The organism is Pseudolysinimonas yzui, from assembly GCF_014653215.1.
Classification (GTDB): domain Bacteria; phylum Actinomycetota; class Actinomycetes; order Actinomycetales; family Microbacteriaceae; genus Pseudolysinimonas_A; species Pseudolysinimonas_A yzui.
The window spans coordinates 1-57,671 of the sequence record NZ_BNAI01000002.1 but is presented as its reverse complement, the minus strand read 5'-3'; the positions used below and the strand labels follow the sequence as shown (position 1 = coordinate 57,671).

Here is a 57,671-nt window from a genome sequence, read left to right as displayed (position 1 = left end):
ATGCAACGATCAGGAAGACCATCGACGCGATCACCGTGACGGTCCCGACCCAGCTCAACACGCCCTGACGCTCCTGCAGGAGCACGACCGACAATGTCACACCGAAGATCGGCACCAGAAGTGTCCAGGTGGTGAGGATGCCCAGTGAGGCATGGCGGACCTCGACGAGCCAGGCGACGTTGGTCGCGGCCGTTCCCACGAGCGCCATGTACAGCAGCACGACGATGAACCGCCCACTCCAGTCGATCGCCGGCGGCCCGTCGATGATGGCGGCGACCAGCGCGAGCACGGCTCCGCCGATGATGAGCTGCCAGGCGGCCACGACGAACGGATCGGCGTTGACGACTCGGGCGATCAGGGTCCCGACTGTGATAGCGACCGCCGATGTCAGCGACAGCCACGCCCCGGTGCCGAACCCGGACGGAATGGCGATCAGCAGGAGGCCGGCGAAGCCGAGGAGCATCGCCGCGAGCGTCGACCATGCGGGGGTCTCGCGAAAGAACAACCAAGCAGGCAGGAGGATCAGCAGGGGTTGGGCGTTGGCCAGCACCGACGCGGCTCCGGTCGAGAGTCCGATGACACCGCCGAACATGGCCGCGTACGCCAGCGCGACGTTGACGAGCCCCAGGGCAACGATCAGCATCCACGGTCTGGGGCCGCGCGGGTATGGCGCGCGTCGCACCGTGGCGACCAGCAGCACCGCGGCGCCCGCGACCAGTGCTCGAAGTGCGGCAAGCCACAGCAACGGAGCGTCCTGCAGTCCGATGCTGATGGCGACGAAGCAGGAGCCCCAGGCGAAGGTCACCCACAGTATGCGCCACGTCTTCGGGTTGCGCAGGGCGGGCGATGAGTTCCCTGTCGACGCGGGCATGTCCGGAGAAGCCGGGGCCCGCGTGGTCCTCATCGCGGGCTCTCGGCGGGCCTGAGGAAGTCGCTTCGCATGCCGAGGGTGTCGTCGGTGATCTTCATCGAGGTCGCGGCATCCGGCGCCGTGCCGGTCAGCGCCCGGATCGCGTCGATCGTCTCCGGCACGACGATGGCCTCGTTGTAGACCTGATACGTCAGGAACGCCTCATCGCCCTGCACGGTGACGAGGTCCTCCCACACGGCCACCTCCCACATGTCGCCGCGCGGACGGCCGAGGTCCCGCATCAGCTCGATCGTGGAGTTGAGCGCGACCAGTCCATCGGACATCCGGATGAACGCGATCCGTGGTGCGGCACGAAGGGCGTCCAGCACCTCGTCCCGGGACGCCTCTCGTGTCAGCTGAAGCGTCCAGTAGTGGTTGTGGGTCTGGGTGTGGGCGCCCTTGGCGGCGATGGTGACCAGGTCGAGGCCCGGCAGCACGGTCTGCGCGTCCGGGCCCTGATGCGAGGGGATCGTGGGTTCCGGGACCATCGTGTTCATGATGCCGCCGAGGTGTGATTCCCAGGGATCGGTGGCGCGGCGGATGAGCACGCCGCGCGCGCGACGGAGCAATCCCGCCCCGTCGAGTGCCCCCAGCACCCGGACGATGCTTGTCGTATTGCACGACACCACCCGGGTGGTGTCGCGGCCGAGTGCGCTCTCGTAGTTCGCCTGCGCGACGAACGAGTGGCCGGTGGTCGCGTGGGATTCGCCGCCCTGGAATACCGCCTTGACCCCTGCCGTGCGATAGCGCTCCAGATTGCCGGCCGCCACGTGCTTGGGCGTGGTGTCGATGATGATGTCCGATCGCTCCAACAACTCATCGAGGGTGCCCAGCGGTCGCAGCCCAGCGGCCGCCATCGCCGCCTGGGCATCCGGTGTGGAGGCGAAGAGCGGCAGACGGTTGGCCGCAGACTGGATACGCCAGTCGGTCGCGATGTCGGCGACACCGACGAGTTCCATGTCGGGCTGCAAGAACACGGCGTCGGCGACGCGCTTGCCGATGACCCCGTAACCGTTTACGCCTACTCGGATCTTCCTCATTGACGTGCCTTTCTCATCGATCGCCGCTTCGCTGTGATGGTGACAGCGGGAACTCGTAGGACTGGCCCCCGCCGAGCGTCACCTGTGACGTTCCGGCGGAGAATCGGATGGGCTCGGCCGGACTGGGAAGCAGGTGCAGTCGCAGGGTTTGGTGATCGAGGTCCACGTCGATCCGGTGCCCCCGATAGGCGAAGGGGAAGCGGACTCTCGCCAGCCGTGGCGGCAGCCGCGGTGTGAAGTCGATCTGATGCGAGGCCAGGTTCAGGCCGGCGAACGACCGGGCGATCAGGTCGACGGAGCCGGCCATCGCCCCGAGGTGGATGCCTTCCCGGGTCGTTCCGCCCTGGGTGTCATCGAGGTCGGCGATCAGGGTTTCCCGGAAGAGCGCCCACGACCGTGATTCGTCGAGTCCGGCGAGCACCGAGGCATTCACGACTCGGCTCAGTGTGGAGCCGTTCGAGGTGCGGTCGAGGTAATAGTCGACGGTCCGCACGAGATCGTCGTGCGAGAACGGGTAGCCGAGCCTCGCCAGCTGTCGTCGTACTCCCTCCCGGCCGAGCAGGTAGACGAGCATGACGACATCGGGCTGCTTGGCGAGCTTGTAGCGATTGGTGGCGTCGTTCTCGGATTCGAGGATGAGGTCGAGGCGACCGATGTTGCCGTATCGCTGCCGGTAGTCGGCCCAGTCGAGTTCGAGGAGGCTCTCGTACCCGTCGAATTGGCTGAGGATCCCGTCGGAATGGATGGGGACGGCGAGCCGTCGGCTCAGCTGCGCCCACCGGGCCATCTCGTCGGGGTCGATGCGCAGACGGTCGATGACGTCGTCGCGAGCGTGGCCGGCCAGCTCATCGAGAGTCTCACCGGCGCGCTCGCAGACCCAGGCGGCCATGACGTTCGTGTAGGTGTTGTCGCGGACTCCGTCCCCCGGCGCGTCCGGGTAGCCGTCGTGGTACTCGTCGGGCCCCATGACGCCCGTGATATGAAAGCGATCTGTCGCGGCATCGTGCACGGCGGAGGCGGCGAAGTACCGGGCGACCTCGATGATCAGTTCCGCGCCACGGTCGGCGAGCCAGTCGCGGTCGGCGGTCACCTGGAAGTACTGCCAGGCGTTGTACGCGACCGCAAGTCCGACGTGCCGCTGGCGACTCGAGTTGTCGGGCATCCAGCGGGCTGAGCGCGGGTTGTACAGCGTGTCGGGTGTCTCCTCCCGGCCGTCGCTGCCGCTCTGCCAGGGGAACAGCGCCCCCCGTAACCCTGCCGCCCGCGCTGCGCCGCGGGCGGCGTCCAACCGGTGCCATCGGTAGTCCAGCAGGGCTCGAGCCACGTTCGGCAGCCGGAGACCGAGCACGGGGAGTACGAACAGCTCATCCCAGAAGACGTGCCCTCGGTAGCCCTCGCCGTGTAGACCGCGGGCGGGCACCCCGGCATCCAGCTCGGCGGTGTGCGGCGAGAGGGCCTGAAGCACGTGGAAGACGTGAAGGTTCAGCACGAGCCGGCTTCGCGAGTCGGCATCGATCGTGATGGCGAAGCGCTGCCAGAGACGCTCCCAGGCCGCCCGGTGACGATCGAGCGCGCCCTCGGTGTCTCCGGCATGGTCGCGAAGTCGCGTGACCGCCGCCAGCTCCGGCGACGCGATCGCGGCGTCGCGGGAAGAGAAGATCGCGGCCGTCTTGGTGAGCGTCACCGGCTCGCCGTCCGCGAGTGCGAACGCTGCCGAGCGGCTGTATCGACGCCCGCTCCTCGCGCTCGGTTCCTTCCAGACGCCGTCCGCACCGGCGAAACTCAGGTGGACCGCAGTGGCGATCCGGATCCGGCTCTGCCTGGTCTCCACCGCGCAGAGCAGGATGTCGCCGATGGTCGTGAACGTCGGCGAGCTCAGATGGGTCGTATCGGAACCACGGTAGGCGGCGACGTTGGTGTTGCGAACCCCCGCGTCGATGCCCGCTCGGAGGGTGACCCGGCCACCCCATCCGCGCGCGACGAGAGTGGTCTCCAGCACCGCCAGGTGCGGGTCGTCCATCGAGACGAAGGACCGTTGGACGACGTTTAGGTGGTTGCCGTGCGGGCCCACGAGTGTCGCGGATCGGGTCGAGGTTCCCGACCGCAGATTCACCTCACGTCGTTCGTCGAGTGTCTCGACTCGCCCGCTCGACCACCACGGACCCGCACCGATCCGAATGTCCAGCGGAAGCCAGTTGGGCAGGTTGACCAGGTGCTCCTCCTCGAGGCTCCGGTCGTGAATGGTGCTGACGAGGCGGTTATAGACCCCAGCCAGATACGTCCCGGGATAGTGCGTCCCGTCGTCGGCGAACTCTGGGCGGGCGCCCCGCGTGGCCAGGTATCCGTTGCCCAGGGCGGTCAGCGCTTCGCGGTGTCCCTCGTGGGCCGGGTCGAACCCGTGATACACGAGCACCCACGGATCGGTGGCGGATGCTCCCAGGTCGAGTTCGCTCACGTCGTTGAGGACGACGTCGGCTCCGGCCGCCTCGAGCTCCTCGCGATGCCCCAGGCGGGCGATCCCGACGACGAGACCGAATCCACCCCGACGAGCCGCCTCGATCCCAGACACGGCGTCCTCGACGACGGCCGCGCGCTCCGGGCGGACACCAAGTCGTCGGGCCGCCTCCCGGAACATCGCCGGGTCGGGTTTGCCGGGAAGTCGGTGCTCCAGCGCGGCCTGGCCGTCCACAACGGTGTCGAACAGGCCCGCGAGTCCGGCGGCCGCGAGCATCTGCTGGGCGTTTCGGCTTGCGGTGACCAGGCCGACGGGCACACCGGCGTCGCGGAGCCGGGCGAGCAGCGCCGTGGTCCCGGGGTAGGTGCGCAGGCCGCGCGCATCCAGTTCCGCCAAGAACAGGTCGTTCTTGCGGGCGGCGAGGCCGGCGACCGTCCACATGTCAGGGCCGTCCTCGGGCTTCCCCGGCTCCAGCGTGATCCCGCGGGCACCCAGATAGGCGGTTACGCCGTCTTCGCGGCTTCGGCCGTCGACGTACCGGCGGTAGTCGACGATCGGATCAAATCTGTGCGCGGGATCTTTCACACGAAGCCGCGGGTCCTGAAGGACCTGATCGAATAGCTGTTTCCAGGCGGCGGCGTGGATCGCCGCGGTATCAGTGACCACCCCGTCCATGTCGAACAGCACCGCGTCGTAGACCGTGTCGACACGATGAGCTCCGGGAATGCCGGGCGACGAGGTCATGTGGGCGGGTCGGCCGGGAGCGGACGTTCGCGGTCACCCTCGTCCCACGTCCAGCCGCGGATCTCGGGCAGATCCTGCCCGTTCTCTCGGATGTAGGCACTGTGCCTGACGAGCGCCTCGGTGAGGTCCTGCCTCACGTGACCGGACACGTCCCGCAGCCGGGGAACCCGGTCGATGACGTCGATGGCCAGGTGGAAGCGGTCCAGCTCGTTGAGCACGCACATATCGAATGGGGTGGTCGTCGTGCCCTCCTCGCGGTAGCCGTGCACGTGCAGGTTGCCGTGTCCCGCGCGCCGGTAGGTCAGCCGGTGGATCAACGAAGGGTAGCCGTGGTAGGCGAAGACGACGGGCTTGTCGGTGGTGAAGAGCGCATCGAATTCGTCGTCGGACATACCGTGGGGATGGGCACGCCGATCCTGCAACCGCATCAGGTCGACGACGTTGACGACGCGGATGCGGAGATCGGGGAGCGCTGCACGCAGGATCGAGACGGCCGCGAGCGTCTCCAGAGTCGGAACGTCGCCGGCACAGGCCATGACGACGTCCGGTTCCTCGCCGGCGTCGGTGCTGGCCCATTCCCAGACGCCGAGGCCGCTCGTGCAGTGCTCGATCGCCTGCTCCATCGTCAAGAACTGCAGCTCCGGTTGTTTGCCGGCCACGATCACGTTGACGTACTGGCGGCTGCGCAAGCAGTGATCGGCGACTGACAGCAGGGTGTTCGCGTCCGGCGGCAGGTATACCCGGACCACGTCGGACTTCTTGTTCACGACATGGTCGATGAACCCGGGGTCCTGGTGCGAGAACCCGTTGTGGTCCTGCCGCCAGACGTGCGAGGTAAGGAGGTAGTTCAGGGAGGCGATCGGGCGACGCCAGGGAATGTCGTTGGCGGTGGTCAACCATTTCGCGTGCTGGTTGAACATCGAGTCGACGATGTGGATGAACGCTTCGTAGCAGGAGAAGAAGCCGTGTCGTCCGGTGAGCAGGTAGCCCTCCAGCCACCCTTGGATGGTGTGCTCGGAGAGGATCTCCATCACTCGACCCTCCGGTGCCAGATGATCGTCCCCGTCGATGGTGGTTGCGTTCCAGGCGCGGTTGGTGACGTCGAGAACTGCGTCGAGCCGGTTGGAGTTGTTCTCGTCGGGCGAGAACACCCGGAAGCTGTCCATGTTGCCGCTCATCACGTCGCGCAACAGAACGCCGAGCGCCCGCGTGGACTCCGCAGTGGAGACGCCGGGACTCGCGACCGGAACCTCATAGCGCCGGAAGTCCGGCATCACAAGGTCCTTGATGAGAAGTCCGCCGTTGGCGTGCGGGTTGGCACTCATCCGCCGCGAACCTGATGGGTGCAGCTCGGCCACCGATGGGACAGGCGCACCGGCATCGTCGAAGAGTTCCTCGGGTCGATAGCTGCGCAGCCACTGTTCGAGGATGGCGCGGTGCTCGTCGTTCTCCCTCGCCTGCGAGAATGGAACCTGGTGGGCGCGCCAGGTGCCCTCCACCTGCTTGCCGTCCACCACCTTCGGCCCGGTCCATCCCTTCGGGGAGCGCAGTACGATCATCGGCCACCGGGGTCGTTCGGTGTCTCCGTTACGCGCGCGGCGTTTGATCTCGTCGATCTCATCGAAACAGGTGTCCAATGCGCGAGCGAAGTCCTGGTGCATCTGCTCGGGGTCGTCGCCCTCGACATAGAACGGGGTGTGGCCGAAGCCGCGGAGCAGGTGGTCGAGCTCCTCCGGGCTGATCCGCGCCAGCACGGTGGGGTTGGCGATCTTGTACCCGTTCAGGTGCAGGATCGGCAGCACGGTGCCATCCCGGGCGGGGTTGACGAACTTGTTGGATTGCCAGCTCGCCGCCAGCGGACCGGTTTCCGCCTCCCCGTCGCCGACCACTGCCGCGACGATCAGGTCCGGGTTGTCGAACGCCGCCCCGTAGGCGTGGGAGAGCGCGTAGCCCAGCTCGCCGCCCTCGTGGATCGACCCGGGCGTCTCCGGCGCGACATGGCTGGGGATGCCTCCCGGGAAAGAGAACTGCCGGAACAGTCGCCGCATCCCCTCCGCATCCTGGGTGATGTCCGGGTAAGTCTCGGTGTAGGTGCCCTCCAGCCAAGCTGCCGCGACGGGCCCGGGGCCACCATGACCCGGGCCCATGACGTAGATCGTGTCCAGGTCGCGCTCCATGATCGCCCGGTTCAGATGGGCGTAAATGAAGTTCAATCCCGGCGTCGTGCCCCAATGTCCAAGCAGCCTGGGTTTGATGTGCTCGGGGAGCAGTGGTTCACGCAGCAGCGGATTGTCCAGCAGATAGATCTGTCCCACCGAGAGGTAGTTCGCCGCTCGCCACCAGGCATCGATGCGATCGAGGTAGTCCTGATCCACGGCCGCTGGGGCGGAAGTCGCATAGTTCACGGGTTCTCCTTCAAACTTCGACGTGCTTGGGGTTCGCCATCGCATCGTGCGTTCGGGCCCGGCGTCGGAGCTGCCTCAGCTGGAGCAGGCTCACAATGAAGATGACCGTTTGAATCGCGGGCAGGAGACTGTCAAGGTCGACGCCCTCATCAAACGGGTCGCCTGGGAGGAGCCAGGGATGGGTCGCTCCGTTCAGGACGTGCAGGCTGATTGCCAGCACCGTCGCCGCGAGTGCCGCCAGCCCGCTGACTCCCAGGAACAGAAGGTGAGCGAGACGCGGCAGGCGATGGAATCGCCACATGAGGAGTGCTGCAGTCCCGAGCAGGGCAATGCCCAGCAGTAGCTCGGTGACCGATGCGAAAACAGCCCAGAAGGTCGGAGCTGGCGCGACCACGTTGTCCAGAATCACGAGGAACCAGCGGGGGGCCGCGCTGGCTGCTTCGGGAAGTCGTAACCCGAATGTGGGTATGAAGTCGCTGGACAATTTGGTGATGCCTGACACCAGCCACTCGTAGCCGATCACCGCTTGTATTGCCAGCAGCCCCATGGCCAGGATGCGGCCCTCGACCTCAATTGCTCCCGTACTCGCGTTCGGGCTAGCGGGTAGGGACATCGGCTTCACCCTTCGCCCGTGCCACCGGGTCACCGGACGCCCTTGTGAGGTGGGATGCGGGGGCGGGCAGGCGCAGCCGCTTGAGGAGGAGGGCGTTGACTGCGACGATGACCGACGATCCGGACATGCTGATCGCGGCGATCTCCGGGCTGAGCATCAGTCCGAAAGCCGGGAAGAACACTCCGGCGGCGATCGGCAGGGCGATCGCGTTGTAGCCGATCGCCCATGCCAGGTTCTGCCGCATCTTTCGCAGTGTCCCCTTCCCGATTCGCAGGGCGACGGCCACGTCTAAAGGGTCGGAGCGCATGAGAACGACGTCGGCGGTCTCGATTGCCACATCGGTCCCCGCACCGATCGCGATGCCGAGATCGGCACGGGCGAGGGCCGGAGCGTCGTTGACGCCGTCGCCGACCATCGCGACCTTCTTCCCGGTCTGCTGCAGCTCGGCGATCTTCGCGGACTTGTCTTCCGGAAGGACTTCGGCGATCACGGTATCGATCCCCAGCATGGAAGCGATGCGCTCGGCGGTGGGCCGATTGTCCCCGGTGAGCATGACGACCTGGATCCCCGCCTCGTGAAGAGCGTCGATCGATTCCCGTGCGGTTTCGCGAGGTGCGTCGGCGAGCGCGATGACGCCCGCGATGCTCCCGTCGACGGCGAACATGATCGCGGTACGGCCTCCTTCTGCCAGGGACTGTTGCGTAGTTTCCACCGCGGCGACGTCGATGCCCTGCTCGGCCATCAGCCGGGGGTTGCCGAGCACCACCTGCCGACCGTCGACAGTGGCGATCGCGCCCCGTCCCGCGATGTTGCGGAACGCCGACGCAGTGCGGCGGGTGATTTTCTGCCCGTCGGCGTACGTGACGATTGCTTTCGCGAGCGGATGCTCGGATTCCCGTTCGACGGCAGCGACGAGAGACAGCAGCTCGACGTCATCCGCCCCGACGGGCAGATAGTCGGTGACCTCGGGCTCGCCCTTCGTGAGAGTTCCGGTCTTGTCCAGGACGACCGTGTCGATGCGCGCGGCGGTTTCGATGCCGGTGGCGTTCTTGAACAGCACCCCGCGCTTGGCGCCGAGTCCGGTGCCGACCATGATCGCAGTCGGCGTGGCCAGCCCCAAGGCGTCCGGGCAGGTGATCACGACGACAGTGATCGCAAACAGGATTGCGGTCGGGAGGGGTGCGCCGGTCAGCCACCAGATCAGGAAGGTCAGGCTACCGCCGATCAGCGCGACCAGTACGAGCCAGAACGCGGCGCGGTCCGCGAGCCGCTGCCCCGGAGCTTTGGAGTTCTGAGCCTCCTGCACGAGCGCGACGATCTGAGCCAGCGCCGTGTCCGCGCCGATCTTCGTCGCCCGGACACGCAACGTGCCGACGGTGTTCACGGTGGCGCCGATGACCGCCGAGCCAGGGCCCTTCTCCACCGGCAGGCTCTCGCCGGTGACCATCGACTCGTCGATCGCGGAGTCACCGTCTTCGACTTCCCCGTCGGTGGGGATCTTCGCGCCAGGTCGGACCAGCATCAGGTCTCCAGGGACGACTTCACTCGTGGGCACCTCGAGTTCGTTCCCGTCACGAATCACCACCGCGCGGGGCGGGGCGAGCTCCAACAGACGGCGGATGGCTTCGTTCGCTCCGCCGCGGGCACGCATCTCCACCCAGTGCCCCAACAGGACGAAGGTCGCCAGTACCGTGGCGGCCTCGTAGAACACTTCGCCACCACCGGTGAGGGTGACGATGAGGCTGTAGAGCCAACCGGCCCCCACCCCCACCGCGACCAGCACCATCATGTCGAGGGTTCGAGCGCGGAGCGCGCGGAAGGCGCCGTCGAAGAAGATCCACGCCGCGTAGAAGATCACCGGGAGGGAGAGGATAAGCGCGACGATGTCATCGCGGACCCCGAACGGCGCCGGTACCGTGAAGCCGAGCACCTCCCGGCCGATCGGCGAGAACAGCGTGATCGGAATCGAGAGGATCAGCGCGACGAGGAACCGGTTGCGCATGTCGCGGATCATCGACTCCATCGACATGCCGCCGTGGCCCCCGCCGTGTCCCATCACGTCCTGCGCGCTCCGCGTCGGTGTCGCGTCGGCGCCGTGGCCGGCTTGGTGTCCGGCCTGCGCGGTGTGGTCCTCAGCAGGTTCTGATGAGCTCGCCGTGGCGGAGTGGACGGCAGGGTCCGGGTGGTGGGGAGCAGGCGACGGATGATGGTCGCCGTGCGACATCACGTGCGGGTCGTGGGCGGGGTCGCAGATGTGATTCGGGACGGATTGGCCGGCGCAATGGTACCCGCACTCGGTAACCCATTGACGCAGATGAGCTTGCGAAGTGAGTTCGGGATTGTAGGAGACGTTCGCCGTCTGGGAGACCGGGTTGGCCTCCACGGCGATCACGCCCGGCTGACGCAGCAGGGTCGCTTCCACGATGACCTTCGAGGACGCCCACTGCACGCCGGACACTTCAAGGACGACAGTTCGTGTGTTCATCGTTCGTGGCCTCTTCGTTCTCGTGATCTCAGGTGGTCTGGTAACCGAGGATGGTCATCATCCCGGTCTCGGCGTGGTAGATGTTGTGGCAATGCGCCGCCCAGAGGCCCGGGTTGTCGGCGTCGAACTCGACGGTCAGAGATTTGCGCGGGAGCACGATCGAGGTGTCTTTCCGCGGTCCGCCGCCCGCGTGCTGGTAGGTATGGCCATGCAGGTGGAACGGATGCCACATCTCGGTGGTGTTCTCGATTCGGAGCCGTACCCGTTCGCCCTGCCTCACCCCGAGTGCGCCATCGAGGGGGTTGGCTGGGTCGAATCGGCGACCGTTGATCGCCCAGTCATAGGCCATCATCGAACCTGAGAGCTTCGCCGTCAGCTCGCGATCGACCGTTCGGCTCGGGAATGCGACACCCGGGTCGGCCGCGAGTGCGTCGGCCGTAAGAATCGACCTCGACATCTCCGGAATGGTGGCGGAGGGGCGCGGCGTCTCGCCGGATCCGGTGCGGAGGATCGCGAACGCCGTCTCGCCCTTGCCCTCCGCGGCGGCGGCGAGGGGGAACACTCCGTCGCCGAGCGTGACCAGTACGTCGTAGCGTTCGCCCATGCCGATCAGGATCGCGTCGGTGTCCACCGGGTTCACCGGGAACCCATCGCTGTGGGTGACGGTGAGCCGGTGACCGCCGAGCGCCACCCGGAATGCGGTGTCACTGCCCGCATTGATGATCCTGATCCGCACCCGCCGACCGGGGGCGCTCGTGAAGGTCTCCGGATCGGCGGGAGGGCGGCCGTTGATCAGGTAATGCGGATAGAAGACATCACCGGCGTCCCCGCCGAGAAGATCAGAGCGGGCGCCCATGAGCATGTGGCCGCCCGAGCCGCCCATCATCCCCATCATCCCCTCGCTGAGCTCCTCGAGGACCTCGTCCGGGGTTCCGGTCACTCCGTCGAGCCAATCGTCGAGGACTACCACCCATTCGTCGTCGTAGACCAACGGCTCGTTCGGATCGTCGACGATGAGCGCTCCGTAGAGACCTCGATCCAATTGCGGGCCGACGTGCGGATGGAACCAGTAGGTTCCCGGGTGCGCAGCGATGAACTCGTAGCTGAAATCCTCACCCGCTCCGATGGGCGCCTGGGTTGCGCCGGGAACGCCGTCCATGTCGTTCCGCAGCGCCAGGCCGTGCCAGTGCACGGAGGTGTCGGCTGGGAGCTGATTGCGCACATTCGCGAGCAAGGTATCGCCTGCCGACAGCCGAATCGTCGGCGCGGGCACCGACCCGAAGCTCCACGTGTTCGCTGTAGTACCGGCGAGGTCGACTTGGGTCGGAGCTGCGACGAGGTCGACACGGGTGACTCGCCCAGTGCCTCCGCGGGCCGATTCTGCTTGTTGTACCGCAGCCCCGGTAGGGGAGACATAGCGGGGTGGCGTGGTGCACGAAGCCAGGGCGATCGCGGCGACGGCGCCGGTGCCGACCGCGAGGAATCCCCGCCTGGTCAGGCTCGCGTACTGGATTTCGGAATGCATATCTGTTCTCTTCTCGTCGGCCGGTCCTCAGCCGATTTTGGTCAGGTGGTCGTTGATGGGGGAGAGGCGAAAGTCCTACGCCGCCGAGTCAGCCGAGCGTGATGCCCTGGTTGCGCATGAACGGCACGGGATCGACGACCTTGCCCCCGACTCGGACGATGAAGTGCAGATGGCATCCCGTCGAAGCACCCGTCGTGCCGACCTTTGCGATCGGCTGGCCCGGGGAGACCTCTTGGCCGATCCGAACGCCGATCCCGCCCGCTTGAATGTGCGCGTAGCCGGAACCGGTGCCGTCGCCGTGGTCGATGGCGATGTAATAGCCCCAGCTCCCGGACAAGCCGGCGTAGGTGACGGTGCCCCCGTGCGCGGCGCGAATCGTCGCGCCGCAGCCCATCCCGGCGAGGTCGACACCGGTGTGAAGTTGGTAGACCCCGGTCGCCGGGTTGACGCGCATCCCGAACATGCTCGAGATGTAGCCGCCGACGGGACGAGCCCATCCGGATTGGCTGACTTCGCCCGCGGCGCCATCGCCCCACTGGGCTGCGAGTCCCTCGTTGTAGTCGGCAACCGTTTGCTCGCGGACGCCTTCGAGGTACTCGATCCGCGCGCGCATTTCGGCAATGTCCTTCTCGGTCTGCGCGAGCTTCGTTGCGGCAGCCTCTGCTGCAGCTTGCGCCTCCAGGAATGCCTTCTCGGCTGCGATCCTCAGCTCTTCAAGGAGCTCTGACGCAACCTGTGCCTGGTCAGCGAGCGCTTCAGCGCGGTTGCGCAACTCAATCGCCTTCTCGTAGATATCGGCGTACCGGTCGCCAACCACGCGGCTAATCTCAAGGCGGTCGAGGAGAACGTCCGCGTTTCCCGGCGCGAACCACAGGCGAGAAGTGAAATCGCTTGAGCCGCTCTTGCTCATCTCGGCGATTATTTGTGCGGCTATGGCGTATGCCGCATCGGACTCCTCCTGCGCGGCGGCGGTTTGATCGAGCAGAGACTGAGTCTCAATCTGCTGGTCGTCGAACTTCTGTTGCACGTCGGCGTAGATCGTGCCCTTGGCGTCGGCCTCGCTCTGAGTCTTCTGCGCCTCTGCCTGAAGCGCTGCGAGGGACTGCTCAAGTTGCTGCTTGAGGGTCTTTGCCGTCGCTTCGTTCTTTCGAGCCGCGACCACGTCTTCCCAGCTCGGATACTCCTGGGCGACTTGGGTGACTTGGGCGGATACCGGCGCGGGTACTACAGAGCTCACGGTCAGCAGAAGGGCGAAGGTGATGATGCCCGCGAGCACGCGCGCCCATGTCGCCTTGGAACGCGGAAGCTGGGCGTCCTGGCTACTCATTTCGCCCACAGGATCTCCCAGCTGAGTCCGGCATCGTCCGATGCCGAGATGCCGCGATCGTCCGCAACGATCAGTTGACCGCTCGCCGGGAGGATGAACATGGCCTGGGGTATACCCGTGACTTGCCCCCCGGATGCCCACTCTCCGTCGGCCTCGCTCTGAAACCACACGGTGCCTTCGATGTCGATACCGGAAAGTCCACCTTGAGTCCCGCCTTGATCGGCTATGAGGTAGAGGAGGGGCGAATCGGGTACCAGATTGAAGGTCGCACCCGCATCCCGGCTGACGATGAGGCCTTCCGGCACAGTCGCGAAGAGGGTGTCGGCGTCGCTGGCGGGAGCGAGAATGTCGCGAGCCTCAATGGCCGCGACCGGTGTCCAGGACTCCCCGTCGTCATCGCTTCGCTCAAGTGATGTGCCCGTGAGCCCGTAGATCCTGCTGCGGAGCGATTCGCTGACCGAGAGGTCGTGGAAGTCCGTCGTCCCAGCCAAGGAGACATTCGTCCACGTCATGCCGATGTCGTCGCTTCGGATGAGGCCCAGGTTCGGGCTGCCGAACGTAGTCGGTGTCGTTGGTCCCGGATGACCGGACGCATAGGCAACATCGCCGACGAGAGTGAAACCCATCGTGTCGATATCGAGGTCACCGACCGGGCCGCTGACCGCGGCCGGGGCGAGACGAATATCGAGTCGATAGATGCCGGCATGCGTGGCGACAACCAGTGCGTCCTCTCCCTGATCGAAAGCAAAGCCGTGAACATGGGTGAGCGCGGCGGCGACGGTCGGGGAAGGCGGGACGGCTGAGCATCCTGCGAGCGCCAGGAGAGTGATCGCAGCAGAGCCAGCGGCGAGGACGCGGGGAGGCATCATGACTGGCCCAGCGTCGGGCTCGTGAGAACTGCGATCGCGAGAATCGTGACGATGAGCACCAAAAGGACAAGAGCAGTAGCGGCGAGGCGCGTACTCATGAGAGTGATCTCAGGCGTGTGAGGGTTGGGGGCAGCCGCCTGCGCGGCTACCCCCAACGGCTCACAGCTGCGAGAGAAGCTCCTGCATCTCGTCAATCTCCGCAGTCTGGGCGTCGATGATCGTTTGTGCCAGGTCGAGGGCGTCGGCGTTTTCACCGTTGTCCAGCTCCTGCTGAGCCATCTCGATGGCGCCGGTGTGGTGCTGCACCATTTGCTCGAGGAACAGTCTCGACGCTTCGGGGCCGGTCGCAGCTTCGAGCGCGGCCATGTCGTCGTCCGACATCAAGCCTGCGCCGCTGTGGTCCATTCCTTCCATCTCGCCCATGTCGGGGTCCACCCCCCAGGCTTCCAGCCAGGAGTTCATGAGGTCGATCTCGGGCTGCTGAGCGGCCAGGATTCGCTCAGCGAGGGCGACGACTCTCGGGTCCACGCCCTCCTTGTCGAGCACCATGGCGGCCATCGAGAGAGCTTGTTCGTGGTGGGGGATCATGCCCGTCACGAACGTCTCATCGGCGGCGTTGAAGGTAGTGTCGATGGACTCCGCGGAGGGATCAGCGCCGGTCCCGTGGTCCATCCCTGCCATGCCGGCGTTGGAACATCCGGCAAGAACAAGTGCGATCGCGAGCGCCGCTGAGGCGATCGCTGCGGTGCGGAACTTCATGATGGTTGCTTCTTTCAGTCGAGTTGATCGGATTCGGACGCGCGAATGCGCGCGAGGGCACGCCTGCGCGATGGCAGGCTGCGCCGAATCACGTTCGACTGATTGAGAGCGAGATCAGAGAAGGTGGGGCTGGTACCGCTGCGAGCAGCGCGGAGAGCAGCACTCGGCCGTCAGTCCGCAAGTTCGCCAGCCAGCGCGAGATGTGTGGCGCGGCACCGAATACGAGCGAAACGACAAGGAGAGCGAGCAGACATGCCATGAAGCCCATGGCGTGCATCGGCTCACATCCAGACGTGCCGCAGTCACTCGATGTCGCGGGCGGTTCAGGAGAGCGAGCGGTCTCACCCGCTTGGTGCTCCATCGGCGATACCGCCGCAGCCGGGGTGTGGGTCGGTTCGTCAAGGCTGAACGTGTGCATCGCCAGGAGGCCGACGACGACTGCGGCAACGCCGAGAAGACTCAACAACAACGTCCGCACCGCCGCAGTGGGCGGGTGCGCGACCGATCGAATCGCTGAGAGAGTCACCATTCCACTCAAAGGGTAGATGCGTTTCTGTCAGATCGCCTGAAGCGCCCGCGCGTCGCCGTAGGACGTGCGGTGCCTACGACCGCACCAATCGCGCGATCGCTGCGCTGGCCTCGCGCAGCTTCTCCTCCGCGACCGAGCCACCTTGTGCGGTGGCTTCAGCCACACAATGCGTGAGGTGATCCTCCAGGAGCGCAAGGGCCACCGCCTCGAGCGCCCTGGTGGTAGCGGCGACCTGGGTCAGCACGTCGATGCAGTACGTGTCACCGTCGATCATTCTCGCCACCCCACGGACCTGGCCTTCGATCTTCCGTAGTCGAGTCAGCAGAGCATCCTTGTTGCCGAGGTATCCGTGCGCACTGTGATCCTCTGTCGGCGCGTGTTCAGTGTGCTGCATGCGGGTGGCCATAACGGTGGGGGTCCGCGTCGAAGGTGTCGGCGCAGCCGGTGGAGCAGAAGTAGAACGTCGTCCCGTCGTGCTCGCGGGTCGTGGCGGCCGTCTTCGGGTCGATCCTCATGCCGCAGACGGGGTCGGTGACGAGGGCGGTGTGGTCGGTCGTGTGCTCGGTGTGGTGTGCCATGGATTGGTCCTCATCTGTTTGTTGGTTGCCGATCTCGACCACCGGGTCGGTGATCGGGACCGCGGCCGGGGTGGCCACGGGCTTGGGGGTGAACCGGCGGAGCCGGCTGGAGTTGGTCACGACGGACAGCGATGACAGGGCCATCGCCAGGGCGGCGATCATGGGGCTGAGCAGCAGACCGAACGCCGGGTACAGCACACCCGCAGCGAGCGGGATGCCGACCACGTTGTACCCGAATGCGAACAGCAGGTTCTGCCGGATGTTGCGCATCGTGGCGCGGGACAGGTCGATCGCCGTGACCAGTCCGCCCAGGTTGCCGGAGATCAGGGTGATGTCGGAGGCCTCGATCGCCACGTCGGTCCCGGTGCCGATCGCTGAGCCGACATCCGCCTGCGCCAGCGCGGGTGCGTCGTTGATACCGTCGCCGACCATCCCGACGACGCGACCTTCCCCTTGCAGGCGACGGACCTCGCGGGCCTTGTGCTCGGGCATGACTTCCGCGACCACCCGTGCGATGCCGACCTGACGGGCGATCGCCGCGGCGGTCGCGCGGTTGTCTCCGGTCATCATGACGACATCGATCCCGCGCGCCGCCAAGTCGGCGATCGCGGCGATCGACCCGTCCTTGATCGTGTCTGCCACCCCGACGACGCCGGCGGGGCGTCCGTCGATTGCGGCAAGCATCGGCGTCTTGCCGTCGGCGGCCAGTGCCTCTAGGTCTGCGGTCAGGATCGAGGCGTCGATCCCGGCCGCGGTCAGCAGGCGGGCGTTGCCCACCAGGACCGTCCTGCCGTCCACGAGAGCGCGCACGCCCTGGCCGGTGATCGATTCGAACGTGCTCGACCGCAGGGTGTCGAGGCCGCGATCCTCGGCGGCCGCGACGATCGCGGTCGCCAACGGGTGCTCCGAATCGCGCTCGGCGGCGGCGATCAGTGCGAGCAGCTCGTCGGCATCGAATCCGTCGGCAGGTAGCACGTCGGTCAGGGTCGGGGTGCCGTTGGTGATCGTGCCGGTCTTGTCCAGCACGACGGTGTTGACCTTGTGGGCGGTCTCGAGAGCTTCGGCGGAACGGATCAGGATGCCGTTGCCGGCGGCCTTGCCCGCGGCGACGGTGATGGACAGCGGGGTGGCCAGCCCGAGCGCGCAGGGGCAGGCGATGATCAGCACGGCGACGGCCGCGACCAGGGCGTATACGCCAGCTGGCGGCGGTCCGACCAGCCACCAGACGGCGAACGTCCATATCGCGATGGCGATGACGGCCGGGACGAAGTAGCTGGAGACCTTGTCTGCCAGCCGCTGGATCGGCGCCTTGGAGCCCTGAGCCTCACGGACCAGCCGGATGATCTGCGCGAGCATCGTGTCCGCGCCGACCTTGGTCGCGGCGTAACGGATCGACCCGGTCTGATTGATGGTCGCGCCGATCACCGTGTCGCCGGCGGACTTGACCACCGGCATCGGCTCACCGGTGATCATCGCTTCATCGACCGGGGAGCTGCCTTCTGTCACCTGGCCATCGACCGGGAGCTTCTCGCCCGGACGGATCACCACGATGTCGCCCACGACAACTTCGCCGACCGGGATCTCCAGCTCGCTGTCGCCGCGGACCACGCGCGCGGTGCGGGGCTGCAGGCCGATCAAAGTACGGATCGCCTCGCCCGTGCCGGCCTTGGCCCTGGTCTCCAGTAGTCGACCGAGCAAGATCAAGGTGAGGATGACGCCCACCGCCTCGAAGTACACCCCGCGAGCATCCGCCGGCAGCACCCAGGGCAAGAAGGCGGCCACCAGGCTGAACCCGTATGCGGCGATCGTGCCCAACGTGATCAGCGAGTTCATCTCGGCCTGCCGGTTGCCCAGCGCCAACCATCCGGTGCGGTGGATCGGCCATCCGGTATAGAACATCACCGGCGTCACCAACAGGAACTGGAACCACGGTGCGAGCAGAAGAGGCGGCACCCACGAAGCCCCGAACACGTCATGAGCCATCACCGAGAGGAACACCGGCAGCGTCAGCACAGCGCCGACGATCACCCGGCGCCTGAGGTCAGCGATCTCCCTGGCGTGCTCCGCCGCCTCCTGGGCCCCCTCGTCCTCCATCGCGTCGGCGACTGATCCGGTCGCGACCATCTCGACGATGGCGGGTGCCTCGAGCACAGCTGTCGCCGTGTGCGGTGCATCCGCGGACGCGGGGAGCACCTTCACCGTGCCGTGCAGCATGTTCATCCCGCACGCGAAGCCGAAATCGCCGACCTCATCCGGCACGAACTCCACGGCGGTGGTCGTGTAGGCGGGCAGGCTCTGGTTCACCTTGAAGTCCGGCAGAACGACTCGGGATGAGCATTCGCCGGTCTCCTGCCGGTCGAACAGCAACCGAGTGCGGACACCCTGCACCACCTCGACCACGCTCGGCGAGTAGCCACCTCTCACGGTGATCGTCTGGACCTGCAGATCGCCCTCGACGGCGGCGCGCTTCGAGGCACGTGGGGCGAAGAAGTACCACGCCAACAGACCAGTCAGTAGCACGGCTGCGACCACGATAAGGACACTCACGGCGTTACTCCTCCTGCTCGGTTGACGGCGCGACGCCGGACCTCATCGGTGATGATACCCTCTGGGGGTATAAGGATGGGGGCCAGGGAGCTATTCCAGGCAAAACATCAGCCATCTCCTCGATCAGCGGCCGAATCGCTACGACGTGGTCGCTACGGGGGCCCGCTTAGACACGGCGACAACGCGAATGGCCCAGGCGAGCAGCGCAGCGGCCAGCAGGTAGAGGGCAACGCTCGCCGCCAAGAACTCCGGATCCGTGACGGGGGCCGTCGGAGGCTCGTAGAGCGGTCGAATCCCGGAATCTGACTCCCCCGCCTCGACGGTGATCCACGACTCGAGAGTGCCTTCCGGCGAAGAGAATTCGGCGTAGACGAACCACAAGTCACCCCCGTCAAGCTCAATGGAGGCTCGGACGATGCCGTTCCCAGCCCCTTGTACCTCGATCGTTGCCTCGACGACCTCGCCAGCTCGTCGAGCGACGATTCGGTCGAACTCGATCGGCACGGTCGACGAAACCGGTTCAACCACAACAGTGACCCGAGAATCCACCCAGTCGACACTCATCGAGATCTCCCCACGCTCGGTGCCCTGCCCAGGATCGTGGGCCTGTGCGGGCGTGGCCCCGAGTTGTGCGGAGGCACCGAGAACGACGAGCGCGACAGCAGCGATCCGAACGCCACCGATACGCCGTGCAACGAGCAGCGCAACCACGGCCACGGCGAGCACGGCCACGGCGGCCGGAATCACCGCCTCAAGCGCAACGCTGCTCAAGCCGGTAGCGGATACCACAAGCTGGATTACGGACATCGCGACCGCCGCGAGCACGACTCGATCGACCCGACGACGCACCGGTAGGTCGAGAACCGCGAGCCCCAGCAGAGCAAATGGGACGTCGACGGTGGGCCAGCCCGCCGCAGACAACACGCCCCAGATCACCGCTCGGACAGCGATGACCGCCGAAACGGCCACCGCCATCACTCGCGCACCCTTGACGGCGAAGTCGATCACCCACGCGGCGAACAACGCCGCGACGACAACGATCGGGAGGTAGGCGATCTCGGTGAACTGCGGGACGCGAGAGTCGTACTCCATAACCGGAATCATCGACGTCGCCAGCAGTACCGCGCCCAGACCGATGCCGATCGCCATCGACCGGTTCTCACCGCCCCCGCTCGCCGTCAGGCCGACTATCAGCACCAGGCTCGCGATGACCGACAACAGGTGCGGAGGAGACCAGAGCACCGCGTCCCGGCTGAAATAGTCATGCCACAGAACATCGAGGCCCGCGGAGGCGGCGATGCCCACCAGAGCGCCGAGCGAAAGCAACAGGGCCCGCTGCCTGAGAACCGAGAAGATCGACCGCTCCCTCACCGCAGTGGTGAGGGCCCAAACACCGACAGCAACGGCAGCTACGGTGAGACTCGAGTAAAGAAGCAAGTGGGGAGGTTCGAGAGCACTGTCGCGACCGATCGCGGTGTGCCAGGCGCCATCCCAATAGGTCGCAACGATTGCCGACAAACCCGCGGTAACTGCGAGCCATCGCACCACAAGCGGCGCCGCGCTTCGGCCATCTTTCCAGCGCGGTCGAGATTCGGCACCGAGGGATTCGGGGTAGTCGTCACTCACGAAGGCGAGCATACCCCTCCCGGGTATGCTCGCAACCTCGGCGCAATCGCTGGTGTGTGGCAGCGCGGAGAAGACACGCGGCGCTTCAGGTCTAACGCCCCACGACTTCAATGGACTGGCGCGCGATCTCGAGTTCCTCGTCGGTGGGAACGACAAGCACGGCGGCCCGCGAGTCGGCCGCGGAGATCACGCGCGCCTGGCCCCCTGCCGCCTGATTGAGCCCATCGTCCATCAGGATGCCGAACTCCTCGAGGCTGGCCAGCGTCGCGGCGCGTGTCGCGGCAGAGTTCGCCCCGACACCGGCTGTGAAGACGATCGCGTCGGCGCCTCCGAGCTGGGCGAGGTAGGCCCCGAGGTAGTGGCGGAGACGGTGGTGGTAAACGTCGAGGGCCGCCGCCGCCTTGACATCCCCTGCGACCGCCGCGGCGTGAATGTCGCGCATGTCCCCGGTGCCGACGAGCCCACGCAATCCGCTCTCGCGGGTAAGGATCATCTCCAGCTCGTTCCAATCGACCCCGGCGCGGCCGAGCAGCAAGATCACGCCCGGGTCGAGGTCGCCGGAGCGACTGCCCATCACCAGCCCCTCGAGCGGCGTCATCCCCATCGAGGTCTCCACTGAGCGACCGGCGGACATCGCGCACACCGAGGCCCCATTGCCCAGGTGGAAGAGGATGAGTCGTAGCTCCGAAAGCGGACGCCCGAGCAGCTCGGCTGCGCGCGCCGACACGTGCTGGTACGAGATTCCGTGAAAGCCGTAGCGGCGGATGCCGTGCCGTTCGGTGAGCTGCGCGGGAAGCGCGTAGGTCGTCGCCGCCGCCGGGAGGGTCTGATGAAAGGCAGTGTCGAATACTGCGACTTGGGGGAGATCGGGAAACGCGGCGCGGGTGGCGCGGATTCCTGCCAGATTGACCGGGTTGTGCAGCGGCGCAAGTGCCGAGAGCTCGTCGATTCGCGCTTCCACCTCGTCGGTGACGAGCGTGGCTGTCGTGAACCGGGTACCGCCGTGCACCACACGGTGACCGACGACCGATATGTCCTCGTCGTGTAGACCCGCGAGGATCGAGCGGAACGCCGCCTCGTGGTCCAACCCGTCATCGCCCGGCACAACGAGGCGCTCCACGATCCCGCCACGGACCTCGTAGCGGGAGCTTCGGTCGATGAGCTTCCACTTGACGGTCGATGAGCCAGCGTTGATCACGAGAACGCCGGTCATGCTCCGCACTCCGAAGCTTCCGTCAATTTCATCGTCGTCGGATTCTATGGGAAGGGCACGAGAGACCTACTCGCTGCCGAATTTGGGCCGTCCCTGCGCCGCTAGACTTCTCAGATCGACTGGTGGCCGGGAGGTGTGCATGACGAGCTTGACTGCAGACGTGCATCCACGCGCCTGGCGTCGGCTGGCGATCGGCCTGCTCGGCGTAGCTGCCATTCTCGTTTGCCTTCTTGCCATGCAAGAGGGAACTATCAAGGACGCGAGCGGCTCTGGCAGTGTCGCCGCCGCCACGCAGGCGCTTCCTTCTGCTGAGCAAGTGATAGCTCCGGCCATGGATCGAAGCATGACAGTGCCGGACGGTGAACGGTGCGGTGTCGTGTGTGCGCCGACACATGAGGTGGTCGCCGGGGCGTGCGTGCTTGCCTTGCTCGTTGCCGTGGCACTCCTCGCCACAGACCTGCTCGTGACTCGATGGAGATTCCTCCGTCAGGTCCTCGTGAGCCTCGCCGCGCGGGCGGCGGCGCTCGCACCGCCTACGCCGCCTTCCCTTCATCTCCTCTCGATCAGTCGGACCTGACACCGGGCGGTCGTGTTCAGCGACAGACCCAGCGTCCACGGTGACGGGCATCGGTCAGCACCCTGCTGATTGAGCGACAGCGACTCCTTCGCGAGCGCTCGCTTCGCTTCTGCTCTCGGCGGCCTATGCCGAACCTCATCGCGCTGGCGACGCGGCCCCAGCCGCACCCGTCGATCCGCGGGCCACCAGGCCCTGACCCCGCGGGCGTTCGCGCCCGAGAGAGTGAATGTTGAGCTATTCCGACTCCCCCAGCGGCACGGACCCCCGTGCCCGCGACCTCCATCGGCCCGGGGTCCTCCTCTTGGCCGGCGCTGCGATCGCGATATTACTGAGCGGCTGCGCGCCCGAGTCCACCGACCTCACCGAGGTCGGTGGCGACTACATCACTGGTACCGGAACCATCACCGAGATCCCTCGGGCCGAGCGGGGAGCCCCGATCGCGTTCTCGGGCGAGCTCGACACCGGCGGCACGGCCAGCTCCGACGACTGGCTCGGGTCGGTCGTGGTCGTCAACTTCTGGTACGCCGCCTGCCCACCCTGTCGAGCCGAAGCCCCCGATCTGGAGTCGCTGAATCAGCAGTTCCTACCCGACGGCGTGGTGTTCATCGGGGTCGACGTGCGCGACCAGGCGGCCACCGCAGGTGCCTTCTCCGACACGTTCGGTATCACCTATCCGTCGATCCTCGACGCCGGGGCCGGAGAAGTTCAACTCGCGTTCGCGGGGCAGATCGCCCCGAACGCGGTACCCACGACGATCGTCCTCGACCGCGAGGGACGCGTGGCCTCACGCATCATCGGGCAGATCCCCGATCGGTCGGTACTGGAGACGCTGATCGAAGACGTGATTGGAGAAGAAGGATGATCTTGCCGCAACTGCCCATGTCCATTCCGAGTCCGGATATCAGCTACATCGATCTCGGCCCGTTTCGGCTGCACTTCTACGCGGTCTTCATTCTCATCGGCGTCGTCCTCGCCGTGCTGCTGACCAGCCGAAGGCTCCGCGCGGCCGGACATCAGGGCAATGAGGCGATCGACATCGCACTGTGGGCGGTCCCGTTCGGGATCGTCGGCGGGCGCCTCTATCACGTCGTCACCCACCCGGGCGACTACTTCTATCCGGGAGCTGACCTGCTCAAGATCCTCTACGTGTGGGAAGGCGGCATCGCGATCTTCGGCGGCGTCGTGTTCGGCCTCGTGGGTATCTGGATCGGCGCGCGCCGGACCAAGCTCCACTTCCTGGTCTTCCTCGACGCTCTGGCTCCCGGGATGCTCATCGCGCAGGCGGTCGGTCGCATCGGCAACTACTTCAACCAGGAGCTTTACGGATCGCCGACGACGCTCCCGTGGGGCCTGCAGATCGACCCCGGCAGCCCGGCATTCCCCGCGGGCCTGCCCGAAGACACCCTGTTCCACCCACTGTTCCTCTACGAGCTCGTCTGGAACCTGGCGGGCGCCGCGACAATCCTTTTGATCGAACGCGCCATCTTCCGCGACCGCCGGCCCCAACCGGGCACGGGCCTCAGCCTCGGCCTCTACCTGCTGTGGTACGGCATCGGCCGCGCCTGGTTCGAGTCGTTCCGCCTGGATCCGACCGAACTCCTGGTAGCAGGCATCAAGATCAATCTCCTTACGGCGCTCGGAGCAGCGGTCGTCGGGATCTTCCTGCTGCTCAATGCCCGCCGACTCGAAAGGCGCCGCGCGCTCCGACGAAGCGCCGAGCTGGTGACAGAGGAATCATGACTCGGACCGAAGACGCTCGCGCTCCAAATGGAATCGTTCGGCTGGACCGCCCAGCCGATCACGTCGATCAGGACGTAGAAACCATTCGCGCCCCGCAGCTCAGCCCGGCGGGGTGGGCGCGATGGGGATGGCGGCAACTGACCTCCATGCGCACGGCGTTGTTGTTGCTCCTACTGCTTGCCCTCGCCGCCGTGCCCGGGTCATTGTTCCCGCAACGCAGCGCCGACCCCAACGGTGTCGTCCAGCACTTCGCACAAGACCCCGCCATGGCCGAACTGCTCGACACCTTCCAGCTCTTCGACGTCTACTCCTCGGTGTGGTTCTCCGCCATCTACCTGCTGCTGTTCTTGTCGCTCATTGGATGCGTGGTGCCCCGCATTCGCCACCACGTCACGGCCATCCGCGCAGCACCACCCGCGACCCCGAAGAACCTCGGCCGTCTCCCCGCGCACCAGCGGGACATCGTCACCAACGTCCCGCTGCTCGACGCGGTCGATGAAGCTGAACGGGAACTCCGCGAAGCGCGCTACCGCGTCGTCAGGGCCCAGGAGTCGGATGGACAGATCAGTCTCGCAGCGGAACGCGGGTACCTGCGCGAAACCGGCAACCTGATCTTCCACATCGCTTTGGTGGGGGTCCTGATCACCGTGGCGATCGGCGGCGGTTTCAAATACACCGGCCAGCGTGTCCTCGTCGAGGGGCAGACCTTCGTCAACTCCCGGCTGGCATTCGACAGTTTCGAGGCCGGTCGATTCGTGACAGACGACTCCCTCCCTCCGTTCTCCCTGACTCTTGAACGTTTCACAGTCAGCTACGTCACCGACAACGTGAACGCACTCGGCCTTGCTGATGCCTTCGTCGCCGACGTTTCGGTGAGCTCCCGAGCCGCGGAATCGCGCACGAGCGCCAGGATCGAGGTGAACAGCCCCCTGTCGGTCGACGGTTCGGACATCTACCTCTTAGGAAACGGGTACGCACCACGCATCACCGTTCGCGACCCGAGTGGTGCGGTCGTCTTCACAGACACGGTGCCGTTCCTGCCACAGGACGCCAACCTCACCAGTCTCGGCGTCGTCAAAGTTCCGGACGGGCTCGCTCGACAGGTGGGCATGATCGGCTTCTTCTACCCGACCCGAGCCACAACGTCGGCGGGCGCGTCCTACTCGAGCTATCCCGACCTCGTGCTCCCCGTGCTCACCCTCAACGTCTACGTCGGAGACCTGGGCCTGGACGCGGGGATTCCCAAGTCGGTGTACCAGCTTGACACCTCCGCCATGACGGAAGTGGCCGGGGGCGAGTCGGGCGTGGCCGCGCTCGAACTTACGCCGGGCTCACAGGCCGAACTGCCGGGCGGTCTCGGATCGGTCGAGTTGGATGACATCCCTCGATTCGCGTCGTTCGACATCGCTCACGACCCGACGCAGGTTCCGGTTCTGGTCGCGGCGATCGCCGCCCTCGTCGGCCTGAGCCTTTCGCTCTTCGTCCCCCGGCGACGGGTCTGGATCCGAGCGACGCAGCTCCGTGGGGCAGTCCAGCTTGAGTACGGCGGGCTCGCTCGCGGGGACGATCCGCAGTTGCTCCCTTCGGTCGAGAGTCTCGTCCGTCGAATCGCCACCCGTCTGACCAGGACAACGCCGAAGGACCGCTCATGAACCTCCCGCTCGACCCGATCTCGCTCGTCCTGGTCTATTCGGCGATCGCCGTCTACGTCGGAGCGTTCGTCGCGTACGTCTTCGCCTTCGCGGTACAGGCCACCAACCCGACCAGACGACTGGTGAACTCCGGAGGAACTCCCGCCGCTCACGCGGGTGGAGGACCCCCAACAGAAACGGAACACCCCGGTCGCGCAGCCAGGGTCGGGTACGCCCTCACCACGCTCGCCTGGCTCCTGCACCTTGCTGCGGTCGTGGTCCGGGGTATCGCCGCCGAACGGGTGCCGTGGGCCAACATGTTCGAGTTCTCCATCACGGGAACGGCCCTCATCGTCGCGGTGTTCCTCGTGGTGTCCCGCCGGACGCGAGTCGTCGTCCTCGGTCCTGTGGTCGTCGGAGTCGTCGTGATCCTCCTCGGGATCGCGACCGTCGCGTTCTACGTGCCCGTGATTCCGCTGCCGCCGGCACTGCAGTCCGCGTGGCTCGTCATCCATGTGCTGGTCGCGCTGCTGGCGACGTCGTTCTTCGGGATCGCGGCCGTACTGAGCGCAACCCAGCTCGTCAAGCACCGTCACGAAAGCCGCCCCGCCGCTGGCCGACCTGCGCGGCTATTCGATGCAGTCCCCGGGACGGAGTACCTCGATCGCCTCGCCTACCGGCTGACTATCGTCGGGTTCGCGCTCTGGACGTTCACGCTGATGGCCGGCGCGATCTGGGCGGGGCGCGCCTGGGGACGTTACTGGGGTTGGGACGTCAAGGAGGTATGGACCTTCGTCATCTGGGTGGTCTACGCCGCCTATATCCACGCCAAGGCAACCCGCGGATGGCACGGCAACCGTGCCGCCTGGTTATCCCTCGTCGGCTTCGGCGCGGTGCTGTTCAATTTCGGCATCGTCAACGTCTTCTTCACCGGCCTGCACTCCTACTCAGGCCTGTGACTCACCCCATCCACCAACCAATGAAAGGAACACCCAGTGGTCGCCAAGAAAGCTACTGAAAGCAATCCGAACGATTTCGAACGCAGTTGGAGGATCCACCGCCGACTCGTGCGCCTCGGACAGGTCCTCATGATCGTCGGCGCCATCGTTGCCGCCACTCATTGGCTGGCCCATCTCGAAGCCTTCGGACCCGGGCAACCCCCTGGTTGGGTCGACCTCGTCGCCGGCTATCCCACCGGCGGCCTGCTTCTGGTGGCCGGCTTGATCATCGCGGGCCGGAAGCGACCGTCCAAGCAGGCGCGATGAGCCCCGCGTCGAATCCGCGGACGTCGGAACTCACCGTCAAACAACGCCGGGCCGTCAAGCGCGCGGAAAAGCTCGCAAAATTCCGTCGACAGCAGAAGCAGCGCAGACGTAACCGTCGGATCGCCGCCATCTCGATTCCCGTCGCGGTGCTCGTCGCGGTCGGCGCCATTATCTTGTCGATAGTCCTGACTCCTAGGCAGGCGACCTACACCGCCGGGGGCTCCGGGGTGGCGGTAGAGGGCGTTGAAGAGTTCACCAATGCCGCGACGCATGTCGAGACGCCGGTGACCTACACCCAGTCCCCGCCCGCCGGCGGGGACCACAGCCCAGTCTGGTTGAACTGCGGCACTTACACCCAGCCCGTTCCAGACGAGAATGCGGTCCATTCACTCGAGCATGGCGCGATCTGGGTCACGTACGACCCATCGTTGGAAGCGAGTCAGCTGGGCACACTTCGCTCCCAATTGCCGACCACCCACGTGATCCTCTCTCCGTATGACGGGCTCTCCGATCCGATCGTGCTCAGCGGGTGGAACGTCCAGCTAGGCGTGGAGAGCGCCGACGACTCACGAATCGAGCAGTTCATGGAAGAGTACTGGCAGGCCGAGAACGCCCCGGAACCTGGCGCAACGTGCACCGGTGGAGTCGACGGATGATCTCGATACGCATGCCAGCAACCCATGGCTGAGGTGATCGGAAGCGGTCAGCTCTGGCTCGCGATCCCGCTCGCGTTGCTCGCCGGGTTGGTGTCTTTCGCGTCGCCATGCGTGCTACCCCTCGTCCCCGGATATATCGGCTACGTCACGGGATCATCGGGGGGTGGCTCACGCTGGCGTCCCGTCATCGGGGTCGGGCTATTCATCCTCGGCTTCGCCGTGGTTTTCGTCGCTTACGGCGCCGCGTTCGGCTCGGTAGGCGGTTGGCTGATCCGCTGGCAGGATCCACTCACGCGGATTCTCGGCGTCGTCGTCATCCTCATGGGTCTGGTGTTCATCGGCGCGTTCCGACTGTTCCAACGCACCGCCAAGCTGCCGATCACCCCCCGCACCGGCCTCGCCGGCGCTCCGCTGCTGGGCGTCGTGCTGGGGCTCGGCTGGACTCCATGCCTTGGTCCAACCTTGGCCGCGATCTCGGCGTTGAGCATCGGCACCGGCTCGGCCACGCGTGGCGCGCTCCTCACCGCCGTCTACTCGATCGGACTCGGCCTCCCCTTCCTGGTCGTGGCCGCCGGCCTCGGCTGGGCGACCACGGCAGTCGCGTTCCTTCGCCGTCACATCCGGGCGATCAATATCGCCGGCGGTCTGACTATGGTGGCGATCGGCGTGATGATGGTCACCGGCGTCTGGACTGCGATTCTCTACTCCCTTCAGAACCTCATCGGCGGAACCGTGCTCCCCATATGAAGCCGATTGCCCCCCATTCCAGACGGCCACGCTGGCCCTTGATCCTCGCGATCATCGTGCCGCCATCCGTGCTCGTTGCGGTGCTGATCCCGTCGCTCTCGAACCCCGGACCGACTACACAGGACATGTGGGTCGGCGCCACGCCCTTCGGCCCGACCAGTGAAGCTTCCGCCGGCGAGGTCGAAATCATCCATGAGGCCCTTCACGACATCGGCGCACAGTGCGCCGAGACCGATCCCGACCTGCGCGCCATCGCGGCGCACGTCGACCGCATCATCGAGTTCTCGCAGCGGTACCCGGTGGGGCGGTTCCCGATCGACGATGAGACCGCTACCGCTTCATCTCTCCTCCTGGTCACGCGAGAAGCCGTGAAGACCTGTGCGCCAGCTGAGGTGGCCCGAATCGATGCCGCGCGTCAATAGGCCTCGCACGGTCGGGAAACCGGCGCCTAGCTTGCGTAACGCTTCAAGAAGGTGAAGGGATCGACGAATGACCCGTCGATCTTGATTGTGAAGTGCAGATGCGCCCCGCTGACCTGACCTGTCGCGCCGCTGAGTCCGATAAAGTCGCCGACTCTGACTTGATCGCCGAGAACAAGTGCTGAGGAGCCGCTGGCCATGTGCGCGTATCCGGCCTGGAAGACCTCACCGTCGGGGGTCGTGCTCTCGATGACGATGAAGTTGCCCCACGTGCCGCCGCCGGTGCTGCGCTCGACGACGACACCGTCGGCCACAGAGAAGATCGCCGCACCATAGCCGGTGCCGAAGTCGATCCCGGAGTGATCGGTCGAGCACCCGCGGCACGGAGCGGCTCGTGCGCCGAATCCGCTCGTGATAGGTACTGCGTACGGGAAGGGCCAGCGGATCGGACCGGTGCCGATCGTGTAGTCGAAGCTGCGGTTGCCGTAGCGCAGGCGGAGCATTTCAGCCCATGACGTCACCGTCCAGGCATCCCGCTCTGAGAGCGACACGAGGGCGGGGTCCACTTCGACCGTCTGCGCCTCCATCGCGAACGCATCGGCGAGGGCGGTGTCGTCAGGATGGACGTCGAACGCGTGGGCTGGCACAGTCATAGCGAAAACGAGCGTGCCGGCGAACAGCATCGCCGCGAACGAGAGGAGACGATGACTGAGCGTCTTCTTGACTGCGGCGTCGCGAATGGCGTCTCGTCTGATGGCCCGTTTGGCACTGCGACGCGGCTTCGTTCGTGCTTTTGGCAGTCCCGATCGCAGGCGCGACTCCGCAGGCGAAGCCACCTCGACAGAGCGCTCCCTTGCGCGAAGCTCGCGTCTCGTGAGGGGGGACGAGACCACATCCCAGGAAGGCGAGAGCGGTGGAGCAGGTTCGGCGCCGGGTTCGGGTCGAACTGTGGCGTTGAGAACGAACTTATCGCCTCCGCGATGCTCGGGCACGGCCATACGAAGAACTCCTGGGGCGCGACCGACCGCAAACGCAACCGGGCATACTCGGGCTGACGGCGCAAGGTGCTTGCCGACTGGATGCTCTCAGGGTAACGAATCGGCAACGGCGAACACCTCCGCGAGGGCGAATTCACAGGCTCAACGGGCGCTTTGGCGGGGAGCTTCTTCTGAGGCTCCCAGGCATCCCACTCAATGAGCCTGGCGGCTCGGAGGCCGCCACCGTGGCCCTGCTCTTCACCTGACGTGCTCGCTATCCCCTTTTGGTAGCTCCCGGCGCATCATCAGGCCGGTGGCCACCCACGCGAGGATACCTACCACTGCGAGAATGTCGCCGACGTTGAACACGGCGAACCAGTCCACTGCAATGAAGTCGACAACCGACCCGGACATCGGCGTACCGTCAGCCCGAGTGATGCGGTCATACATGTTCCCTGATCCTCCTGCGGCGACCGCGACGAGCACGAGGATGCGGGGTCGTGCCGTGCCGCGCACCAGGTTCCGGCAAATCCAAAAGCTGAGCGCGAGGAGGATCACGAGGATCAAGACCGCGACCACTGGGCCCAGGTCGGCGCCGAGGCCGAAGGCGACTCCTGGGTTGAAGGCGAGTCGCAAGCTGACGGTCGGCAGAAGGGGGATCGCGGCGCCGTCGGCCAATTCGGTGGCGCCCACCGACTTGCTGAGCTGGTCCGCGGCAAGCCCTGCGACGAAGACGAGGACGACGGCAGCAGCCAGCATCACCCCGGTTCTGCCCGTCCGGGCCGGATGATGGCGCTGACTCCCGCGGTGGAGATGTTCACGACCGTTCGACCCAGTTACAGGGCGCGGATCCTGGCGATCGCCAGCTACTGGGCACTATTGATCGGTGCGCCCAAAGTCGGCGTTGTTCGAGGCGGCGAAGATGACCTACGCCCCCAACAGCGCCGAATCTCGGAGTCAAGGTCGTTACCCTGGTCGGGTGTCCACGTCTGACCTCTCCTCCAGCACGCAGGATTACCTGAAGGCGATTTGGGGCTTGCAGGAGTGGTCCGATTCACCCGTGACCGCTTCGGTGATCGGCGGACGACTGGGCCTCAAGCTGTCGTCGGTGTCGGATGCCGTGCGGAAGCTCACGGCGCAAGGTCTCCTGGAGCACGCACCATATGGGAGTGTCGAATTGACGGCTACGGGTCGCGCGCATGCGGTCGCGATGGTGCGAAGGCATCGCCTCATCGAGACGTTCCTGGTGCGGACTCTCAGCTATAGCTGGGATGAGGTCCACGACGAAGCGGAGCGCCTGGAGCACGCGGTGTCGGATCTGATGGTCGACCGGATCGATGAGTTCCTCGGCCATCCGACAAGGGATCCGCATGGTGACCCGATCCCCTCTCCCGATGGGACGACACATCGCCCTGACGCGGTTCCGCTCGCCGTGGCGCCGCCCGGAACATCGGTGCGGGTAGCGAGGATCTCGGACTCGGATCCCGAACTATTGCAGTATTTCGCCGCGGAGGGTGTGGTGATGGATGCCGAACTCGAGATCATCCCGGGCGACCCTTTCTCGGGCGCGACCGTTGTCCGTGTCGCTGGTCGCTCGAACTCGATCACCCTAGGCGCTGCGGCGGCATCCGCGGTGTGGGTTTCACCCCAGCGCGCGCGATCGACATAGTGTTTGCCGCAACGTAGTTCTATATTCGTCATGAAGGAGTTTTCGTGACGCCCGTCGAACCCAATCCCCCGTTCGTGACCAGCCGTCGAGGGCTGCTGCTCGGTGCGGTGGCGGCGGTGCCCGCCCTCTCGCTCTTCGGCAGCCCCGCGTGGGCCGGTGACGCACCCGCCGATCACGACATCGACGACGGCTCGAGCATGACCGAAATGGATCACGGCTCCACGGGAATGGGCGGCTCCGATCACGCCGGGTTCCCGACCGGCTCCGTACCCGCCGATCGCGCTGGGATCGATCCGACCGCGATCCTGCGGGACTTCGACAAGGGCAAGGTGAGCACGCTGCCGGGCGGTCAGACCCTGCGGGAGTGGGAGATCACCGCGATCGACCGCGAGTTCGAGATCGCGCCCGGCGTGATCTTTTCGGGCTGGACCTACAACGGCAGGATCCCCGGGCCCACCCTGTGGGCGCAGGAGGGCGATGCGCTGCGCATCCACTTCACGAACGCCAGCCCACACCCGCACACGATGCACTTCCATGGCGTCCACACCGCCGAGATGGATGGCACGCCCGGCGTCGGGCCAGGGAACATCGCGCCTGGAGCGACGTTCACCTACGAGTTCGACGCCGCCCCGTTCGGTACCCACCTCTACCACTGCCACACCTCCCCGCTAGCCGTCCACATCGCGAAAGGGTTGTATGGCGGTTTCATCATCGAACCGAAGGCGGGGCGCGAGCCGGCCGATGACGAGATGGTGATGGTGATGAACGGCTACAACACCGACGGGGGCGACAACAACGAGTTCTATTCTGTCAACGGGCTGCCCTTCCACTTCATGGACAACCCCGTCAAGGTCAAGAAGGGCGCGCTCGTGCGCATCCACCTGATCAACGTGCTGGAGTATGACCCGATCAACTCGTTCCACATCCACGCCAACTTCTTCCACTACTATCCGACCGGCACGATGCTCGCGCCAAGCGAGTTCACCGACACGGTCGTGCAGGCGCAGGGCCAGCGCGGCATGCTCGAACTGCGGTTTCCCTACGTCGGCAGGTACATGTTCCACGCTCACAAGACCGAGTTCGCGGAACTCGGCTGGATGGGATTCTTCGAGGTGACGGAATGACCGGCCCGATCACGACCGAGCCGAAGGATGCGAGCCCCGATCGGTCCGAAGAGACCCCGCCTCGTCGGCTGTCGCGCTGGCTGCTCGGGATCGGTCCCCTCGTGCTCATCGCCACCCTCATCGGCCTGTTCACCCTCCTGAACGCACCCGGTGTGACCGGAGACGGCAACCGCACCCCCGAAGAGGAGATCGTGGTCGAGACCACCCAGCTCCGCCCCGGCCAGATCATCCTCACCATCCGCAACGAGGGCGTCGACCCGGTATCGATTGCGCAGGTCAACGTCTCGGACTACTACGCGCAGTTCACCCAGACGCGCGAGGAACTCGCGCGTCTGGAATCCGGCACGATCACGATCACCTACCCCTGGGTCGAGGGCGACCCGTACGAGATCACCCTCGTGACCTCCACCGGCGGAACGATCGGCGCCGAGATCGCTGCCGCCACCGTGAGCCCCGAGCGCGGTGCACCCTTCTTCGGGCTGATGGCGCTGCTCGGCATCTACGTCGGCGTCATCCCGATCGGGATCGGCCTGCTCTGGATGCCGTTCGTCCGGCGTTCCTCGAAGGCCTGGGTGCGAGGTTTGATGGGCTTCACCATCGGCCTGCTCGCCTTCCTGACGATCGATGCCACCCTTGAGGGCCTGGAGCTCGTCGCGGGCACCACCGCATTCGGTGGTGGTCTCATCGTCTTCCTGGGGGCGCTCGCTGCATACCTCGCCCTCGAAGGTGTGGAGGGTGTCATCCTCCGACGCCACGCGGGGGCAAAGCCAGGCGAAGGTCTGCCGGCCCGGTCGTTGGCGTTCCTCATCGCGATCGGGATCGGCTTGCACAACCTCGGCGAAGGCTTGGCGATCGGTTCCGCCTACGCCGTCGGATCGCTCGCCCTCGGCGCGTTCCTCGTCATCGGCTTCGCCATCCACAACACCACGGAAGGGTTGGCCATCGTCACCCCGCTCGCGGGCGAGCGACCCCGCCTACGCCTGCTGGTACTGCTGGGGCTCATCGCCGGCGCGCCCGCGATCCTAGGGGCGATCCTGGGGGGCACCGTGTTCCAACCCAACCTCGTGGCGCTCCTGTTCGGCGTCGGCGCCGGCGCCGTCGGACAGGTCGCCGTGAAACTCATCCCACTTCTGAAGGACGAGGCGGGTCGGATGCTCACGCCGCTGACCGCAGGAGGGATCGTCATCGGCCTCGGCTTCATGTTCGCAACCGGGTTGCTCGTCGCTGCGTGATGTACCGGACCAGCGAGTCCGCGCTTCCTAGGCCTGCAGCGACTGCGGTCTCCTCGCCGCCCTGCTGCCGTTGAGGATCACCACCACTTCGGCGATCTCGTGGACGAGCACAACACCGGCCAGCCCAAGAACGCCGAGCAGCGCAAGTGGGAACAGCACGACGATGATGCCGAGTGAGAGCACGATGTTGCCGGTCATGATTTGTCGGCCTCGGCGCGCATGCAAGAGGGCAGCGGGGATGAGCCGGAGGTCGTTGCCGGTGAAGGCAACGGATGCGGATTCGATCGCGGCGTCGGAACCGCTGACTCCCATAGCGATCCCGACATCGGCGGCCGCAAGCGCCGGTGCGTCGTTGATGCCGTCACCGATCATCGCCGTGCGGCGGGTCGCGGAATAGGTCTCGATCGCGGACGCCTTGTCGCCGGGCAGCAACTCGGCGTGCACGTCGGTGATCCCCGCCTGGCGGGCCAGGGCTGCGGCGGTACGGGTGTTGTCACCCGTGAGCATCGCCGTGTCGATGCCGACGGCGGCGAGTCGTCGGATGGTGTCCGCTGCCTCGGGCTTGAGTTCGTCGCGGATGCCGAGAATGCCGACAACTTCTCCGCCGAACTCGACCACGACGACCGTCATGCCTTGTTCTTCGAACGAGGCGGCCCGATCGCTGAACGCACCAGGGCTGATCCAACGGGGACTGCCGACCCGGACGGCCTGGCCATCGAGACTCCCTGTGATCCCGCGACCGGGCTCCTCGGTGACCTCGACGACCGGCGCGGGATCGGCGGATGCGGTGACAATGGCGGCCGCGAGCGGATGGGTGCTGTGGGACTCGAGGCCGGCAGCGATGGCGAGGACCCGGTCGCGCTGGCCCTCCTCAACCGCCTCGACGGCGACGACCTCGGGTCGCCCACGGGTCAGGGTGCCCGTCTTGTCGAAGGCGACAAGCTCGACAGCTCCGAGCTGCTCGAACGCCGCGCCGGACTTGATGACAACACCGAACCTGCTGGCGGCGCCGATCGCTGAGATCACGGTGACCGGAACGGCGATCGCCAACGCGCATGGGGATGCGGCCACGAGCACGACGAGGGCGCGCTCGGTCCACAGAAGCGGGTCGCCCACGATGAATCCGAAGATGACGATCATGCCCGCGAGGATCAGCACCGCCGGGACCAGAGGCCTGGCGATGCGATCCGCGAGGCGGGCGCGTTCACCCTTGCGCGCGCTGGCCTGCTCGACCAGTTCGACGATCTTGGTGAGGGAGTTGTCGCGGCCATCTGCGGTGGCTTCGAGCTGCATCGATCCGCCTCCGTTGATCGAACCGGCGGGTACATGATCACCCGGGCCGACCTCGACGGGGATGGATTCGCCGGTGATCGCGGAGTTGTCGATGCTGCTCCGACCGCTGACCACGATCCCGTCCGTGGCGACTCGATCGCCTGGACGGATCACGAGGATGTCGAGTTCACGGAGCTCGTCGACCGGCATGGTCACCTCGCCGGAGAGCTTGGAGACGGTGGCAGTCTCCGGGATCAGCGACAGCAGGGCACGTAACCCGGTGCGGGCCTTGTCCATCGCCCGGTCTTCGAGCGCTTCGGCGATCGAGAAAAGGAAGGCCAGCGCGGCCGCCTCCCCGACGTGGCCGAGGAGCACAGCACCGGCCGCAGCGATCGTCATGAGCAGACCGACTCCGACCCGACGGCGCAGCAGGCGCTTGACCGCACCGGGAACGAACGTGGCCGCGCCGGCGAGCAGACTGGCGGCGAGCACGATCGTCGCGGGAAGGTCGACGCCGGACCAATCGAGCGCGTACCCCACGGCCAGCAAGGCTGCCGACGCGATCGGAAGGAGCAGGTGCCGGTCTCGCCACCACGGCACGAACTCCTCGCTACTGCCGTGATCGTGCTCGTCATCCTCGTCTTCGTGGTCGTCACCGTGCCTGTCGCGGTGGTGGGTTTCGAGGGTGAGGTTCAGCTGCTCCTTCCCGTCTTCGGGTCCGCAGCATTCGCCGCTCAAACTTCTCCCCCGCAGCACAGCGGCACGTCGCAGGTCTCGTCGGTACAGACCACACCGTCGTCGACGGCGAGTACCGCGTCCAGCAGCGATGAGAGAGAGCGGCTCAGGTGCGGGTCCGCGATCTCGTAGCGGGTTCGGCGACCCTCCGGCGTCGCGACGACGATCCCGCACCCGCGCAAACACGCAAGATGGTTCGACACGTTGGAACGGGTCAGCTCGAGGCCGCGCGACAGCTCGGCCGGATACCCCGGCCTCTCGAGCAGACTCAGCAGGATCCGGGAGCGGGTCGGATCGGCCATCGCACGACCAAGACGGTTCATCACATCGAGGCGCGAGGCAATGGTCAGCATCCACTGACTATAGGGTTATGGATGAATCTTTGGACCCGGTGCTGAACCCGGGCGACTCATTGTGTTCGGAGGAATGCGCTGACGGCTTGCGTAACCGCGTACTCGTTTGCGTTCCACTCCAGGGTGTGGGGTGCGTTAGGGAGCTCGATGAGGGTTACATCTTCTTCGTGGCTTCCCGCGAACCTGTGCGTTGTCTCGAACGGATTGGTCTGGTCGCCGCGTGAGTGCAGTAGTAGCGCGGGGATCGCCAGGGGGCGATCGGCTGGCCAGGGGAGCGCGTCGAGCTGGAGTGCGCCGCGAAACCACGGGACGTTGTAGCGGTTCCGAGCCTCAGCGATTGCGACCGCACCATCGAGAACCGCTGGCCGTATCCCGGCCGCTGCAGCGGCTACGGCGGCCGATGCAAACCAATCAAGCAACGGGCTCACCAAGACGAACGCCCGCATGAGCGGATCCGGAGCGAGGCGGTGGGCTAGCAGCATGGCGAGAGCGCCGAATGACCACCCGAAGCCCGTAACGGAGGTTGCGCCGCGGTCCCGGAGTGTAGAGAACGCGCGACGGATCACGCCGACCTCGAGCACACCGAATCCATGCCTGCGGCGGCGGTGAATTCCGAGCACCATGCATCCTTGCCCCGCAGCGAGCGCAACCTCGGCGCTGCGAAGCGAGCTGCGCGCATCGGCACCTAGCCCACCCATGTGCACACTCCACCGCGTGGACATCTCCCGTGGCGCGATGACCCATGCCCGACAAGGAACCCCCTCCGTCGACAGGTCTACTGTCTCGACTGTGCCTGCGAGCTGGTCGGACGAAGCATGAATTGCGCCTGTCCAGCTCATGCGCTGGCCCGCGACCTTCGCCGTCCTGGTGACGAGTTCTCGAGTGACACGGTCAGACGACACGTCAAGGATCTCTCCAACCTGGGCGAGAGCGCCACCGCGCGACAGCAGGCCGTACCGGCCGGGCAGGGTCGTGGAGACGGTGGCCGGCACGGTCACCGTGCCTTGTGTGCTGCTGAGGACCGGCAGGTCATACCGCCGGGCGGTGATCGCCTGCAGCCGCCGCGCGATGACGTCAGCGGCCAGACGGTCAGGCAGACGGGAGAGCATTCGCAGACTTCGGTCGAAGCAGCAACCGCTCAGCCCGCTCGAGCTCCGTCGCGTCGTGCGGCGCGAGAGGCTCGTCCGGCTGAGCCGTGATCGCGTCCCGCAGCGACACGACGAGGCGATGCAGCTGCGCCTCCCGCGATTCGAGGACGAGCGCCGTGGGAGCCTCGCCTGTGCGGCGCGACAGGATCGCGCCGAGCAATTTGAGCGACACACTGATCCGTCGTCGGGTCACGATGCGCCGAACGAAACGGCTCAACGGTGCGGTTGCGAAGCCGATACACAGCAGCGCAACGGACAGCACGTAGACTGGCGAGTAGAGGGATCCCACGGCATCCATGAGCGGCGAACCGACGACGTGCAGCAGGTCCAGAGCGAGTATCACAAGTGCGAGGGCAATCGTGCTGAAGCAGCCAGCCGCGATGATTGCCAGACCGATCCTGAATCCGGGAGTCGTCATCGAGCCGCGGTACCGGATGCAGGCGACCGCGGTGGTCATCATCACCAGTCCGACATAGCTGAACTGCACGATCGAGTAGAGCGCCGCAGGGAGTTGTGCACCATAGTCGGCCATGAATGTCGTGCTCGAGCTTGGCGCCTCGATGAACACGAACAGGACCGTGATCGCAGCAAGAACCGCGGCCAACCCGATGCGGAGCGGGACAGAGCTGTAGGTCGGTCCGTTCACCGCCCGGAGCACAGTGCGGGACAAGAAGTAGACCCCGGTGACCAGCAGCAGGTTGGCGAGCAGATCAAGCCAATTGCGGCCACTGAACCAACCGTCAACGCTGAGGTACAGCGGGTCGATGTTGAAGGTCAGGGACATGGCGACCGCACATGACGCGTAGAGCACACTCTGATCAACGCGAGCGCGGATGGTCGCGATCAGGGCGATCACCAGCGCCCACATTGACGCGGTCACGATGACCTCGGTCATCCGAGCACTCCCTCGAACCAGGCCGGCTCGGCGGGGCCGGAACGGATGACTGCGGCAAGCTCGTCCGCCAGAGCTTCGGCCGCAACCTCGTACTCATTTCGGTCTGTGGAACGGGCGAGTGCGTGCGACAGAGCGCGCGTGGTGTACTCCCCCGCAATCAGCGCCATGCGGTTTGCTGAGGCGGCGAAGATCCGATCATGGCCGAGGATCATGTGCGACAACTCGTGGAGAAGGATCTGAGTGCGATACAACTGCGACCGGGTCGGCAGGTAGAGCACTTCATCGACGTCCTCGAAAGGCAGCCACAGCCCGGTCGCGCCGGTTCCTTCGAGCCAGTCGACTGGCTTGAAAATGGTGGGCTTGCCCCGGATGCGCTCGACGGCGGCCGTCACGGACTCCAACGTCTCACGACGGCTCAGGCCGAGCACGACTGGGATCACGACGAGTTTGTCTCTTCGCGTCTGTTGGAAAGGTAGTCGCCAATCACCTTCATCAGCCCCGGTGACATGTCGCCGACGCTGCGCGCAGCGAACGACTGCACGCGCGCTTCTCGCAGTTGGCGGACTAGGTGCATCTGGGCCTCGACCCGCTCAGGAATCTTCTCGTTCCGTAGGTCCACGAGGTATTCCAGGTCGACCTGATCGTTGGCGCGCGCAGGTACCATTGCTGCATGGTTGAGCAGGGTCTCCTCGAACGGGCGTTGCGGCTCGATGAGGGCGCACGTCGCGAGCTCATCTCGCTCCTGCAAGGTTCGCTGGACCACGGCGAGATCTCCCCCGAGGTCGCAACAATCATCGACCAGCGCGTCGCCGAAGCCGACGCCAACCCGGACGACTTCACGCCCCTCGACGAGTTCGAGCGTGAGGTCCGCGCCCGGCGAACCGTGTGACCTTCGCCATCAGTCTCAGCGGCAACGCGCAGCGCGACTTCCACCGAGCCCAGGCGTACTACGACGCCGAGGCACCCGAACAGACCCATCGATTCATCGACGAGTTCTTCGCCACGACCAGGCTCGTCCAGGACTATCCGCACTCCGCACCTGCTGTCCGCGGTTCGGCACGACGCGTCAGCATGCGCATCTTCCCCTACCAGCTCTGGTACCGGATTCGAGCCGAAGCGGAGGTGATCGAGGTCATCGCCGTGCTGCACCACCGGCAAGACCCAGCTCGCATCGGGGAGCGACTTGACGGATCGGACTAGCCTCGGCACCGATTACGGTCCGTCAACCGATCCCCCTGTGGTCGGCGTGCTGTTCGACAGCGACGGCTCCGCGGCGATCGAGGCAGATGTACGTGCGACGACCCACAATCTGTGTCGGGCCTCGATCGCGAGTTGTTCTCCTCGTGCCCGTTCGGCTTCCAACTTTGCGAGGAGCATGGCGCGCCGTTCCGCGCTCTCGCGTTGTTTCTCCTGTAACGCCTCAAGGTCGATACGACCATGGCCGGTTGAGTCGTCAGCGGCGGCACGGACGGATCCTTGCCGCACCGCATCCTCAAGGGCACGACACCGCTTGTCCGCGTCGGCGATCTGCGATGCCATCGACGATTGTGTGCCGGTTCCCGGCGATCGAGTGGCGCGGGCGGCCCTAATGAGTTCTTGGTTGGCGGCGTGGAGTGCATCGTCGAGGGTGACCTCGAGCCGACCGCGCAGCATGGTCTGGGCGAGACGCTCGGTCGCTTCGCCGGGATCTCGTGCGACCGTGATCGCGGTATTGGCGGCACGGCCGCGGGTCATGCCGACGTAGAGGCCGGCGGCATCAACGCCAGGTCCGACATACGAGGCGTGCACGGTCTCGCCCTGGATGCCGTGCACCGTGGACGCGTAGGCGAGGTGGACGTGCTCGGCGGCGTAGTCGCGGGTGACCGTTCGTCGGTCGCCCGAATCGGTGACCGAGGTCAGCTCAATGCGACCCTGTCGGATGTCGGCAATGGTCCAGGTGGCACGGTTGTCGACCCCGGTGTCGCTGTCGTTGCGGCGGGTCTGCACCACATCGCCCACCAGCAGGTACTGCCCGTGTTGTCCAAGCGCAAGCCGAGCGGGGTTCAGCTCGCCGCGGTCGAGTCGCTGCTGTTGGATACGGTCGTTGATCTGCTGCGCCTCGGCATTAGTGGCGGTCACCAGCGCCACCCGCTCCCCACGCCCGGCATGCTCGAACCAGGCGGTCACCATCCGCTCGCGGCCCTCCTGTTCACTGGCGACCGTATCGACATGACCCCGGTCGGCTAGTTCCTGAGCGACGGCGAGCGCGTCGGCGTGGTCGGCCGGGTCGCGCACTCGCAGGCTGAGGGCCGCGTAGTCGGGGTCTTTGAACCGGTGGACGGCGGTGAGCTCGACCACAGTGCCGGAACGGCGCTGCATAGTCGCCATCGCACCGGAGTGCCCGACCGGCATGGCCTGCAGATGGTCGCCGATCATCGCGATCCCCGCACCCACACCCTCGGCAAGTTCGGCAAGCGAGTTGGCGGTCTGCAAGTCGACCATCCCCGCCTCGTCGATGACGATCCGATCCCCGGGCTGGATGGGATAGTGGCGCGGGCCTGCGTAGGTGGCGCCCGTGGTGGGGTCGGTGTCGCCGGGGCGTAGCCGGGTCCACACGGTTCGGCCGGTCGGGTCCTGAGCGAAGCGGAAGCCGTGATCGACCAGCAGGGCGTGCAGGCTGGATGCTGCCGTGCCGATGTCGCGGGCCGCGACGGTCGCGGCTTTCCGGGTCGGGGCGACCACGATCATGCGCCGTCGTTGGGCCCTTAGCGCGTGGCGTGCGACCAGTAGCAGGCTCGTCTTCCCAGTCCCCGCTGGTCCCGTGACGGTCACCAGCCGAGTCGTCCCGGAGATCGCGGCGGCCGCCTGCACCTGCCCGGCATCCATCGAAATGTCCTCGCTGAGCACGTCTGTCGCGATCCGCCCGATCGTGTCGGCGCGGATACTTCGTCCGCGAGTGTTCAGTCGATCGAAGCGGTCCGCGAGGTCGCGCTTGTCCCGCGCCGTCGGGAACGACATCAGATGCTTCACATGCGCCGGCACCCGGACCTCGCCGTCGAGGAAGTCGATGACATGACCCTCCACCGCTCGCTCTGTGACGTCCTCGACGACTTCCTCGAGAAGTGCCCGGTCGGCGACAATACCCGAGGCGGCGAGGGCGCGGAGCGAGCCCGCCCGAACGTCGTACCGACTGAACCTTCCTCCGCTGCCCGCCGAGCGCCGGTCCGCGTCGGCGATGGCGGTCGCCGCGAGCAGGTCGCGATCCAGGCTCCCCAACCGCTTCCGCTCCACACCGACAGCGGACCGCCCCCGAGCGGCGGATGGGTCGAGGGCAGCGACCTCCGTGCGGATGAGATCCTGCCATCCTTCCTCGTCGACGGCGTGCGGTTTGCCGGGGCGGTGCTGCGCCCACGCCCACCGGTCGATCGTCGCGAGCACGCGATGGCCGGGGTGTTGCCCGGGATGGTCGCGCCGCCACCCGGCCAGCCGCAGCGCTCGATTCGCTTCAATCTGGTTCGACCGGCGCGATAGCGGCCGCACCAAGTGGGCGAGCTCGGCGATCTCCCCCTCCGCGTCGAGCGTGAAGCCGCAAGCGGCGAGCGCAGCAACCCAGGCCGGGTCGGTTCGAGCTGCCAGGTCGCCCTCGGCGTTGACCACGGTGTGCACCTTCATCGCCACCCGGGAATCCACATTCGACCACACCCCGTCCTCGCCTAGCACCTTCACGCCGAGCCAGAGGTGGCGGTGGAGGTGCGGGTCCAGCGCGCGAGAGCGCTCATGCCGCAACTCCACCACCTCAAGCCGTGCGATCGGCTCCCGAATCACACCGCCCGCACCGCGGCGCGCATTGAGCTCCCGCTGCCACAACACGAGCGTCCGGTCCCGGATTCGATCCAGCAGCGCCGCCAACTCCTCCCTGAGCTGGGGCGCGAGAAGCACCGCGAGGCTGTAGGACTTGGGCATGTTCATCGTCGCGTCCAACAGCAAGTCCGCGTCCGGGCTCGTGAGCACCCGCCCGCGCGACTCCCCCGTACCGGGGTCCGCGCCATCGACCCAACGAGCCAGACCTAGGGCATCGAGCAGATCCTGCTCGATGACATCGTGCGTAACAATGAACCGGGTGACGGTCCCAGCGCCGGCGTCACTATAGGCGACGGCCTGCTCGACGCCAACTAGCCGGTGACCGCGGGCCGCGTCGCACACACCCTCGAACGCGTAGCCGACCGCCTGGCGAACGCCGTCGGAAGCGACGCCCCGCTTCCACCGCTCCAGCCCACCCCTCACTCCTCAAAGCTAGACGCGACCAGCGTTGCCACGCCCGAGTGCCTGCGTGCATCTCGTCAACTCTGTGAGTCCCGGGCCCGGAGATGGCGTGGTGGCGACTCGTCCGTTTCATCGGGCTGGCGGCGGTGCGTGGTGGGGAGCGAGACTGAATCGGAATCGTTGCCGTGCCAGCCCAAGAGCCTCTGATGCTGTCACTCGAGGAGCGGGGACTGACCCGGCTCGGGCTTCCTGGAGGGCTCGACCGAGGCAAGGCCCCGAAGCAATGCGGTGAGGTCCTCGGGTCTACGTGGCATGCGTGTTCCGAAATGCCGATCCAACCCGCGACGAATCGCCGCATCTCGTGCAGAGGCGTCGGCGAAAACCACGTCGCAGTATGGAATCGAGAGCGCCAAGGCATCGAAGTCGTAAAGGTCGTTTGCAGTCCACCGACGACTGGGATCCTGGTGGTACTGCGCCTTCATCGACACCGTGACCGCGCTCGACGGCATACCGAGAACGAAGCGGGCGCCGCCCACGGGATCGGAGAAAATATCGTCGACCCGGATGCCCCGGACGAGTTGCTCGCGAACGATCATGTCGAGGAGTTCGAGGTGAAGGTGCCGCCAGAGCACGAGGTCGCGAACGCGGTGAGTCGCTCGATATTTGTCGATCTGCCTGGCCCAAGCTTCTTCGAGAATCGCGTTGTCGATCATCATTTGCTCGGAGGCCTCCGGCTCGTAGCCCTCGGGCCGCATCTCGGCTGCCTCCTCATCGCTCGGCCCGCTGAGCAGCATCCGCTCCGCCTGTCTATTCATGTCAGCGATGCGCTCCGCCCACGTCGGGTCTTCAGCGAGTAGCCGCTCGGTGATGTCCTCGTCGCCCTCCTGGATCTTCAGTCCGCCGACGCGCCCCATCACATTTAGCGCGGACGTGCCAATGAGATCGATTGGCATCCAGTTGTGGCCGGTCGTGCCCGTGATCGCGTCGAGGCTCGCTTGCAGCTCGAGCTTTACGACATCAAGGTGGCTGGTGATGTAGGTAAAGTCAGTGAGCTCCTCGACCACGGCGGCGAGCTTGCCGCGTTTCGCCGGATCTTTGACTTTGATGATTTCGCGGTACTGGGAACCGCTCATCGCGATGCGCGCGCGCCCGTCGCCCACCGCTTCTCGCAAGGCTTCCAGGAGACTCGCGTACGCCGGAAGCTCATCGCCTCGTAGAACGCGGGCGAAACGAATCCACTGCGCGGTATCGAGATGGACGAGCGCAGGCGGCCGCGCCGGCTGCTTGAGCGCCGGCGGCCAGATCGGCGTCGGCAGGAAGTACTCGAGGTCGGTATCGTCCCTGAATCGATCGGCCATGATTTCGCGCTATTTGGTGAGGTAGCCGAAGAGCGGGTCGAGCGCGAAGAAGTCCACCGGTTCGCGCTGCAGCTCGTGCCCCGTCGCGTGACGCCAGAAGGCCACGATGACCGGAAAGCCTCGTGCCATCACTGACTCGATCGTCGGCAGATAGTCGCGGTCGCCCGTGACGAGGACTATGCGGTCTCCCGCCTTCATGCGCTCGTAGGAGTCGGCCATGATCTGCGTGGCGATCGCGACGTCCACCTGCTTTTCCTTGTTCGCAAGGTTGCGGTCGAAGGTGAAGACCTCGAAGCCCTGGTCGCGAGCGAGCTGCCAGAGCGAGTCGTTGGTGGGCGGCCGCGACCCGAACAAGCTCGATCGTCCGATCGTCTCGTTCTCGGGGCAGATCGCACGGTACAGCTTGCCGAAGTCGTAGTTCCAGGTCTGATCAGTCACCCCTCGATTCATGGCGTCCTGAAGAGAAGTCGCCATGCCTTTGTTGACCGCGCTCACGCGACGGCCCTCGATCCACAGGTTCGAGTTGTCGACGTACACGAAGAGGGTCATGAGGCTTCGCGGCGAATCTTCTTTTCGGCGTTCTTGAATTCCCCTGACACGATCCGATCGGCCATCTCACGAGCGTCAGATTCGTTCTCATATCCTTGGCCGCCATCGGTGGCAATCACCTTGCCGTTGCTTGTCAGCCGCCATGCCCATTTGCCGTCCACCCGCTTGTACACCAGTCGTACTGCCGCCATTTCATCTCCTTCGATAGGTGCTGCGTGGTTGAGGTCAGTTCGTACCGGGTGCCGCGGCTTCCACCATCCGACGGATCGGGACGGGCATCAGTTCGAAGACGTTGGTGTCCCGGACCATCCGCGCGAAGTTCGCCCAGATGCGCAGACGGATGTCCCGTGCCGCGAGATTGTGGTGCGCCGCGAGTGCGGCCTCGACGGGCTGAACGCGACCCGGCTGCCTTGGCTTCACAGAAAACCGGTCTCCGGCAGGATGGTCCGTTTCGACAAGGACTCGATCCAGAGGAATCGATCGCCAGCCGTCAGTCAGGCGGATCATCGAGAAGTTGATTGAGAAGTAGCAGCCGAGAGCGATTGCCCGTGCCGTCTGCTCCTCGTCACCGCGCCACCAATGGAGTACCAGACCATCGGCGCCCTTGCTTGCCGCGAGTAGCGCGAGGACCTCTCCCGTGGCCTTGTGGCTGTGGACGGACACGATGCGCGGGGTCGCCTCGAGTAGCCCTAGGACCGCTCGCAGAGTCTGCTGTTGCTTCTCCAGGGGAACGCGCGACCCGCCGTCGAGCCCGACCTCAGCGACGAACGGTGTGAGTTCCATCGCCTTCTGGAAAGCTTTCGCGTCGAAGGCGGCCTGAGTCCGGACCAGCGAGGGGTGACACCCGACTCCCCACACGCTCACAAGATCTGAGCGGCCGGCGACCGATTGGAACTCCTGCACTGATCGCGTCGCGATGAGGGTCACCGCCCCGAGACCCTCGAGGGTTCTCGGATCGATTTCCGGGGAGATGTGCGCGTGGCAATCGAGCGGCGGCAGGTCTCTCACTGCACGAAGCTCCGGATCTCCGCTTGCCCGCGGACGCAGAGGTCCATCGCCTGCGTCACGGAGATGTTCGGCGGCAACGGCATGCTCAGGATCGTGCCGGTGGAAATCGGTTCGAATGCGAAGTCGCGAGTCGCTTCGAGAACGGTGTTGTTGGCAACGTACTCGGCGAAGACAGGGTTCTCGGACAAGTAGGGCGTGCGGTCTGTCACCTTGCCGGCGCGAAAGGATGCACGTCGCACGATGCACCCGAAGCAAACGCCGCAGTGGGTTCCGCTTGCCACCCGATCCTGCTTCTGCACCCGTGCGAACTGCTGGTTAGTGTGCGAGCACGAGTTGGTCTCGGAAAGATACTTTGACGCCTTCGTTGCGCCCAGCCGCGTCTTCACCTCGGCGAACATCTCGCCTTTGGTTATCAGCTGGAACGGGTTCTCGATGAGCGCGTGAGTCCCGATTGACGCCAGCGTCTCGCTGAGCCTCCAGAGGAACCACGGCTGCGTCGTGCGGGTGGAAAGTGACCCGAGTCGCTCAGGGCCCAGAGGCGGGTTCAGGGAGGCAAATCCGTTTTCCGGAATGCGAAGGGGCGCCCCTGACTGGGCGGCGACGCCGAGGCCGAGCGCCAGAAAGAGGAGCGAGCGCGAGCGGTTGGACAGTTCACTAGCGTAGAGAGTGCCGTCGAGCCGTCGCTTCTTACGCGAGAGAAATATCGCGTGGTGCGCGGCCTGCGTGCCGGGACTGAGGGCCTCGAGCGCAGCGGACAGAGTTGTCTGGGGCGAACTCGCTGCGGAGGCGCTCGCGTGGGAGACGAGTGTCTGCGTCTCTCCTGACTGGAGCGCGAGAGCTGAAAGGAGCGCGCCGGTTCCGGAGTCCGCGCCGCCGCTGAACAGCACTACTCGTTCGGACTGGTCGCCCACCAGAGACGCGGTCCGGGTGACGGCGGTGAGCTGTCGGAACTCGAACGTCCAGTCGTCTCCGGTCAGAAATCCTACGACGTGCCCCAGGTCGCCTGCGAGGTTCGACCACGCCGCGGGGTCAGAAACCGGCACCGACAACTCGAGCGCTCGGCTGTTCCAGTTGGTCCCGCCGCCTTGTCTCTTCACGGAGTGATCGGCCGCGTATGCGGCGAGGGCTAGGTAGATGAAGTCCGCGTTCAAGGCGGGCACCGGTCCGAGTGCCATCAGCGCGGGGTCCAGCCGTGTCTTGAACGAATCCTCAGCGCCGCCGTCCCACAAGAACACCTCGTCGAAACCCTCGACCGGGTCGGCAGCGTCGAGATTGAGGGTCAGCCTCGTCACTCCGACTCCCAGATCTGGACCAGTTCGGCGACGCCACCTTCGATGGCAGCCGAAATCTCCGCCGGCGTCGCTCCGGTAGCCGAGAGGTCCGCCCGAGCCGCCCAGACTTTCGCCGAGTTGCGGATGTCTTGCGTCGTGGCTTCGCGCTTTGCGCGGTCTGGTTCTTGCCTGATGTTGTCCCCTACCTCGGTCAGGATTGCGCGATTGACCATGAGTTCGATCGTGTGGCGGACCACCGCCTCCGGGGATGGCTCCTGACCGGCCGGCGCTTCCAGTACCCAGCCGATGAGATCTCCGACGATGAGCCGGGCCTCGTGGTCGGCCATCGACCCGTCCGGCAGCGTGTCGAACGCAGCGTCGGCGATGCGTTGACCCACCTCGAGAGGATCGCCCAGCCGGCTGAGCTCGTCGTAGCTGAGGCCGGCGGCCTCTAGCGCGCCGCGGTCGCCAGCGACATACGCGCGTGCGATCGATCCAGCGCGCCCGGCTGGTCCGGATACCCGTCCGACGGTTCGTCCGACGCCTCCGTAGCTCCTGCCTCCCCCGCCCGATCCACCGCCGCCGGCGCTGCCGCCGCCTCCCCCGCCGCCTCCGCCACTGCCGCGGCCCCACAGCCCGATGCCCGGACCGATAGTAGAAGACGGCATGCCAGCAGGACTCCCCTGGTCGGCTGGACCAGGCGAGCCGGTCTGGCCGGACAGCCAATCGGCGATCGAGTCTCGGAGGTCTTTCGCCTCCGGACTCGCGCTTCCCGTGAATGCGCCGCTTGTACCCATCAGGAACCCTTCCTCATCAAGCCGATCGCTTTCAGAACGGGACCGGTCGCGGATCCCTCCCACGCCTCGAGGACTCGATCAAACTCGGCGGCCTTCTTGCGGAAGAGGGTGACAGTTGCGACCTGAAGCTCCTTTGCGGGGAGTCTGAGGAGCGCCGCCTGCACCTCGTCCGCAACGTTCGGCGCGAGCTCGGCGATGGTGATGAGTCCGTTCGCGGCGCCGAGCTGGATGGACGGATCGTCTTGCATCCGTCGCCCGAGGTGGTTCACCAAGGTCACCAGGTCGCCCGGCGGCAGCGCCTTCAGCTCATCCGTGTCGAGCGCGCCCTGCTCGAGCTGCGATCCCGACGTCAGCTTCGACGCAAGATCGCGAAGCTTCTCAGGAAGCGCCTCGTCGAGCAGGATCCGCCCGCGGAACGCTGCCGCCAGGGTCAGGTACCCGCTCACCTTGGTTGCGTCCAGGGTCGGCGGAAGCATCGCCCAGCGCACCATCGTGCTCGAGAAGGCATCGCCGCCCTCGGCCGCAGTTTCCGGCTGGCCAGCATCGTCGGCGTCATCCGCGGTTTTCGGTGCTTCATCCGCCTCGGCCGCGTTCGCGCTGCCCTTGGCGACCTTCTGCAGCTCGTCTAGGCGTTCGCGCAATTGCCCCGCGGCGAGCCACTTCAGAAGCTCCTCGAAGTCCTTTTCGAGCAGTCGCTCGATGACCATCAGCTTTGCAATCGCGTCCGGCGACAGGTCAATGCCCCGCCGCTCCGCAACGGACTGGCGGACGTAGAGGTCGTTCATAAAACGCTTGATGCGGCGCGGATTCCCTTGGAACTTCTCATAGAGGATCGGGGTGAGCCGAGTAGCGGTCGCCATCTCGAGGGCGAGATCGGGCGCCTCGGGAAGGGTTAGATCGTCAAGGCTGCCGGTCGCGCGTCGGAGCGCGTTGCAGCCGTCCACGAGCTCGTTGTAGGCGTCCCCACGCACGCCCGCGCTCCGGGCCATGAGAAGAAAGAGGTACGACCGGGTATCGAACTCGCTCAGCGCGGGAAGCGGAATCGTCGTCTGCACGATCTTGTGCAGATAGAGGCTCGCAACGCTTTCGGTCTCATCGGCCGCCACCCGCATCTGAAGCTTCTGGCGGATGGCGTCGGCCACCCGGCTCTCGTCGGCGGCGATGACGAAGGACATGCCCTTCGCGGAGAGGAAGAGACGGATGGCCTCAAGCGTCTCGACAACGGTCTCCGGCAGACACCGGTCAAGGTCATCCACCAGGACCACAACCTGCGAGACGTGTTCGAGGGCGGGCTCCTTCAGCAGCGCCTTGAAGTCCTTGCGGAACGTCTCCATCCCCTTCTCGGACTCGATGGCTTCCGGATCGTCGCTAACGAGTTCCATCACCGCGTCGAGAGACGGCAGCTGAGCGGTCAGCGCGGTGCGGGCGGCCATCTTGATCGCCTTGGACCAGTTGACCTTCCGCACCAGCTTCTTCAAGGCCGCGGTCGCACCCGCGACAACCTGGTCTTCGCCCTTGAACTCCTTCTGAAGCGCAGTAAGTACTTCCGCGATCAGGCTTTCCTTGGGTCCGACGGTCGGGTCGTACCGCCACGGATCCGCCCGCACCACGAGGACGGTTGTACCGGACTCCTCGGAACGGGCCTTCACCTGCTTCTTGATCAAATTGAGAACGGTCGTCTTCCCAGAGCCCCACGCGCCCGATACTCCCAACGCGATCGGGTTGAGATCGGGGTCGAACAGAGCGTCCGCGACCGTCTCCGCGATGGCATCGAACGAGAGCAGGTCTGAGGACGCCGGCTCGTCTGACCAAAGCTTCAGTACGCTCGCCGTCGTTGTCGTTTCGCTCATCGGGTCCGATCCTTGGCGCCATCGCCGCTAGTTGTACTTACCTCAAGTTATCAAGCGGCCGACATGCTGTTTTGTCGAATTGACAGCGCAGCTGGTGCGGCGATTATCCCAGAGGCATCGGTCATTGTGAGGTGTCATGCCCCGCCGGCTTGCAAGAGCAATCGAGCTCCTGAATTTCCCCTTGCTGAACCCTTCGACGATCTCGACGGCGGGCCTTCGATTGGCCGCCCCTGTCGCGCAGGCTACTCGCGCTGCAAGGCGATCGGGGCCCGGCCACTACGGCACGCTGCCGGCGACACGGCCCGCGGCTGGCCGTGGCGTGCCGACGCCCGAGTAGACCCTGGGCTCTTGGGAGAAGTTCGGAGTTCCGTTCTACCGGCCCGTTTGCGTCAGTGAATCCCCCGGCGTGTCCGGAGACTTTCCGGTCGCTCCGTAGGAACGCAGCATGTCAGGCGTCCACGCTGGCCGCTCAACGGACGGGCTCCCCGATGCCAGACGTCGGCTCGATCGGGCCCGTTTCTGACCCGTTGGGCACAGGTGGGTTGAGGGCGCGGCGCAGCGTGATCGCTTGCTCCGTGACGGCCTGCCGAATGAACCGCGCCTGGGGGGAGGCGGCGTCGATGCTCAGCCGGGGCACGACCTCTTCGAGCGCGAGAGAGTGGGCCTCGATGAGAAGCTCAGCGACATCTTCAGTGAGGTGGCCCGACGCGATCGCGTACGCGGTGATCTGCTTAAGCTCGCCAAGAACCTCCATCGTCGAGCGCGCACCCCATGAGGTGGGGTGCCGTCCGTCGCGCAGCGCCGCTCCTGCATCGTCTGGCATTGAGCCGCCTTGATCGACGTGGTGATCGTAGAGAATCCGACCGATGCGACTCAGGATCGTGATCCGATCGGCGTGTGTAGCGGGGTCGAGCCATTCGATAAGTCGGGCTGTGCCCGCGTATCCGCGGTCATGCGCGGATAACCGAGTAAACCGGGCCGGAGCGCCGGCTCTGAGGTCGCGCAAGTAACTGGACGCGGCAGTGATGATGCTGAGTACACGCGGTGACGCGATGGCGACGATGCGGATCTGGAAGCCGGTCTGTCTGAATCGGGCAGCGGTGGCCAGTGTGGTGGTGGGATCTCCGAAGGTTCCTTCGAGGATGAGACTGTGGCGGCTCTGGAAAGCGTCTTGGATCGCAGCGCGAACCCAGGCACTGGTGGCTTCTGCCAACACCGGGCCGGCTTGCTCGGGGTTGGCTGTGATCAGGCGGCGGTAGTCGGGGTGGAAGATGCGGAGGTCGTCACCGCTGAGAACCGCGATGGGACCGTCGTGCTCAGTTACCAGCCGGGCGCTGGCGCGCGACTTCCCGGCACCGGGCTGGCCACCGAGTAGCACGAGGGTGGGTGCGGCGGTGCCGACCGAGGGTGAGGGGTCGAAGAGGAGTGGTCGGATGAAGGTCCGGTAGATCCGGTCGAGTTCTTCGGGTGGGAGCGGTGTCGGCTCAGCTGGCATCGGCGGCCGACCGCGCGAGCTCGGTGTCGCGTTGCTGCAGCTGTTGCGCATAGGCGTCGACGGCGGCCCGGTCGTACCCGTCGACGGCGAGCGTCGCGCGGCGGATCTCGCTCAAGCGGTCGGCTGCGGATGGGTCGCCCTGTCGAACGAGCTCGAGCAGGTGCGCCTGGACGCTGTTTGACAGTTCGCGCATGAGGTCGTAGGCGACGACGTCGTTGACGTGCCATGTCGACTGCTCCACGACCATCGCTTGCTCCGTCCGCTCTCGGCCGATTCTATCGACAGCCTCCTTCGCCCACCCAGGTCGGTGGAGTCCGCAGACAAGGCACGGCCACGGGAGCACGATCCTCTCGTGACCGTGTCGCCTCGTCAGGCAGCGGGGTTGTCGTCCTCGTCCGGGGTCGAGGGGTCGTCATCGCGGGGCTCCGCCTCGTTGTCGCCGGAGGCGGTGCCGGTCACGATCTGCTCGACGTCGGAGAGCGGGTAGCCCCAGGCGGCGATCTGCTCGAAGTAGGCGACGGCTTCCCGGCCAGGGTTGCGCCAGGTGTGCCGTCCGGTGCTGTCCTCGATTGCTCCCAGCACAACGGCCAGAGCCACGTGTCCACTTCGGGTGGGTTGGGTTGCCGCGATCGGGTCGATCGGGCTGGCTCCCCACTCCGAGTCCTGCGCGTCCAGACTCAGCAGGGTGGCGGCGAGCCGGTTGCCATTGCTCAGCCCGCCCGCGACTGTCGTCCGGTGGGCCGTGACGGCGACAGCGACGAACTGGTTCGCGTCCTTGGGGAGGGTCTCGCGGGCGAGGAAGGCGGTGAGCCAGTCGCGGCGGACGGTTTCGGCGGAGTCCCATGCCTTGTTGTTGGCGATCAGGGTCTTGCGTTCGGCTTTCTGCTCGTCGGTCATGGGGCCGTTGCCGGTGTTGGTGCGCTTCTTGAACCCGTAGGTCTTGAAGTTGTGCACGTACACCGTGGTGGTGAGCCCGTTCCAGCCCCACACCACATGGGCCTGCCGATCCTCACCGACACCGACCAGGTGCTCGACGGTCAGGTTTGCTCCGTCCTTGGTGGCCAGGTCGCTGAGGCGGGCGGTGTCCTTGTCGTCGTAGTAGGGCGCTTCGTGCAGGATCGTGTAGCCCTGCTCGATCAGTTTGGCCTGCTCGGCGGCTACTTCCTCTCGGCGTACCCGCTCGTCGCGCTGACGCTGGACTTCGTGGGTGAACTGTTCCGGGGCGTCCTCGGCGTACTGGACGAGCCGGTTCACGGCGTCCATGTCGCCTTCGAATTCCATGATTGCGGCGGCTTGGTCGAGGGTGACCTCGTGTTTGGCTGCGACCTTCTGTGCGAACTCGCTTTCGGCGACCTTGATGCCCGCCTCGATGACCTTCTTGGGCACGCTGGTTCGCTTGGCGATCTGCGGGACGGTGAGTCCCTCAAAGGCCAACTGCTGGAAGAACGCCGCCAGCTCCGGCTCGGTGAGTGCGGCGCGTTGCTCGTTCTCCACGAACTGCTCCAACAGCCGCTCCACCGTGGAGTCGTCGCCCTCCACGATGTAGGCGGGCACGGTGGGCAGTCCGACCTCGCGGGCAGCGAGCACCCGGCGCTGCCCGATGCGGACTGCAACGGTGCCGTCCTCGGTGCGGCGGCAGCCGACCGGACTCAGCACGCCGTACTCGCGGATGGATGCCACGAATCCGGGGTCGAGTTTGACGGTGGTGCGGATGTTGGTTTCGACCTCGATCTGCGCGGGGTCGATGTGCTCGATGGTGCCGAGCGTTGCAGTGTCAGCCATGGCTATGCTCCTTCTCTCATTTTCAGCCGGGTTGCTCCCGGTACATAGATCGATTGAGAGCGGAGCGGGCGCAGTGCCCGGTCGTGGAATACCGGACCGAGCGAAGCGAGGGAGGATATGTCGCGAAAGCCGGGCACGGAGCCTGCGCAGCGAACTACGATCGGCGGACCGGGAGCAACCCGATCGAGAACGCAAGCTATTCGGGCTCGGGTGTCGGGGGCGGTTGGCTGGCTAGTGCTGAGGCTCGGATCTCTGCTTCGGTGTTGCCTGAGAGTTGGTCGGCGCGGGTGAGCAGCAAGTCGATCGCGACCCGGATGAGGGTGTTCTCGGTCAGACGATGCCCGCTGCGAGTAGTCCGACGGCGGGCCAGGATCCGCACCAAACGCGACAAGGCGACGAACTGATCCTCACGCAACCGCGCTTCCTTTCGCGCCAACCGCCGATACAGGGGCGGACGGGTGCCGCTGATGATGTGTGAGGTCGCCGGCCGCGGCGCATGTGTAACAGTCGACCTCGGGGTCGGGTCCGGTCGGGTCATTGTTCGGTGTTCTCTACGTAGCGCTGGAGCCGCCGAATGAAGGCCTGTCGGTCGGCGCTCGGATCGGTCACGAGTGAGGCGATCTGCTCGCGCATCTCACGACGGGGCGCTTCCGGAAGGTGCCGGAGGGGGCGCATGCACCAGTCGAGGTCCTCGTCGAGGGTGTAGCCGGGTTCACGGTTCGGCTTGTCGGGGTAGTAGGTGAATGCGGCGACGGCGACACGGAAGATGGCGGCGTCGATCTGCGATCGGTCGAGCATGGGGTTGGTTCCTTCCTGCTGGGTGTGATGGTGATGGTCGGTGATATGGCGGCCAGCCGCGCGGATTTGCGGAAGTCGGGGTGGGGCGAGAGCGTCGGTTCGCTGTGGAGGTGCACCCCGGCCGCGGGACCGGCGCCCCTGGAAGCGCGGACCGACTGCGGCGCTCACAGCTCCAGCCCTCTCGAAGGTTCGGGCAGCGGCGGGGAGTATGTGGGCGGGTCGGGGCGGCGTGGGGTGAGGCGCAGCCGATCGTTGATGACGCGCCCGATCGCGTCCATTCGTTCCTCCTCGGCGGTTCTGCGGGTGACGACCGTGCTGCTCACCTCCGGATTGCGCAGCGCGTACTGCTCCGCACGGAAGCGCGCGAGGTCTCGTTTCAGCGCTTCGATCAGCTCTGGCGGTGTTCGAAGGTCGGCCTTGACCTTCGCGAGGAGTTCTGGCGTGACCGGCCTGGGGAAGAAGGCGTCGGCGGCAGCTACGTTCTGTCGACGCTCCTCGAGCGGAAGGCGGTGCACTCGACGGGCTGGTAGTCCGAGCCCGATCCGTCGCTTCTCCCGTTCTCGCCAGAGCCTTTGCCGTGCGAGCTCTTTCTCGCGGTTCTCCTCGTAGCGACGTCGTCGGGTGGCTCGGATCTCGTCGGCGTGGCGGTCATAGAACCGGCGGGCCCGCAGCCGCCTTCTGCGATGGATCGAGCCGGTTCCGCTCCCGCAGGCGCGCGTTGATCTCCTCCCGACGATGCTCCCGCCAGGCCTTGTTGTAGCGGCGCTTGTCGTCGCGGTACTTCTCCGGATCCGCTTCCCGTCGCCGCGCCGCGAGTTCCTTGGCTCGCGCTCGGCTCGCCTCGACATCGGCGTGGTAGCGGGCACGCGCCTGCTCGGCCTTCTGTTGCCGCCGTGTCTCGGCGGTCCGGGCTTCGGCCGCCCTCTCTCGCATGTAGGTGCGGTTGCGTTCGCGATCGTGCTCGAGGTTGTTCTCCCGCCACACACGTTTCTGTTGCGCGATCTTGTCGGCGTTCTCCGCCCGCCAGCGGCGCTTGTACTCCCGCCGACGATCCCGCTGCTCGGCGCTCTCCGTGCTCGGACCGCTCGCCTTCCTCCGCCGCTTCTTCTCGTTCTCCACCACCCGACTCCCGTTTGCGATTCCGTGACACCTATTGACACAGCGAACCAACTGTGTAGAAATATGTCAAGTAATCGCAATAGCGAATCCGTGACGCGGAAAGGCACACTAGGGAGGTGAAGATCGACGTGCGTACACCCGACGGCAAGACAGTCACCGCCAAACAGGCGACACTGCCGCTCGGGTCCGCGTTGCGAATCGTCCCGGCGTTCACCGCCACGGCAGTCGCTGACGACATCCCCGTCGAAACCAAAATCAGCGCCAGTTACTCCCCCAACGCCGGTCGGTACCGCATCACCAGCACCGCCCACAAGGCAGTCGGGGAAGCAGCCGAGATCACCCCAACCGTGCTGCGCCAAGTGCGGCTCGGGGAGCTGCTCAGCGCCGCCGTGCCGTACTGCGTGGCCATCACCGACGACGAGATCGGCCACGGCACAGTCCGGGAACTCCTCGGCGCCAGCGGCCGCCTGCTGCCCGAGTGGATGTCCACCACCGCCGCCAAAGCCGGACCCACCGGCGAAACCCTCGAGCTCGTGCAGGTGATTTACGGGATCGCAGCGCTCTCCGCGCAGGCGCCCATGCGCGCGGTCGCGACCGAGCTGAGCATCCCCGAGCGCACAGCAACCCACTGGATCACCAAAGCCCGCAACGCCGGCCTGCTCGATGGAATCACGTACGCCGTCGGTCGCCAACCGGATGGACGCCGACGAGCCAACTAGTACAGAGACCGGCGCATGGGCGCCTCAACCTGGCGGGAGCCTCTTCTATTCGGAAACGGAGGCGGCGGCCCGCCTCGGAGTTCACCGCACGACCCTGCGCGCCCTCGCCCTTGCCGGACTTTCCCCGGTCGAGCCGGTCGCGATCACCCCCCACCGTCGCGTCTATCGACGCGTCGATATCCATCGGCTAGCCGGGATCCAGTCATGAGCATCCATACCCGGCGGGTGACATCGGGCGCTCTCCGATACGACGTGCGGATCAAGCACGCCGGCCAGCTGGTCGCGACGCGCACGTTCAGGCGTCAAGGGGACGCGGAGACGTGGGAGCGGGAGCAGTACCGGGCCCTGCAGCTTGGAGAGTTCCTTCCGCCTAGCCAGACCTCAACGCCGTTTGCGGAGGTGGTCGCCACCTTCCTCGCGGCGCGCCGCGACCAAGTGACCCCGCACACATGGCGAACCGACAGCGACAACCTGAAGGCCACACCCCGCGCCTGGGACGCGCTGCCGATCAGCTCGATCGGTCGAGGCGACGTTCTCCGCCACCTCACCGACGAGTTGAAGATCAAGGCGCGCTCGACCGTATCCCGGTCACGCACGACCCTAAGTGCGTTGTTCAACTACGCCGTCCAAGAAGGAATGCTGCTACGTAACCCAGTCCGCGAAGTGAGCATGCCCGCCGGCAAGGAACAGGACTCCGAGGGCATCGAGACATTCACCGACGCCGAGCTCACAGATACGCTCCAGCGCCAATACGAGCTCAACCCGCTGATGGCCGAGGTTACGGAGTTCATCAGTCTCACCGGATTGCGGTGGTCCGAGCTCCGATCGCTACGTGTGCGCAACCTCCAAAACCTGTCGTACCCGGCGATCCGGGTCCTTCGCGCTCAATCGGACGGCTATGCCGAGAAGGGCACCAAGACCAGGAAGGGCCGAACGATCCCACTTGTCACCCGTGCCTATGAAATCGCCCGACGTAGGGCTGACGGACGTGGGGCGGACGAATTCTTGTTCAGCTCCAAGACCGGGCGGCAGTTGCGTGGGAATCTGCTCCGCCGGTACCTCAAATGGGGCGAGACTGCTCACGGATACACGATTCACGCTCTGCGCCACTATGCCGCGTCGTCCTGGCTGCGCGCAGGCATCCCCGTCAACCAAGTGTCAGAGTGGCTCGGACACAAGAATCCAAACACCACGCTGCGGATCTATGCGCATGTCCTCGGCGAAGCGCAGGACGCCGCAGCAATCGCCCGCCTAGACGCGATGGCCCCAGCAATGCCGCCGCGTTGGGACTCTCGGACCGACTACCCCCACGCGTCGAAGGGCGGCAATGGGCTCAGCGGCCCGTAGTCGAGTGGGCCCAACGGGCAGTCTGTCCTTACCTCACCAGGAACGCGGTTTGAAGCCGTCATGGACCCGCGCGAAATAGGGCTCTGTGGAGGACTTGATCGTCAAACTCTATGAGAGTACCTACCATCGTGGTCGTGGACGACCCATCGTGGTCGTGGACGACGAGATCGGGGTACCAAACTGCTCGCGATGCCTCGGATCGATGAGAGTCCCCGACGACGCGGGACCGGCGCGGTGGAAATGCCCAGAGTGCGGGCTCGTGCGCCTCAGCTAGACGGCTCGCAGGCTTGGAGCGCTGGGACTCTGGCGTGTCGCGACTTTCGAATGTATGTTCGATCGCATGCCGGAGCCAACGCACCCAGTCCATGACGATTACGGCCGCGAGATCGGCGCCGTTCAGGCTGTCGCGCTCGGCAGGCACAAGGCAACCTTTTGGCAGGCGAGGGCTCTCGATGGGGCAGACCTTGGGAGCCACGCCGACCGAAACGACGCTCACGCCGCGATCCGGCTCGACTGGTCGCTTGGCCGGCCACGCAATCCAAAGACCGGGCAACGATATCGGCCGGTCCACGCTGGCCTCGATGCCGGGATCGCGCCCGTCTACCTCGGCCAGTGACGTGGGACGTCGCTTCTTCCATGCCGACCAGCTACCCAGGTGACGCCGACGTGATTGAAGATGGGAATGCGCAACCACGCGCGACCTGACGAAGGGATCGGCCATGGGCAAGGGCAACGACGGCGACCGCTACGTGGTGAAGCACGAGGACGGCTGGGCGGTGAAGAAGGAGCACGCCGAGCGGGCCTCCGGAGTCTTCCGCACCCAGAAAGAAGCGATCGATCGAGCGCGAGAGATCGTCGACAAGACGAGCCGCGGTAACGGCGAGGTTCGCATTCAGCGCGAGGGTGGCGGCTTCCGGGACTCAGACTCGGGTCGGCGTAACGAATCCAAGGCGAAGGACAAGCGATAAGCCTTCATGGGATCGCCTGCGGGACGCTGGCGGCGCCACTCGAAGCGCAATCGCCGCAGTCCGGGACGATGTGAGGACGATGGACGCCGCGCCACCCGAGTCGAGACGACCGCCCAGCCGGAAGTGCGACTGATCTCGAAGGCCTGCTGATCAGGCATTTGTAGAGCGGAGACGGAGGTGTCTGGTTTCAGGACATAGGAAACCGATGTCTCAAGACATAGGAAACCCTCGGCCACGCTCTGAGGAGTGTCGAAGGCTCGTCTGATCATCACCGCCGTCACCGTCCAGGGGCTCTCGCAGGCT

At 65.9% G+C, this 57,671-nt stretch carries 54 protein-coding genes (1 of these 54 running past the window's edge); 17 read left to right on the top strand and 37 right to left on the bottom strand.

The features are described from left to right. The 15 genes from IE173_RS06045 to IE173_RS05980 all read right to left on the bottom strand — a co-directional run. On the bottom strand, positions 1-805 hold the 5' portion of the coding sequence (locus IE173_RS06045; protein WP_191282578.1) for a DMT family transporter. Its footprint begins 44 nt before the window's first position; the window shows 805 of its 849 coding nt (coding positions 1-805); it begins with the start codon at positions 803-805; the stop codon falls past the left edge of the window. Positions 806-900: 95 nt separating this feature from the next. Further along, a complete protein-coding gene (locus IE173_RS06040; RefSeq protein ID WP_191282577.1) occupies positions 901-1,950 on the bottom strand; it encodes a type II glyceraldehyde-3-phosphate dehydrogenase in 1,050 nt (349 codons plus the stop codon). A gap of 13 nt (positions 1,951-1,963) precedes the next feature. After that, positions 1,964-5,149: a beta-phosphoglucomutase family hydrolase gene (locus IE173_RS06035; RefSeq protein WP_191282576.1), complete on the bottom strand. Its 3,186-nt coding sequence runs from the start codon at positions 5,147-5,149 to the stop codon at positions 1,964-1,966. Beyond that, positions 5,146-7,599, bottom strand: a complete 2,454-nt coding sequence (locus tag IE173_RS06030) for a phosphoketolase family protein (protein WP_191282575.1) — start codon at positions 7,597-7,599, stop codon at positions 5,146-5,148. The genes IE173_RS06035 and IE173_RS06030 overlap by 4 nt, the downstream gene beginning before the upstream one ends. Further along, on the bottom strand, positions 7,565-8,167 hold the full coding sequence (locus tag IE173_RS06025; RefSeq protein WP_191282574.1) for a hypothetical protein: 603 nt from the start codon (positions 8,165-8,167) through the stop codon (positions 7,565-7,567). The genes IE173_RS06030 and IE173_RS06025 overlap by 35 nt, the downstream gene beginning before the upstream one ends. Continuing rightward, positions 8,151-10,652, bottom strand: a complete 2,502-nt coding sequence (locus tag IE173_RS06020; protein WP_191282573.1) for a heavy metal translocating P-type ATPase — start codon at positions 10,650-10,652, stop codon at positions 8,151-8,153. Before IE173_RS06020 ends, IE173_RS06025 begins: the two co-directional genes overlap by 17 nt. A 28-nt stretch (positions 10,653-10,680) precedes the next feature. After that, positions 10,681-12,177, bottom strand: coding sequence for a multicopper oxidase family protein (locus IE173_RS06015; RefSeq protein ID WP_191282572.1), 1,497 nt, complete (start codon positions 12,175-12,177; stop codon positions 10,681-10,683). An 88-nt stretch (positions 12,178-12,265) separates the two neighbouring features. Further along, positions 12,266-13,504: a M23 family metallopeptidase gene (locus IE173_RS06010; protein WP_191282571.1), complete on the bottom strand. Its 1,239-nt coding sequence runs from the start codon at positions 13,502-13,504 to the stop codon at positions 12,266-12,268. After that, positions 13,501-14,373 carry a F510_1955 family glycosylhydrolase gene (locus IE173_RS06005; RefSeq protein ID WP_191282570.1) on the bottom strand — a complete coding sequence of 291 codons (873 nt, stop codon included), beginning with the start codon at positions 14,371-14,373 and terminating at the stop codon, positions 13,501-13,503. The genes IE173_RS06010 and IE173_RS06005 overlap by 4 nt, the downstream gene beginning before the upstream one ends. A gap of 159 nt (positions 14,374-14,532) precedes the next feature. Next, on the bottom strand, positions 14,533-15,132 hold the full coding sequence (locus IE173_RS06000) for a DUF305 domain-containing protein (protein ID WP_191282569.1): 600 nt from the start codon (positions 15,130-15,132) through the stop codon (positions 14,533-14,535). Positions 15,133-15,220: 88 nt separating this feature from the next. After that, on the bottom strand, positions 15,221-15,661 hold the full coding sequence (locus tag IE173_RS15675; RefSeq protein WP_373298453.1) for a DUF6153 family protein: 441 nt from the start codon (positions 15,659-15,661) through the stop codon (positions 15,221-15,223). 73 nt (positions 15,662-15,734) lie between these two features. Beyond that, positions 15,735-16,067, bottom strand: coding sequence for a metal-sensitive transcriptional regulator (locus IE173_RS05995; RefSeq protein ID WP_229841939.1), 333 nt, complete (start codon positions 16,065-16,067; stop codon positions 15,735-15,737). After that, complete coding sequence (locus tag IE173_RS05990) at positions 16,042-18,786, bottom strand: heavy metal translocating P-type ATPase (protein WP_191282568.1); 2,745 nt, start codon at positions 18,784-18,786, stop codon at positions 16,042-16,044. The genes IE173_RS05995 and IE173_RS05990 overlap by 26 nt, the downstream gene beginning before the upstream one ends. Positions 18,787-18,924: 138 nt before the next feature. Next, positions 18,925-20,412 (bottom strand): hypothetical protein, encoded by a 1,488-nt coding sequence (locus tag IE173_RS05985; RefSeq protein ID WP_191282567.1) that lies wholly within the window; start codon positions 20,410-20,412, stop codon positions 18,925-18,927. A 91-nt stretch (positions 20,413-20,503) separates the two neighbouring features. Continuing rightward, a complete protein-coding gene (locus tag IE173_RS05980; RefSeq protein ID WP_191282566.1) occupies positions 20,504-21,625 on the bottom strand; it encodes an acetate/propionate family kinase in 1,122 nt (373 codons plus the stop codon). A gap of 878 nt (positions 21,626-22,503) precedes the next feature. Between IE173_RS05980 and IE173_RS05975 the strand changes: the two genes are divergently transcribed. From IE173_RS05975 to IE173_RS05940, 8 genes are read left to right on the top strand one after another with little or no spacing between them, the layout of a single operon-like run. Continuing rightward, entirely contained in the window at positions 22,504-23,064 is a 561-nt protein-coding gene (locus IE173_RS05975; RefSeq protein ID WP_229841938.1) for a TlpA family protein disulfide reductase, read from the top strand. Between the two features lie 2 nt (positions 23,065-23,066). Beyond that, positions 23,067-23,942, top strand: a complete 876-nt coding sequence (gene lgt, locus IE173_RS05970; RefSeq protein WP_229841937.1) for a prolipoprotein diacylglyceryl transferase — start codon at positions 23,067-23,069, stop codon at positions 23,940-23,942. Continuing rightward, entirely contained in the window at positions 23,939-25,594 is a 1,656-nt protein-coding gene (gene resB, locus IE173_RS05965) for a cytochrome c biogenesis protein ResB (protein WP_229841981.1), read from the top strand. The genes lgt and resB overlap by 4 nt, the downstream gene beginning before the upstream one ends. Continuing rightward, the gene (gene ccsB, locus IE173_RS05960) at positions 25,591-26,532 is read left to right on the top strand and encodes a c-type cytochrome biogenesis protein CcsB (RefSeq protein ID WP_191282563.1); all 942 of its coding nucleotides are present in this window, start codon (positions 25,591-25,593) and stop codon (positions 26,530-26,532) included. The genes resB and ccsB overlap by 4 nt, the downstream gene beginning before the upstream one ends. 36 nt (positions 26,533-26,568) lie before the next feature. Further along, the gene (locus IE173_RS05955) at positions 26,569-26,838 is read left to right on the top strand and encodes a hypothetical protein (RefSeq protein ID WP_191282562.1); all 270 of its coding nucleotides are present in this window, start codon (positions 26,569-26,571) and stop codon (positions 26,836-26,838) included. After that, positions 26,835-27,494, top strand: a complete 660-nt coding sequence (locus IE173_RS05950) for a DUF3105 domain-containing protein (protein WP_191282561.1) — start codon at positions 26,835-26,837, stop codon at positions 27,492-27,494. The genes IE173_RS05955 and IE173_RS05950 overlap by 4 nt, the downstream gene beginning before the upstream one ends. A 24-nt stretch (positions 27,495-27,518) precedes the next feature. After that, complete coding sequence (locus IE173_RS05945; RefSeq protein ID WP_191282560.1) at positions 27,519-28,241, top strand: cytochrome c biogenesis CcdA family protein; 723 nt, start codon at positions 27,519-27,521, stop codon at positions 28,239-28,241. Between the two features lie 38 nt (positions 28,242-28,279). Then, positions 28,280-28,663, top strand: a complete 384-nt coding sequence (locus IE173_RS05940; RefSeq protein ID WP_191282559.1) for a hypothetical protein — start codon at positions 28,280-28,282, stop codon at positions 28,661-28,663. Between the two features lie 26 nt (positions 28,664-28,689). Here the strand turns inward: IE173_RS05940 and IE173_RS05935 are convergent, their stop codons facing one another. Then, a complete protein-coding gene (locus IE173_RS05935) occupies positions 28,690-29,658 on the bottom strand; it encodes a M23 family metallopeptidase (RefSeq protein WP_191282558.1) in 969 nt (322 codons plus the stop codon). 237 nt (positions 29,659-29,895) lie between these two features. Then, a complete protein-coding gene (locus IE173_RS05930) occupies positions 29,896-30,396 on the bottom strand; it encodes a signal peptidase II (RefSeq protein ID WP_191282557.1) in 501 nt (166 codons plus the stop codon). A 220-nt stretch (positions 30,397-30,616) separates the two neighbouring features. On the opposite strand from IE173_RS05930, the gene IE173_RS05925 reads away from it, so the two are divergent. The 3 genes from IE173_RS05925 to IE173_RS05915 are packed head-to-tail and all read left to right on the top strand — an operon-like array spanning position 30,617 to position 33,662. Continuing rightward, positions 30,617-31,306 carry a metal-dependent transcriptional regulator gene (locus tag IE173_RS05925; RefSeq protein ID WP_229841936.1) on the top strand — a complete coding sequence of 230 codons (690 nt, stop codon included), beginning with the start codon at positions 30,617-30,619 and terminating at the stop codon, positions 31,304-31,306. Positions 31,307-31,350: 44 nt separating this feature from the next. Then, entirely contained in the window at positions 31,351-32,430 is a 1,080-nt protein-coding gene (locus tag IE173_RS05920; RefSeq protein WP_229841935.1) for a multicopper oxidase domain-containing protein, read from the top strand. Beyond that, the gene (locus IE173_RS05915) at positions 32,427-33,662 is read left to right on the top strand and encodes a ZIP family metal transporter (protein WP_229841934.1); all 1,236 of its coding nucleotides are present in this window, start codon (positions 32,427-32,429) and stop codon (positions 33,660-33,662) included. The genes IE173_RS05920 and IE173_RS05915 overlap by 4 nt, the downstream gene beginning before the upstream one ends. Before the next feature lie 27 nt (positions 33,663-33,689). Here the strand turns inward: IE173_RS05915 and IE173_RS05910 are convergent, their stop codons facing one another. The 6 genes from IE173_RS05910 to IE173_RS05885 are packed head-to-tail and all read right to left on the bottom strand — an operon-like array spanning position 33,690 to position 38,729. Next, positions 33,690-35,630, bottom strand: coding sequence for a heavy metal translocating P-type ATPase (locus IE173_RS05910; RefSeq protein ID WP_373298459.1), 1,941 nt, complete (start codon positions 35,628-35,630; stop codon positions 33,690-33,692). A gap of 38 nt (positions 35,631-35,668) precedes the next feature. After that, positions 35,669-36,022 carry a Cd(II)/Pb(II)-sensing metalloregulatory transcriptional regulator CmtR gene (gene cmtR / locus IE173_RS05905; protein ID WP_191282554.1) on the bottom strand — a complete coding sequence of 118 codons (354 nt, stop codon included), beginning with the start codon at positions 36,020-36,022 and terminating at the stop codon, positions 35,669-35,671. 56 nt (positions 36,023-36,078) lie between these two features. Continuing rightward, positions 36,079-37,131 (bottom strand): alpha/beta hydrolase, encoded by a 1,053-nt coding sequence (locus tag IE173_RS05900; RefSeq protein WP_191282553.1) that lies wholly within the window; start codon positions 37,129-37,131, stop codon positions 36,079-36,081. After that, a complete protein-coding gene (locus IE173_RS05895; RefSeq protein ID WP_191282552.1) occupies positions 37,112-38,065 on the bottom strand; it encodes a hypothetical protein in 954 nt (317 codons plus the stop codon). Before IE173_RS05895 ends, IE173_RS05900 begins: the two co-directional genes overlap by 20 nt. Continuing rightward, positions 38,062-38,457, bottom strand: coding sequence for a regulator (locus IE173_RS05890; RefSeq protein WP_191282551.1), 396 nt, complete (start codon positions 38,455-38,457; stop codon positions 38,062-38,064). Before IE173_RS05890 ends, IE173_RS05895 begins: the two co-directional genes overlap by 4 nt. Before the next feature lie 44 nt (positions 38,458-38,501). Then, on the bottom strand, positions 38,502-38,729 hold the full coding sequence (locus IE173_RS05885) for a hypothetical protein (RefSeq protein WP_191282550.1): 228 nt from the start codon (positions 38,727-38,729) through the stop codon (positions 38,502-38,504). Positions 38,730-38,735: 6 nt separating this feature from the next. Between IE173_RS05885 and IE173_RS05880 the strand changes: the two genes are divergently transcribed. Both IE173_RS05880 and IE173_RS05875 read left to right on the top strand, forming a co-directional pair. Further along, the gene (locus IE173_RS05880) at positions 38,736-38,954 is read left to right on the top strand and encodes a hypothetical protein (protein ID WP_191282549.1); all 219 of its coding nucleotides are present in this window, start codon (positions 38,736-38,738) and stop codon (positions 38,952-38,954) included. Continuing rightward, the gene (locus IE173_RS05875; protein ID WP_191282548.1) at positions 38,951-39,265 is read left to right on the top strand and encodes a type II toxin-antitoxin system RelE/ParE family toxin; all 315 of its coding nucleotides are present in this window, start codon (positions 38,951-38,953) and stop codon (positions 39,263-39,265) included. The genes IE173_RS05880 and IE173_RS05875 overlap by 4 nt, the downstream gene beginning before the upstream one ends. A 12-nt stretch (positions 39,266-39,277) precedes the next feature. Here the strand turns inward: IE173_RS05875 and IE173_RS05870 are convergent, their stop codons facing one another. From IE173_RS05870 to IE173_RS05805, 14 genes are all read right to left on the bottom strand, one after another. Next, complete coding sequence (locus tag IE173_RS05870) at positions 39,278-42,328, bottom strand: AAA family ATPase (protein WP_229841933.1); 3,051 nt, start codon at positions 42,326-42,328, stop codon at positions 39,278-39,280. Between the two features lie 191 nt (positions 42,329-42,519). Continuing rightward, positions 42,520-43,665 (bottom strand): hypothetical protein, encoded by a 1,146-nt coding sequence (locus IE173_RS05865; RefSeq protein ID WP_191282547.1) that lies wholly within the window; start codon positions 43,663-43,665, stop codon positions 42,520-42,522. Between the two features lie 9 nt (positions 43,666-43,674). Beyond that, a complete protein-coding gene (locus IE173_RS05860) occupies positions 43,675-44,214 on the bottom strand; it encodes an NYN domain-containing protein (protein WP_191282546.1) in 540 nt (179 codons plus the stop codon). Further along, a complete protein-coding gene (locus IE173_RS05855) occupies positions 44,211-44,405 on the bottom strand; it encodes a DUF1508 domain-containing protein (protein ID WP_191282545.1) in 195 nt (64 codons plus the stop codon). The genes IE173_RS05860 and IE173_RS05855 overlap by 4 nt, the downstream gene beginning before the upstream one ends. Positions 44,406-44,439: 34 nt before the next feature. Beyond that, positions 44,440-45,222, bottom strand: a complete 783-nt coding sequence (locus IE173_RS05850) for a TatD family hydrolase (RefSeq protein WP_191282544.1) — start codon at positions 45,220-45,222, stop codon at positions 44,440-44,442. Continuing rightward, positions 45,219-46,514 carry a hypothetical protein gene (locus tag IE173_RS05845; protein ID WP_191282543.1) on the bottom strand — a complete coding sequence of 432 codons (1,296 nt, stop codon included), beginning with the start codon at positions 46,512-46,514 and terminating at the stop codon, positions 45,219-45,221. Before IE173_RS05845 ends, IE173_RS05850 begins: the two co-directional genes overlap by 4 nt. Continuing rightward, positions 46,511-46,891, bottom strand: a complete 381-nt coding sequence (locus IE173_RS15455) for a hypothetical protein (RefSeq protein WP_229841932.1) — start codon at positions 46,889-46,891, stop codon at positions 46,511-46,513. Before IE173_RS15455 ends, IE173_RS05845 begins: the two co-directional genes overlap by 4 nt. 398 nt (positions 46,892-47,289) lie before the next feature. Then, positions 47,290-49,140, bottom strand: a complete 1,851-nt coding sequence (locus tag IE173_RS05835; protein WP_191282541.1) for a KAP family P-loop NTPase fold protein — start codon at positions 49,138-49,140, stop codon at positions 47,290-47,292. Positions 49,141-49,609: 469 nt separating this feature from the next. Beyond that, entirely contained in the window at positions 49,610-50,635 is a 1,026-nt protein-coding gene (locus tag IE173_RS05830) for a zeta toxin family protein (protein WP_191282540.1), read from the bottom strand. Further along, a complete protein-coding gene (locus IE173_RS05825) occupies positions 50,625-50,876 on the bottom strand; it encodes a hypothetical protein (RefSeq protein WP_191282539.1) in 252 nt (83 codons plus the stop codon). The genes IE173_RS05830 and IE173_RS05825 overlap by 11 nt, the downstream gene beginning before the upstream one ends. A gap of 128 nt (positions 50,877-51,004) precedes the next feature. Next, positions 51,005-52,417 (bottom strand): ParB/RepB/Spo0J family partition protein, encoded by a 1,413-nt coding sequence (locus tag IE173_RS05820; protein ID WP_191282538.1) that lies wholly within the window; start codon positions 52,415-52,417, stop codon positions 51,005-51,007. A gap of 534 nt (positions 52,418-52,951) precedes the next feature. Further along, positions 52,952-53,215 carry a hypothetical protein gene (locus tag IE173_RS05815; protein ID WP_191282537.1) on the bottom strand — a complete coding sequence of 88 codons (264 nt, stop codon included), beginning with the start codon at positions 53,213-53,215 and terminating at the stop codon, positions 52,952-52,954. A 164-nt stretch (positions 53,216-53,379) separates the two neighbouring features. Beyond that, complete coding sequence (locus IE173_RS05810; protein WP_191282536.1) at positions 53,380-53,730, bottom strand: hypothetical protein; 351 nt, start codon at positions 53,728-53,730, stop codon at positions 53,380-53,382. A 133-nt stretch (positions 53,731-53,863) separates the two neighbouring features. After that, complete coding sequence (locus IE173_RS05805; protein ID WP_191282535.1) at positions 53,864-54,337, bottom strand: hypothetical protein; 474 nt, start codon at positions 54,335-54,337, stop codon at positions 53,864-53,866. Positions 54,338-54,450: 113 nt separating this feature from the next. Here IE173_RS05805 and IE173_RS05800 point away from each other — a divergent pair, with 113 nt between their 5' ends. The 4 genes from IE173_RS05800 to IE173_RS05790 all read left to right on the top strand — a co-directional run bounded on the left by IE173_RS05800 (position 54,451) and on the right by IE173_RS05790 (position 57,368). Beyond that, complete coding sequence (locus IE173_RS05800) at positions 54,451-55,053, top strand: hypothetical protein (protein ID WP_191282534.1); 603 nt, start codon at positions 54,451-54,453, stop codon at positions 55,051-55,053. Next, complete coding sequence (locus tag IE173_RS15670) at positions 54,998-55,261, top strand: MerR family transcriptional regulator (protein ID WP_373298452.1); 264 nt, start codon at positions 54,998-55,000, stop codon at positions 55,259-55,261. The genes IE173_RS05800 and IE173_RS15670 overlap by 56 nt, the downstream gene beginning before the upstream one ends. Beyond that, positions 55,258-56,400, top strand: coding sequence for a tyrosine-type recombinase/integrase (locus tag IE173_RS05795; RefSeq protein ID WP_191282533.1), 1,143 nt, complete (start codon positions 55,258-55,260; stop codon positions 56,398-56,400). Before IE173_RS15670 ends, IE173_RS05795 begins: the two co-directional genes overlap by 4 nt. Positions 56,401-57,119: 719 nt before the next feature. Beyond that, a complete protein-coding gene (locus IE173_RS05790) occupies positions 57,120-57,368 on the top strand; it encodes a DUF2188 domain-containing protein (protein ID WP_191282532.1) in 249 nt (82 codons plus the stop codon). The last annotated feature ends 303 nt before the right edge of the window (positions 57,369-57,671 follow it).

Coding starts and splice junctions, on each gene's coding strand:
- IE173_RS06040 (WP_191282577.1), bottom strand. CDS start 1,950: ATGAGGAAGATCCGAGTAGGCGTAAACGGTTACGGGGTCATCGGCAAG.
- IE173_RS06035 (WP_191282576.1), bottom strand. CDS start 5,149: ATGACCTCGTCGCCCGGCATTCCCGGAGCTCATCGTGTCGACACGGTC.
- IE173_RS06030 (WP_191282575.1), bottom strand. CDS start 7,599: ATGCGATGGCGAACCCCAAGCACGTCGAAGTTTGAAGGAGAACCCGTG.
- IE173_RS06025 (WP_191282574.1), bottom strand. CDS start 8,167: ATGTCCCTACCCGCTAGCCCGAACGCGAGTACGGGAGCAATTGAGGTC.
- IE173_RS06020 (WP_191282573.1), bottom strand. CDS start 10,652: ATGAACACACGAACTGTCGTCCTTGAAGTGTCCGGCGTGCAGTGGGCG.
- IE173_RS06015 (WP_191282572.1), bottom strand. CDS start 12,177: ATGCATTCCGAAATCCAGTACGCGAGCCTGACCAGGCGGGGATTCCTC.
- IE173_RS06010 (WP_191282571.1), bottom strand. CDS start 13,504: ATGAGTAGCCAGGACGCCCAGCTTCCGCGTTCCAAGGCGACATGGGCG.
- IE173_RS06005 (WP_191282570.1), bottom strand. CDS start 14,373: ATGATGCCTCCCCGCGTCCTCGCCGCTGGCTCTGCTGCGATCACTCTC.
- IE173_RS06000 (WP_191282569.1), bottom strand. CDS start 15,132: ATGAAGTTCCGCACCGCAGCGATCGCCTCAGCGGCGCTCGCGATCGCA.
- IE173_RS15675 (WP_373298453.1), bottom strand. CDS start 15,661: ATGGTGACTCTCTCAGCGATTCGATCGGTCGCGCACCCGCCCACTGCG.
- IE173_RS05995 (WP_229841939.1), bottom strand. CDS start 16,067: ATGGCCACCCGCATGCAGCACACTGAACACGCGCCGACAGAGGATCAC.
- IE173_RS05980 (WP_191282566.1), bottom strand. CDS start 21,625: ATGACCGGCGTTCTCGTGATCAACGCTGGCTCATCGACCGTCAAGTGG.
- resB (WP_229841981.1), top strand. CDS start 23,939: ATGACTCGGACCGAAGACGCTCGCGCTCCAAATGGAATCGTTCGGCTG.
- ccsB (WP_191282563.1), top strand. CDS start 25,591: ATGAACCTCCCGCTCGACCCGATCTCGCTCGTCCTGGTCTATTCGGCG.
- IE173_RS05950 (WP_191282561.1), top strand. CDS start 26,835: ATGAGCCCCGCGTCGAATCCGCGGACGTCGGAACTCACCGTCAAACAA.
- IE173_RS05945 (WP_191282560.1), top strand. CDS start 27,519: ATGGCTGAGGTGATCGGAAGCGGTCAGCTCTGGCTCGCGATCCCGCTC.
- IE173_RS05935 (WP_191282558.1), bottom strand. CDS start 29,658: ATGGCCGTGCCCGAGCATCGCGGAGGCGATAAGTTCGTTCTCAACGCC.
- IE173_RS05930 (WP_191282557.1), bottom strand. CDS start 30,396: ATGCTGGCTGCTGCCGTCGTCCTCGTCTTCGTCGCAGGGCTTGCCGCG.
- IE173_RS05915 (WP_229841934.1), top strand. CDS start 32,427: ATGACCGGCCCGATCACGACCGAGCCGAAGGATGCGAGCCCCGATCGG.
- cmtR (WP_191282554.1), bottom strand. CDS start 36,022: ATGCTGACCATTGCCTCGCGCCTCGATGTGATGAACCGTCTTGGTCGT.
- IE173_RS05900 (WP_191282553.1), bottom strand. CDS start 37,131: ATGCTCTCCCGTCTGCCTGACCGTCTGGCCGCTGACGTCATCGCGCGG.
- IE173_RS05895 (WP_191282552.1), bottom strand. CDS start 38,065: ATGACCGAGGTCATCGTGACCGCGTCAATGTGGGCGCTGGTGATCGCC.
- IE173_RS05885 (WP_191282550.1), bottom strand. CDS start 38,729: ATGGTACCTGCGCGCGCCAACGATCAGGTCGACCTGGAATACCTCGTG.
- IE173_RS05880 (WP_191282549.1), top strand. CDS start 38,736: ATGGTTGAGCAGGGTCTCCTCGAACGGGCGTTGCGGCTCGATGAGGGC.
- IE173_RS05865 (WP_191282547.1), bottom strand. CDS start 43,665: ATGGCCGATCGATTCAGGGACGATACCGACCTCGAGTACTTCCTGCCG.
- IE173_RS05860 (WP_191282546.1), bottom strand. CDS start 44,214: ATGACCCTCTTCGTGTACGTCGACAACTCGAACCTGTGGATCGAGGGC.
- IE173_RS05855 (WP_191282545.1), bottom strand. CDS start 44,405: ATGGCGGCAGTACGACTGGTGTACAAGCGGGTGGACGGCAAATGGGCA.
- IE173_RS05835 (WP_191282541.1), bottom strand. CDS start 49,140: ATGAGCGAAACGACAACGACGGCGAGCGTACTGAAGCTTTGGTCAGAC.
- IE173_RS05830 (WP_191282540.1), bottom strand. CDS start 50,635: ATGCCAGCTGAGCCGACACCGCTCCCACCCGAAGAACTCGACCGGATC.
- IE173_RS05820 (WP_191282538.1), bottom strand. CDS start 52,417: ATGGCTGACACTGCAACGCTCGGCACCATCGAGCACATCGACCCCGCG.
- IE173_RS05815 (WP_191282537.1), bottom strand. CDS start 53,215: ATGCTCGACCGATCGCAGATCGACGCCGCCATCTTCCGTGTCGCCGTC.
- IE173_RS15670 (WP_373298452.1), top strand. CDS start 54,998: ATGGAATCACGTACGCCGTCGGTCGCCAACCGGATGGACGCCGACGAG.
- IE173_RS05795 (WP_191282533.1), top strand. CDS start 55,258: ATGAGCATCCATACCCGGCGGGTGACATCGGGCGCTCTCCGATACGAC.
- IE173_RS05790 (WP_191282532.1), top strand. CDS start 57,120: ATGGGCAAGGGCAACGACGGCGACCGCTACGTGGTGAAGCACGAGGAC.